Below are 56,059 nucleotides of genomic sequence, written 5' to 3' on the forward strand. Positions count from 1 at the left end.
CCCGACTCCACAGCTGTCCGGACGTGCGCTCGAGGTGGTACGGGCCATCGCGCGAGGCCGCACCAATCAGGAGATCGCCGCCGAACTGTTCATCTCACTCAGTACCGTGAAGAGTCACCTGGCGGCGATCCAGACCAAGCTCGGGGTCCGCAACCGGACCGAGATCGCCGTCTGGGCCTGGGAGAACCACCTCGTCAGCTCGCCCGGCGACGGATCCGCCACAGGCCGAACCCGGTGAGGAGCCCGCTGATCGCCAGGTAGGTCCCGGTCTCCAGCCATTGCAGCGGCCAGTAGCGGCTGTGCGGGTGGTAGCGCACGTCGACGTGGAGATCGAGCCCGGCCAGGCAAACCGCCGCGTCGCCGAACGTCCCGTCCGCGCCGGTCTTCGGCGGACTGTCGAGGCACTTGTTGAACCTGGCTCCGTCGAGGTCCTTGCCGTCCGCGGTGCGCATCGGGCTCGTCTCGGCGATCCACGCGTCCGGCGCGCCCGGGATCTTCAGGCCGTTGATGACGGAACCACCGCCGATGCTGCCCAGGCTCTGCGCCTGGTTGACGGCCGCGGCCGTGATCGGCAAGGTGGCCTTGGCAGGCGGCAGCAGAACGGGCCGGATCACGGTGGGGAAGAAGAACTGGAAGGCGATGAACGCGACGAGCGTCACCGCCATCGCGGGCAGCGTCCGGCGTAGTAAGAGGCCGACGATCGTGCCGAATGTGAAGGCGAGCGCGGCGTAGCCGATCGGGGCGATGTTGCGGGCGCCGAACACGAACCCGCTGAACTCCTCGTTGACGACCTCGTCGAAGGGATGGGCCGCCCAGGTGAGCAGAGCGGCGCACCCGCCGGTGAGGATGACGGCCGCCGAACCGACCAGCAGGACCTTGGTGAGAAGCCAGCGGGGACGGCTGACGCTCTGGTTCCACACCAGCCGGTGTGTGCCGTTCTCCAGTTCCCGGGCGATCATCGGCGCGCCCCAGAATGCTCCCAGGACAGCGGGAATCAGGGCGAGCCCGGTCGCGAGGAACAACAACGTGTTCGAGTGGGCGCTCCGGAACTGACTCATCGCCTGGGCACAGTCGGCCACGTTGCGGCAGCTGGCCTGGTAGACGTCGTACCCATCGCGGATCTCGCCGCCGTAGTACAGCAAGCACGCCGTGATGACGGCGAACGCGCCGGCACCGGCCAGCGCCTGGACACGGAACTGCCGCAAGCTCAGCCAGATCATCGCGCGACCTCCCAGCTTGCGGACTCGACCCCGGCGGCCGCCCGGGTCATGTAGGCGAGCACAAGTTCTTCGAGCGAGACAGGATGCAATGGGTCGGTCGCGGCGTCGGTACGGACGATCGCGCTGCTGTAGTTGCCGTTGTGTTCGACCGAGATCACCTCGACCCCGGCCGCCAGCCGGTCGAAGTCGGCTCGCGGCGCCATCAGCCTGGCGTGGCAGGCCAGCAGATCACCGGTGTCGCCGGCGAGCTCCACCTTCGAGTTACACAGCACGATGATGTGGTCGCAGACCTGCTCGATGTCGCCGAGCAGATGCGAGGAGAGCACCGCGCTGGCACCGAGTTCGAGCACGAACTCCATCAGGTTCTGTAGGAAACCCTTGCGGGCAAGGGGGTCCAGTGCTGCCGCGGGTTCGTCAAAAATCAGCAGCTCGGGTCGCTTGGCGGCCGCGATCGTCAGCGCCAGTTGTGCTCGCTGGCCGCCCGAGAGTTGGCCGGCCTTCTGCGCCGGGTTCAGCCCCACTTGGCGTATCCGCCGCTGCGCCAGAGCAGGATCCCAGGCAGGGTTCAGCTTCTGGCCGAGGACCAGGTGCTCGGCCACGGTGAACGAGCCGTACACCGGCGTGTTCTGCGCGACGAACCCCACCCGGGCCAGATGTGAAGCGTTCGCCGCCGGCCGCGACCCCAGCACGGCCAGCGAGCCGGACGTCGGCTCGATCAACCCACAGGCAAGGTGGAGCAGGGTCGACTTACCGGCACCGTTCGGCCCGACCAGGCCGATGACGCGGCCGGACGGGATGTTGAGGTTCACGTCGTCGAGGGCAACCTTGCCGCGACGGCCGTACTTCTTGGTCAAGCCCCGGGCATGGAAAACCGGAGGAGAGTCTGCAACGGGCATGCCTTCATCCTGGAACTCCACCGCGGGCGCGACACCAACCCAAAGCACAGGTGGAGCGATCGGCGCCCGTACTTTTGGCCGGTACCGAGCCCGCTCAGGCTCGGCGCACACGAGGGTGCTGCGCTCGAAAGGGTGTCAGGCATCATTCCGTGGCACAGGTGCAGGTCCGACCCGTAGATGGCGGCCCGAGTGACCCTGGTGATGGCGTCGTTGGAATGCTCGATCATCGGAGCGGGATCAGCCCCAGTGAGGACCGGTAACGCGGTGGCTCCTAGACCGTAGCCACCCTGAGCCGGTGCGAATGACGAAGGCCCCCGGACCGAGGTTTTGCCTGGTCAGAGGGCCTTCTGTGGTAGCGGGGATAGGATTTGAACCTATGACCTCTGGGTTATGAGCCCAGCGAGCTACCGAGCTGCTCCACCCCGCGTCGTTGTTTCTTTAGCTTAGGGGATCTCGGCCGTGGAACCAAGTCGGCTCCCGGTGGGGCGCTGGGAGGGGAAATCGGGTGCCTGGTGGGGGTGGTCGGGCGTACCGTCCCGGGTATGTCTCGTGTTGTCATCCGGGCGTTCGAACCGGGAGATCTGGTGGTGGCGGGCAGGTTGCTGGCTGAGCGGCAGTCGCGGCATCGGATGAAGCACCCGTTGTTGCCGGCCGACTACGAGGACCCACGGCTCGCGCTGGTCGAGGTCACGGCGGCGTGGGAGACCGAGGGCACCTCGGGTGCCGTTCTGGTCGAGGATGGTGAGGTGACCGGGTATTTGCTCGGGGCCCCTAAGCCTTCGGCGGTCTGGGGTGCGAACGTGTGGGTCGAGCAGGCGGGTCAGGCGGTGCGTGATCCCGAGATGATGCGCGACCTGTACGCCGTGGCGGCGGCCAAGTGGGTGGCGGGTGGCAGGACGGCGCAGTACGTGTTGGTGCCGGATGAGGTGGAGTTGGTCGATGCCTGGTTCCGGTTGGGGTTCGGGGCGCAGCATGCGCACGCGGTACGGCCGGTGCCGGTGGAGCCGATTGCGATGCCGGACGGGCTGATCGTGCGGCGGGCGGAGCGCGGTGACATCGCAGTACTGGCTGAGCTGGATCTTGTGCTGCCGCGGCATCAGGCGTTGGCGCCGGTGTTCAGTGCTGGGGAGGTGCCTACGCTCGAGGAGGCTCTGGCCGATTGGGAAGAGTCGATCGACGACCGGGACTACGCGACGTTCGTTGCTGAGCGCAACGGACAGGTCATCGGGTGCTCCATCGGCTGCTCGATCGAGAAGTCCAGCGCGCACAGCAGGCTGGCTCAGCCGGACAATGCCGGCTTCCTCGCGTACGCGGCGGTGCTGCCCGAGGCGCGCGGGAACGGCGCTGGCCGGGCTCTGGGCGACTCGGTGCTGAACTGGGCGGCCGACATCGGCTACGAGTCGGTGGTGACGGATTGGCGGGTCACGAATCTCCTCTCCTCCAGGGCGTGGCCGCGGCTCGGATTCGTTCAGACGTTTCACCGGATGCATCGGATGATCGGGTACTGACCTTCACGCTCTGTCCGTAGGTCATCACGACTGGCTGGCGAAAACTACGTTCGGGCTGGTCGGTCCGTTCTGTAGGAACGGACCGACCTGGCCGAGTCGAGGCTGCGCGGATGGGTCAGGCCGGGGGTTCTGGGTGGAAGCCGGCGGCGGTGGCGAGGAGGTCTTCTTCGGTGAAGCGGGCTCGGTCCAGTGAGACCTCTGCTGCGATGCCTGGGGAGATGAAGTAAAAGGCCTGGTCCTCGGCGACGTAGCCGCCGTAGCCGCCGATGTCCCTCGCGGTGAGCTGCCAGGTGGACGGGTCCTTCTCGTGGTACTCGGTCAGGAAGGTGCGGAGGGAGTCGAGGTCGATCAGCTTCTCGCCTCGGATCGTCTTCACGGTCAGGTCGACGACGGTGGCGCCTTCCGGATCGGGGCCGGTCTCCCAGACCCTGCTGTGGAAGACGACGTCCTCCCACTCGTACTCGAAGTCGCTCGGCGTGCCGAGGCCGGCCGGCAGGTGATCGATGACGAATCCGTCCACGGTGCACGTCCTCTGCTGGGTCGATGGGTGGGTCCGGTGCCAGCCGGACGATGACTGGGGATCGAGGCCGGCGGCCGAGGCGGGCACCGCCGGGAGTGCGAGGGGTGCCAGCAGCGCGGCGGCCGCACCGCCGATCACGATACGGCGGGTCGCGGGGCGGATCGGGGACCAGGACAGGAAGTTCGACATGGCTGCCTCCTCGAGCAGATCACCTGTGAGCTCCAGGTGTTTTGGTTTCCTGCCAGAGAAGTTGCCGGGATTCGCCGTCTTTCAGGCGCCCGGTTTTCTCGCTGTGGACAAAGAAGCGGGCGGCGACGCCGAGAGGAGTCTCGGAGTCGCCGCCCGCCGCTGGTCAGTCAGCTCCACTAGCCGCCTGAGGTCGGTGTGCTGGCTGGTGGTGTCACCGGAGGCGTTGACGGCGTACCCGTCGGGGTCGGGGTCGGCGTCGCGGGAGGCGCCGCGCCGGCTGTGACGGCTCGGTCGATGGCCGCCTTCATCTTGTTCACCTGAGCCTGGTACTCGGCCAGGTTTCCAGCCTTCAGCGCGGCCTGGGCGGCCGTGTAGGCCGTCTGCGCCTCGGCCAGTGCCTGCTTGATCGTCTGGTTCGCCGGCGGTGTGGTCGGCTTGGGACCGACCGGCTCCTCGCCTGTGCTCACCTCGGCGTTGAAGACCTTGCCCAGGGCCTCCTGCAGGGTCGACCCGAAGGCGACCCGGTCACCGAAGCCGACCAGCACGTAGCGCAGCACCGGATAACTACCGGCCCCGCTGGTGCGCACCGAATAGACCGGCTGCACATAGAGCAGACCACCGCCCAAGGGCAGCGTCAAAAGGTTCCCGTACTGCGCTCTGGCGCCACTGCTGGGCTGGTTGATCGGCAGCAACGCCGCCCGGATCCCGTCATCGGTCTGGAACTTGTTCGCCACCTGTCCCGGACCTGGGATCTGCACGTTGCCCGGCAATCGGAGGATCCTGAACTGGCCGTAGTCAGGCGACGAGGCCTCCGCGTCGACGGCCATGAACGCGGTCAGGTTCTCCCGCTCCGCGTTCGGCACGTACACCGAGGTCAGTGAGAACTTCGGTTCCGTCTGGTCGGGCATCCGCAGCGACAGGTAGAACGGCGGCTGGTTGACGACCGCCGAGTCGCCACCACCGGCACCCTGGGTCGGGTCCGCGGGAACCCGCCACAGGTCGCTGTTCTGGTACCAGGTGGTCGAGTCGGTCACGTGGTACTTGGCCAGCAGGTCGCGCTGGACCTTGAAAATGTCCTCGGGGTAGCGCAGGTGGGACATCAGAGCGGGCGAGATCTCCGACCGCGCCTTGACCGTGCCCGGGAACGCCTTCATCCAGGTCTTCAGCAGCGGGTCGCTCTCGTCCCACGCGTACAGCTCGACCGAGCCGTCGTAGGCGTTGACCACGGCCTTGACCGAGTTGCGGATGTAGTTGATCTGCTCGCTCGGCTGCTGCGCGATCGTGCCGCGGCCCGTGGTGGTGTCCCGGGTGCTGTCGTCGAGTGCGACCTTCTCCGAGTACGGGTAGTTCGCCGAGGTGGTGTAACCGTCGACGATCCAGACGACCTGACCGTCCACGACGGCCGGGTAGGGGTCGCCGTCCGGGGTCAGCCACGGGGCGGCCTTCTCGACGCGTTCGCGCGGGTTGCGGTCGTAGAGGATCTTCGACTCGTTGTTCACCCGGCTCGACAGCAGCAGGTTCGCGTCCCGGAACTTGGTGGCGTAGAGCAGCCTGTTGCCGAACGATCCGACCGGGACGCCGCCCTTGCCGGTGTACGTGTTCAGCGTCGGGTCGCCGCCGTTCTGGCCCTCCGGCGTGTCCAGCTCGACGGCCGGGCTGCCCTTCGGGCCACCGACGATCGAGTAGTCCGGGGACTGCTCGCCGAAGTAGATCCGCGGCTCGTAGTCGCCGAGCTCACCGGTCGGCGGCAGGTCCTTCTCGGAGAAGACCGGCGTACCGTCGGTGGCGCGCTGGTTGCCGTTGGCGGCGACCACGCCGTAGCCGTGGGTGTAGACGGTGTGGTCGTTGTTCCAGTTGCGCTGACCGGCCGGCAACCGGTCGATCTCCACCTCGCGGACCGCGATCACGGTGTCGCGGACCTGGTTGCCGATCTTGTAGCGGTCGACGTCCAGGTCGGTCGGGAAGGAGTAGAAGCCTCGCACCTGCTGCAACTGCTCGAAGGTGGGGCCGACCACGCTCGGGTCGATCAGCCGGATGCCCGGCAGCAGCTCGGCGTCCTTGGCCAGCTCGGCCGGCTTCGCCGTCGTCTCGGCCTCGTAGTTGATGACCTTCGTGTTCTCCAGACCGTAGGCCTGGCGGGTCGCCTCGATGTTCTTGGTGATGTAGGAGGCTTCCTTCACCGGCTCGCTCGGGCGGACCCGGATCTGCTGCAGAGCCGCGGGCCACAACGCACCCAGCAGAATCGCCGAGAGGACCAGGACGACCGTCCCGACACCCGGCAGCAACCAGGTCTTGCGCACCACATTCGCGAAGAACAGGACAGCGCACAACAGCGCTATGACGGCAAGGATCTCCTTGCTGGGCAAGACAGCGTTGTCACCGGTGTAGGAGATACCGGTGAAGAGCCGGCTGTCGGAGGTGGTCAGGCCGTACCGATCGAGCCAGTAGCTGAACGCCTTGAGCAGGACCAGCAGGCCGAGCAGTACGGAGAACTGCACCTGGGCCGCGCCGGAGGCCTTCTGCCCCTTCGCGGACGGCCGGAACCCGCCGTACAGGTAGTGGGTGATGATCGCGGCGACGAGCGACAGCAGGACGATCGAGTAGCCGAAGCCGAGGAGCACGCGCAGCCACGGGTAGTCGAAGACGAAGAACGCGATGTCCTTGTTGAAGTGCTTGTCCGTGACGCCGAACGGGGTCCGGTTCCGCCAGGCGAGGAAGACCTTCCACTCCCCCGACGCGGCCGAGCCACCGAACACGAGCATCAGCGTCGCCAGGACGGCGATGGCGATCTTGCCGCGCTGCTGGAGCAGTTCGCCGTACCGCTCGAAGCCGGGGCTCGGGGACGGCGCGAGAGCGACCCGCGGGCGGGTCCGGTACGCGACGATGACGTTGGCCACCACCGCGGCCGCCATCAGCAGGCCGACCACCGCGAACAGCAGCACGCGGGTGCCGAGCACGGTGCTGAACACCGAACCGAGGTCGACAGACCGGTACCACAGACGCTGGGTCCAGACGTCGGTGAAGACGCTGAACAGGATCAGCAGCACGATCAGGGTGGCGATCGTGGGAAGCAGAGCCCGGGGCCGCTGCCCGGGCGTTCGCCGGGTCCGCCTCGGCTCCTCCGGCATGTCGTAGACGCCGTCGCTCATGGTCGCTTCTCCTCGTTGTTCACACCGTCGCGCTCGGCCGAAGGCTCGAATGTCAATGACAGTACTTGGCACAGCGTGGGGACCAAGTCCACGCCGGTGAGTACTGCGTTGTCCTCATCGTGGGTCCGGAGCCGTACTGCGCCGAAACGGTCGCCCTCGCGTAGCACCGCGGCCACCATCCGGACCTCGTGCCGGCGCGGATCACTACCGGCCAGCCTGGCCAGCTCCGCGTCGGACTCGGCATCAGTCTCGGCAGCACCCGGCAGCACGATCCGCTCGACCGCGAGCGCGCATCCGCTGACGCCCTCGGGCCATTCGATCCGAGCCAGCGCGTCGGCCAGGTGCTCGTCGTCCATGCCGCCGGGCAGCTCGCCCTGTGCCACCGGGGTCAGCGGCTGGGACGCGTCGTCGGCTCCGAGCTCGGCGGCCAGTTGCGGTTCCGCGGCCAGCAGATCCCCGGTCGGGACCAGGGCGAACAGCTGGGCGGGCTGGTCCCAGCCCGCGCTGCTGACGTGGCGCTCGATCTCGATCACCGCCCGGCTGAGTGCGTCCTCGGGCAGGGTTTCTACGGAGTGCATGCCGGGAGATCTCCAGTTCGACTGGCCGATACGTTCGCTCCGTCCACGCCGGCCGGGACCGGAGTGGACGCGTTGTCTACTTGGTGCATGCCGGGACATCTCCTGTTCCGGTGGCCAGCGCCTGCAGGGCGCCGATGGCCTCGTGCAACGTGGTGATCTTCACCAGTTGGATGTTCTTCACCCCGGCGTGCAGGGCCGCCTCGCAGTTGGGTCCCGGAACCAGGAACACGGTCGCCCCGGACTCTTTGGCCCCGGCGATCTTCTGCTGGATGCCGCCGATCGGGCCGACCTGGCCGAGCGCGTCGATGGTGCCGGTGCCGGCGACGTGCTTGCCGTTCAGCAACGCACCGGGCGTCAGCTTGTCGTAGATGGCCAGCGCGAACGCCGTACCGGCGCTGGGGCCGCCGATGTCCTGGCCGAGGTTGACGCTCACCTTGACATCGGAGTCGATGCCGATGGAGATGCCGACCATCGGACGGGTGGCCTCGCCCGGGGTCGCGGCCGTCTTGAGTACGACGGTCTGCTCCTGGCCGGCGCGGCTGATCAGGAAGCTGACGTCCTCGCCGACCTTGTGCTTGCGGACCAGTTCGCCGACCTGCGGGACCTGGGTGGCAGCCACGCCGTCGACCTTCAGCACGATGTCGCCGGGCTTCAGCTTGTCGGCGGCCGGGCTGTCCTTGGAGACCGCCGAGACCTTCGGCTTGTACGGCACCTTCGCCTCTTGCAGCGCGGCGGCGACGGCGCTGTCCTGCGAACCGGTCATCTCCGCGGTGTTCTCCTGCTCGACCTCCTCCGCGCTCTGCTCCGGCGGGTAGATGATGTCGCGCGGGAACAGGTCGTGGTGCGGGTCGAGCCAGTTGCGCATCGCCTGCGGCAGGGTCAGTTCGCGATCCGGCGACGTCACCGAGACGGTGGTCAGGTCGAGCCGGCCCGTCACCGGGAACGTCTGGTGGCCGGTGATCTCGATGACCGGCTTCGCCTTCGTCTCGCCCAGGGTGTTCTTTACCGGCCCAGGACTGAAGGAGACGAACGGCACCGGGAAGACGGTGACCAGTCCGAGCGTGATGACGAGCACGACGATCGAGGTGACCAGCGTGGCGGTACGACGTGTCACGAACCCTGCCCTGCGATCTTGAGTTTGCGGAAGAGGCCGCGCAGTCCTCCGCGCGGCTCGGGGGTGGCCCGGGGACCCGGCGCCGCGATCGCCTCGTTGAAGCGACGGAAGTCCTCGACCGACGCGAAGGCGCCACCGGACCGGCGCGGCCCACGGCTCCGCCCGCGCCACGCCGCCCAGCACATCGCGCAGGCGGTGGCGACCAGCGGGAACGCCAGCCACGCCAAGACCTTCATCCGGCCACCTTCATGCGCCCAGCGTACGGGTCAGCAAGCGCCGACCCACTCGCTCGCACCGTCGCTGAAGTGCTGGTGTTTCCAAATCGGAACCTCCGCCTTGAGGTCGTCGATCAACTGACGGCAGGCGGCGAAGGCGGCATCGCGGTGCGCGGCGGCCACCGCGACGATCACGGCGGCGTCGCCGATCACCAGCGGGCCGGTCCGGTGCACGGCCGCGAGGGCGATCACCGGGTGGTCCTCGCAGACCTTGACGGCCACCTTGCGCAGGTGGTCGAGGGCCTCCGGGTGGGCCTCGTAGGCCAGTTCCTCGACGGACCGGTCGTGGTCGTGGTTGCGCACGGTGCCGATGAAAAGAGCGGTACCGCCGGCGGCCGGATCGATGATCGCGGCCAGTACTTCGTCGCTGGACAGCGCCGACTCACGGATATCCAGCAGTTTGATCGCCTCGGTCATCGCCTCTGTCCCTGTCTCTTCGCACCCGCCGCGTGCCCCCAATACTCCCCGTACCGCACAAGTCACCGGTACGCCGGGGTCGGTCGGGCGACGCCGGGTCGCCACTGCGGTCCACGTCACAGCGACCGGACACGTTCGCCTGTGGAGGAACGGAGCCGGGTAACCAGTACGTTGGAGTAGTACGCCCCACTGCACAGGAAGGCCCACTCCGATGAGCGACGAACCGGACAACCCGTTCAAGGGAACTCCGTTCGAGGCCATGTTCCAGCAGTTCTCCGGAGCGGCCGGCCCGGGCGGCACCCCCGACCTGAACGCGATCTTCGCTCAGGTCCAGCAGCTGCTCAGCGGTTCGACCGACGGCAAGCCGGTGAACTGGGACCTGGCCAAGGACATCGCCCGCAAGACCGTCTCCGCCGCCGGGGACCGTTCTGTCACGCCGACCGACGGCGAGCGGGTCGCCGACGCGGTCCGGCTGGCCGAGCACTGGCTCGACCCGGTGACCACCCTGCCCGAGGCGTCCGCCACGTCCGCGGCCTGGAGCCGCGCGGAATGGGTTGAGAACACCCTCCCGGTCTGGCAGACGGTCGTGGACCCGGTCGCCGAGCACGTCGCCGGCGCGATGGGCAGCGCCCTCCCGGCCGAGGCGCAGGCGCTGGCCGGGCCGATGGCGGGCATGCTCCGCCAGCTCGGCGGGTCGATCTTCGGCGCCCAGGTCGGTCAGGCACTGGGCGAGCTCGCGGGTGAGGTGGTCAGCTCGTCCGACATCGGGCTGCCGCTCGGCCCGGCCGGTCAGGCGGTGCTGATCCCGGACAACGTGGCGAAGTTCGCCGAGGGTCTGGGCCTCACCGACGAGGACATCAGGCTGTACCTCGCGCTGCGCGAGTGCGCTCACCAGCGGCTGTTCGCGGGTGTGCCGTGGCTGCGGCAGCACCTGTTCGCCGCGGTGAACGACTACGCGTCCGGCATCGAGGTCGACACCGGCAAGATCGAGCGCGCGATGGCCGACGTCGACATGCAGAACCCCGAGGCGATGCAGGCGGCCCTGGCCGGTGGCCTGTTCGAGCCCGAGGACTCCGAGGCGCAGAAGGCGGCGCTGGTCCGGCTGGAGACCGCGCTCGCGCTGGTCGAGGGCTGGGTCGACGACATCGTCCGCGAGGCGACGAAGGACCGGATGCCGGCCGCCGTCCAGCTGGCCGAGACCGTACGGCGTCGCGCCGCGGGTGGTCCGGCCGAGCAGACGTTCGCCACCCTCGTCGGACTCCAGCTCCGGCCCCGTCGGCTGCGGGACGCGGCGAACCTGTGGGCCGCAGTACGGGATGCGCGGGGGTTCGAAGGGCGCGACGAGTTGTGGTCGCACCCGGACCTGTTGCCGAGCGCCAGCGACCTGGACGACCCGATCGGCTTCGCCCAGCACGCCGGTGAGCTCGCCGACATCGACATCTCCGACTTCATGACCGAGCAGGACGGCGGTCTCGACGACGAGGGCAAGCAAAAGGGCACCGACGACAAGTGACACCCGACCGGGGATCAGCGTTGGCATTGCACGCCGACGCCACCGCCACGCTGACCGGCTGGAACCCGCCCGACGCTGAGCAGGCGGAGCTTCGTGAGCACTACCTGAAGTACCTCGCGCAGAACGAGGACGGCATGTGGCGCAGCAGCCGGCCCGAACATCTGACCGCGAGTGCCCTGGTCGTGGACTCGTCCGGGACCAGGGCACTGCTGACCCTGCACAAGACCGTCAACGCGTGGCTGCAACTCGGCGGTCATTGCGAGGCGGGCGACACCACCCTGGCTGGTGCCGCCATGCGCGAGGCGACCGAGGAGTCCGGGCTGGCCGGCCTCGAGATCGAGCCGGTCCCGCTCCAGTTGTCGCGGCATCGGATCCTGGCCGGCGGCTGCCGGGATACCTACCATCTCGACGTCCAGTTCCTGGTGCGGGCGACCACCAGTACGCAGTACGTGGTGAGCGAGGAATCGCACGATCTGGCCTGGTTCGCGATGGAAGCGCTCCCCGACGGGATCGACCACGCCGTCGCGGAACTGGCGAAGAAGGCCTACCGACAGGTCACTTGATGGCGAAGTGCCGGTCCGACGCCGTACGCTCGTTGTCACTCGTCGGATCGCGACCCATCCGGTCGCCCTAGTGTGCCGAAGGATCTCCGTGAGCTTCGACATCGATCAGTACGCCCAGACTTCCACCCGAATCCGCTGGGACGACCTCGACATGTCCTCCTTCGAGACGAACCCGCTCTCCGAGGACGCGTTGCGTTGCCTCAGCTACATGAGCGATGTCGAGACCCACACGGTCTGCTACCTGCGCGACCTGCTCGTCACGCCCTCCCACGCCGATCCCGAGGTCACCGTCTTCCTGACGATGTGGAACCTCGAGGAGTACTGGCACGGCGAGGTGCTCGACGAGGTGCTCGAGCGGCACGGCGTCCCGACCGGTCCCGAACACACCCGCGCGGTCCGCACCCGGCTCGGCTGGAAGGACCGGATCGCGCCGATCCGGCAGTCGCTGCTGGCCAACATCATCGGCGAGGACTTCATCGCCACCCACATGGCCTGGGGCGCGATCAACGAGTGGTGCGCGCACTCGGCCTACACCCGGCTGATCCAGGCCGAGAGCCACCCGGTGCTGACGGAGATCCTGAAGCGGATCGCCAAGCAGGAGACCCGGCACGTGGCGTTCTACAACAGCCAGGCGCGGGATCGGCTGGAGCGGAGCAAGAAGGCCCAGAAGATCGCCCGGTTCGCGCTGAACAAGGCGTGGGGCATCGTCGGATCGACGATCATGCCGCCACCGGAGGTGAAGCACATGCTCAGCTACCTGTACGGCGGTGAGCAGGGACTGGCCGAGGTGCGCAGGATCGACCAGAAGATCGATGCGCTGCCGGGTCAGCAGGGGCTTCACCTGGTGGAGAAGGAACTGATCAAGTACGGCGTACTCGCCGCCTGAGGTCGTCCCAAACGGAGCACGTTGCGCCAGGGTGTGCGGGCCGGTCTCTGGAGGCCGGTTCGCACCGGTGTGCGGACCGTCGCCGCTCCCCCCTTCCCCGGTCTGCCGATTTCACCGCCCCTGAACGGCACCGGCAGGCCGGTCGCGACGACGGCCCGATAGCTCCCCGTGGGTTCCCCGAACCCCGCTGTCTGGTGAAACGAGCCGGACGGAGGAAGGTGACGGCTCAAGCACCGCGAAGTAGGGATCGGGTCGCGTCCCAGCCCTCGAGACCGGGATCCAGTCGCGCTATGTCAGCGAGCGATCGCAGTCTGTGCCAGCCCGGGCCGATGGCGACGGCGTGGCGGCGGGGCTTGAGATTCTCGAGGGTGGCGAGTGGGGTGTCGAAGGTTGGGGCGGCTGCGGTCACCCAGTCGACTGTTGGCCGGTTGACGCCGATGGCAGCGAGGGTGCCGTCTTCGGCGGGGCAGACGGCGATGTCGGCTGAGCTGAGAGCGCGGAAGAGCTTGCCGATCAGGAGGCCGGGGAGGTCGGGCACGTCGTAGCTGACGGCGACCACCGCGGCGGCTGGGCCGGCCTTCTCGACGGCATCGAGCACAGGACGCGCTGGGTCGACGGAGTAGACGGGGGTGCCGGGCCAGGTGAGAGCCGCGATCGCGGCAAGCGGATCCGCGCCGGAGGCGGCGGCCGAGGCGGAGGGCGGGGGGCTGGCGACGGCTACGGCGACGTCTACGCGGTCAAGCGCTGCTAGTACTTCGTAGGTGTCTTCGGCCAGGGCTTGGCGCCAGGCTTCCGGGGAGCGGCCGGGAGGCGCCCAGGTGATGGCTGCGGGGACTACCAGGACTACGACTCGGCGGTCGAGGGAGGCGTTCACCGGGCAGTGGCCGTGTCGTACTCAGTGCGGGCGGCGGATACCTCGTCCAGGTGGGTCTCGGCCCAGTCTTTTATGCAGGAGATCAGCGGCAACAGGCTCATGCCGAGTGGGATGAGTTCGTAGCGGACCGCCTCCTGGCGTAGTTCGGCGGCAGTACGGGTCGGCATCCAGGCCCTCCAGGAACCTCGGCAACACTCACCGCCAGAGAGTAACTCTCCGAGAGCTGGTGATTGTTTCCTAGGCTGGGACTGGAAGCTCGTGCTCGATCAGGCCCAGGCGGAGGGCGGCCATGATGGCCTGTGCTCGGTTGCAGGCACCGAGCTTCTCGTAGAGCCGCCCTACATAGGTCTTCGCCGTCGACGGGCTGACGAACATCGACTTGGCGATCGAGGGGACGGACTGCCCGTCGGCCAGCAGGCGCAGCACCTGCTTCTCGCGCGGGCTCAGAGTCAGGCCGACTCCCGCGGCCGCGCGGCGGCCGAGTGCCAGCGCCAGGCCGGTCGCGGTGAACGATGCCGCGGCCACCGCCGCGTGCCGGATCGCTGCCAGCACCTCGGCGTTGGGTGCCGTCTTGCAGACGAACGCCGACACCCCTGTCTCGAGAGCACGGAACAGCACGTCGTCGTCGGTGCTGGAGGTGAGCACGACGATGCCCAGCTCGGCATAGCGGTCGCGCAGTTCGCGGGCGACGCGCAGACCGTCGCCGTCCGGCAGCCCGACGTCGAGCACGACCACGTCGGGCGCCGTCGCCGCGACGACGACCGCCGCGTCGGCGGCGAGCCCGCACTCTCCGACGATCCGGATGTCCTCGGCCTCACCGACGAGCCCCACCAGCCCGTACCGGGTGAGTGTGTGCCCGTCGATCACGACGACTTCGATGAACTCGGCCATGCTGCCCCCCCCCCGCGGATCTTGCTTTCTGTGACCGGATCGGCGATAAATGACGATCAACGTTACCTTCTGTTAGCTAATCGTTGAGCGTCCAACTTCTGTTACGACGTCAGCCGTGGTGCTTTCCACCGTTTCAAGCATCCGTTTCGTGATTCATTGCCGAGGAGGGTGACAGCCCGGATGGTGCCTCTGATCGCGCTGCTGTTCGGGCTCGCGGTGGGCTCGTTCCTCAACGTGGTGATCCACCGGGTGCCGCGCCAAGAGTCCGTCGTCCGGCCGGCCTCCCGGTGCCCGGGCTGCGGCAGGCCGATCCGGTCCCGCCACAACATGCCCGTCGTGGGCTGGCTGCTGCTGCGGGGACGCTGCGCGGACTGCGGGGCGCCGATCAGCGTCCGCTATCCCCTGGTCGAGCTCGGGACCGGTCTGCTGTTCGCTGCCCTGGCCTGGCGCCTGGAGCGGCTGGACCAGCTGCCCGCGCTACCGGCGTACCTGTGGTTCGCGGCGGCCGGTCTCGCGCTCGCATTGATCGACCTGGAGTTGCGGATCCTGCCGAACGCGATCGTGCTGCCGTCGTACCCGGTGGTCGCAGTGCTGCTGACGGCCTCGGCCGCGTGGCAGCAGGAGTGGTGGCCGCTGGCGCGGGCGGGACTCGGCGCCGTGGCGCTGTTCGGCTTCTTCCTGCTGCTGGTGCTCGTCGCACCGGCGGGGATGGGGTGGGGCGACGTGAAGCTGGCCGGGCTGATCGGCGCGGTGTTGGGCTACCTGTCCTGGTCGGCTCTGGTGATCGGCGGTTTCGGCGCTTTCGTACTCGGTGCGGTGGTGGGCGTGGCCGTGCTGGCCACCGGTCGCGGTGGCCGTAGAACCGCCATCCCCTTCGGCCCGTTCATGATCGCCGCCGCTTTGCTGGCGATCTTCTTCGCCGAACCAGTCGCGGCCGCCTGGACCCGGTTGCCGGCCTGAGGTCAGGCCGAGGACGCCAACTCCTTGCGGATCAGCCCGAGCCGGAGGCCGGCCATCAGCGCCTGCGCCCGGTTGGAGGCACCCAGCTTCTCGTACACCCTGGCGACATAGGTCTTGGCGGTCGAATGGCTGACGAACATCCCGGCCGCGATGGCGGGGATCGACAGCCCCTGGCCGAGCAGGGACAGCACCTCGGCCTCGCGCGGGCTGAGCACCGGCCGAGGCGCGACCAACTGCCGGCGCGCGAAGGCCGGACCGAGGCCGCTGGCGAGGAACGAGTTCGCCGAAACGGCCGCGTGCCGGATGGCCGCCAGGATCTCGTTGGTCGGTGCCGTCTTGGCGACGAACGCCGAGACCCCCTGCTCCAGCGCGCGGAAGAGCACCTCGTCCTCGCCGTTGGAGGCCAGCAGCACGATGCCGAGACCGGCGTACCGGTCGCGGAGTTCGCGGGCCACCAGCAGGCCGTCTCTGTCCGGCAGAGCCGTGTCGAGCACGACCACGTCCGGCTCCGTCGCGGCGACCAGAGCGGCCGCCTCCGCGCCCAGGCCGGTGTCGCCAACCAACTCGATGTCGGCATGCCCGCCCACCAGACCCAGCATGCCGTACCGCGTGAGTGTGTGACCGTCGACCACGACGATCTTGATCCGAATGTCCATGACGCCTCCCCGTGAGCGTCACCCTAAGTAGCGCTTGTCCGGGACAGCTAGGGACTTTAGACCCCTTTATCCGGGACGCGACCAACTCAGGATGGTGACCTGGCGGGCGCCGGCCTGCGGAGTGGTCGGATCGCTGTCGACAAGGGCGACTTTCGACCGCAGTACAGGGGATCCCGACGGGCTGCAGGTGGGCGACTTCGGGCAGAGGTAGACGGCGAGATACATGCTGAAAACGAAACCCGGTGAGTCGTCCGGGACTTCGATCACGACTCCGGAGTACGAGAAACTACCCGTCTCTTTCACCCAGAGTGATCGGGCGACGACCCCGAACCGGAACACCTGCTCGGCGGCGTTGTTGAGAGTGATGTCCAGCACCGCCTTGGGCGCGTACGTCGTGCCCTGCACGTAGAACTGGTTGCCGGAGTTGTTCACCGCCTCGATGAGGGCACAGGTCGATGAACTGCCGACGCCCGTGTACGGGCCGCTGGCGACACAGCCGCTCCCGGCTCGGAAGGCGGGCGGGACGAAGGTGAGCTCGAGCCGGAGCGAGTCGAGGCGCTCGATGCCGGGGTGCTGGAGAGCAGCCCGGTAGGCCAGTTTCACGCCGGCGAAGGTCCCCGTGGTGACCAGGTTGGCAAGGGTTCCGGTGCCGCTCTGGAACAGGTCGACCGAGTCGGTGTGCATGAGGTTGTCGCCGTAGCTCGGCACTGTCACGGTGAACGGGGTACCGCCGGTCGGCGTCACCACGACCGACAGATCGTCCCCGGTCGCTCCGGCGGTGTTGCCGTGGACGGCGACCAACTTCGCGGATGTGAGCACCGAACCGACGGGGATCGCGGCGGTCGGCGGATACCCGCTGACTGTGACGGTTCCGGTCTGTTTGTTGCTGCCGGTCTTCGTCCAGGTCGCGTTCTGACCGTCCGGGCTGACGATGCGGCCGGGGTTGGTGAAGTCGCCCGCGGAGTCGACGGCGGTCATCGTCAGCGCGTCGGCACCGGTCCATGAGGTCGTCGTGTCGGCCCCGGACTTGAGGCCGTAGATCGCGACCGGCGGCTTGTCCACCCGGTAGGTGCCACAAATCTCCACCTCGCCGGCCTTGACCGCCAGCCGGCTGTCGCCGCCGAAGATGAACTGCACGCCGACCGCGTTCGCGTTCTTGATCGGGTTGTCGCAGGAGCCCGGGATGGCCGCCGGTACCGGCGGCGTGGCGATCACGGCGCCGGCCGAGTTCACCGGTGTCCCCGCCACCAGGTGGCCGTCGTTGACGGTCCAGGTGTTGCCGTCGCTCCCCGGCGAGAGCAACGGGTTGGAGTTCGGGCCGTTGTTACGGAAGTCGAAGTAGTAGACGCCGGGTTTGAACCACCAGGTGCTGTGCCGGCAAGCGCTGTTCCCCTTCATCATCGCGGACAGCCCGACCGCGTCGTCGTACGTGCCGGGCAGGAAGGTCACCACGGAGTTCTGCGTCGTACAGGCCGGAAGGTCACGGTGCACGGGCGGTTCCGTTGCCGCGGGCACGTATCCGGGGTCGTCGCCGAGCACGTTCGGAGTACTGCCGTAGTTGCAGGACGGCGCCGGCGTGCTCTGGATGGCGCCGGCACAGGAGGTTCGGGCCCAGACCGAGGCGTTCGTGTTCAGCGCCCCGTTGACGACGTTGATGTTCGAGTTCGAGAAGACGTTGCCGCGCACCCGGAAGGTCGAACCGGTCGGCTGCTGGATGTTCAGGCCGTCCTCACCGCTGACCTTGCCGAGCGTCAAAATGGCGTTGCCCGGCCGGTTGCACTGGGACAAGGACGGACACTGGATGAGCACCTTCTTCGGGTCCGCCTCGCAGGTCACAGCGGCGGAGTCGGCGCCGTAGAAACCGTTCAGCTGCAGCGTGTTCCCGCCACTGAAGCAGGTCTGCCCGGCAGAGTTGTTGTAGGTGCTGTTCCGCAGGTTGTTGACCGCCGCCTGCATCGCGCCGTCCGCGTTGTACGTCGCCGCCGCCTGGTCGCGGAGTCCCACCGTGACCCGCTCGCTCGTGTCCGACCTGGTCAGCAGAGCCGCCAGGCCGAGGGCGATCACCGTGACCAGGATCAGCACCAGCACCAAGGCGGCGCCTTCCTCACCACGAGCACGGGCGAACCTGGCCTTCATGACTGCCTCCGTTGGCCGTTGAGCGTGATCGGGTAGTCGCCCACCGAGGCCTTCGTTGCCACCAACTCCAAGGTGATCTCGTTCGGCACCGTCGCGGACTCACAGGTGGAGGAGCACGTGGCGACGGCGGTCTTGACGTGGTGAACCACCGGTACGTCGGACACGGCGACACCGCCGGCGCACTTGAGTCTGCGCAGTTCGGTGCTGCCATCGGCCGCCTTCAGGTAGTAGGCGACGGCATCTGTCTGCGGAGTGGTCATCGAGTCATCCGGGTCCCAGGCATCCGAGAGCAGGACCAGCACGGCGACCGGAGTAGGAGTTCCTCCACAGGTGTACGACACGTTCCGCTGGACCGAGGGCTTGAACGGCAGCGAGTTGCCGGTGGTGTTCTCGTAGTCGCGGATGCCGACCGCCGCCACGTCCCGGGCGAAGTACGACGAACTGAGCTGCGCGTCGTGCGACAGGTCCATCCGGTCGGACGTCGTGCCGGTGTTCTTCAGCGCGCTCATCACCACGCCGGCCAACGGAAAGACGATGATCCCGGCGATCACGATCGCCACCAGGAGTTCGACGAGGGTGAATCCGTCCTCCGACCCTTTCAGTCGCATAGGTCATCCCCCAGTCCACAAGGCTTGCGCAGTACGACGACCACCCGTTCGGTTGCCCGGCCGTCAGCGCTGGCGACCTGGATCTCCAGTTGCTGAAGGCCACTGTCCGTCGTGCAGGTCGACTGCCATCCGCTACTACTCCAGTAGCGGATGGAGCCGGCCACAACGGAGTGCTGGAAGCCGGCCGGTACCGGGAAAGAGCCGAGCGCGTAGCCGGCCGGCGAGGCGCAGTCGTCGATGTAGTGGCCGTCGGCAACGTAGTTCTGCAGTGCCTCGGCGTAGTCGCGGACCGCGGTACCGGCTGTCGCCTGCTTGCGGTGGATGTCCGAGATCAGCACACTGGTCGCCAGCCCGGCCATCAGCGCCACCGCGACGATGCCCATGATCGCGACGGCGATCAGCAGCTCGACCAGGGTCTCCCCTCGCTCGTCGGCGAGCCGGTGGCGGGCGGGCATCAGCCCTGGACCTGACGGAAGATGCCGTACATCGCCGAGACGAGGGCGACCGCGACGAAGCCGACGACGAGGCCCATCACGATGATCACGGCCGGCTCGAACAGGCCGATCAGCTTCTTCAGCTTGTAGTCCAGCTCACCCTCGTAGTACTCCGCGGTGACCTCGAGCTGGGTGTCGAGCGTTCCGGTGTCCTCGCCCACCCGCATCATCTGCGCCGCGGTGGTCGGGAAGAGACCGGTGGCGGCCAGCGGCCGGGCCAGCCCCTCGCCCTCGAGCAGTGACTCCCCCGCGCCGCTGAGCGCGTGCCGGAAGACAAGGTTCGGCAAGGAGCCGGTCGCCACCCGCAAGGCCTCCGGAAGCTGTACGCCGGCACCGACCATCGACGAGAGAATCCGGCAGAACCGCTCCACCAGCGCGAACCGGATCGTCCCGCCGAGCACCGGAAGCGCCAGGAAGAAGCGATCCCGGGCATACTTTCCGCCGCGGGTCCGGGTGATCGCGAACAGGATCAGCGCCGCCGCGGCTCCCGCGATGCCGATCGCCCACCACCAGGCGGTGAGGAAATCGGTGACGGCGAGCAGCATCCGGGTCGGCAGCGGCAGTTCGGCGTTCAGGCTCGCGAAGAAGTCCTTGAACCGCGGCAGCACGAAGGCCGCCAGCACGACGACGGTCACCAGCGACATCAACGCGACGATGCTCGGGTAGATCATCGCCTGCTTGATCTTGCGCCGGGCCTCCAGATCGCGCTCCAGGTACTTCGCCAGCTGGGACAGCACCGAGTCGAGCTGACCGCTGAGCTCCGCGGACCGCAGGATGCCGCGGTAGAACTCGGGGAAGATCTTCGGATGCCGATCGAAGCAGTCCGACAGCTTCTCGCCGCCGCGCAGCCCCTCCTCCACCTCGGCCATCATCCGGCGCACCGAGGTGTTGCCGGCCTCCTGGCCGAGGCTGTGCACCGCGTCGATCAGCGGCAGCCCGGCCTTGATGAAGGCGCCGAGCTGGCGGGACAGGTGCATGACCTCTTCGCGTTTGACCCGCCGCGCGGTGATCTCGAGCTGGAGCACGCTGGGCTTCTCGGTCACCCTGATGTCCCGAAGCTCCCGCTCGTACAGGGCCAGCTCCGCCTCCTCGCGGGTGTCCGCCTTGGTCACTCCCTTGGCGCGCTGACCGTCGGCGGCGACCGCGACGTACGCGAATCTGGTCATCTCAGCTCCCGACCACGTAGATGGAACGGACGACCTCGGCGACGGTGGTGACTCCGGCCGTGACGAGCCGGACCGCTTCCTCCTGCAGGGTCCGCATCCCCTCGTAGCGGGCGGTCTTGCGGATCTCGTCGTGGGACGCCCGGTCGACGATCAGCTCGCGGATGGCGTCGGTGACCGGCATCAGCTCGTAGACCCCGGTCCGCTCCAGGAAACCGGTTCGGGCGCAGAAGTTGCAGCCCGCTCCCCGGACCAGGCCGCCGACCGGGACCCGGCCGCCGAAGGTGTCCAGGAACGCCAGCTCCTCGGCCGGCGGCTGGTAGGTCTCGCGGCAGTTGTCGCAGATCCGGCGGACCAGCCGCTGGGAGACGACCGCGCTGACCGAGGAGGCGATCAGGAAGTTCTCGATCCCCATGTCCAGCAGCCGGTGCAACGCGGTCGCCGCGTCGGTGGCGTGCAAGGAGGAAAGCACGAAGTGGCCGGTCAACGCGGACTGTACTGCGATCCGCGCCGTCTCCACGTCCCGGACCTCCCCGACCAGGATGACGTCCGGGTCCTGCCGCAGGATCGATCGCAGGCCGCCAGCGAAGGTGATCCCGGCCGACTCGTTGATCTGGATCTGGTTGATCGAGGAGAAGGTGTACTCGACCGGGTCCTCGATCGTCATGATGTTGCGCTCAGGGGTGTTGATCTCGCCGAGCGAGCCGTACAGCGTGGTGGTCTTCCCGCTGCCGGTCGGACCCGCGCAGATCACCATGCCGTACGGCGACCGGAGCAGGGCCGAGTACCGGTCCGCCATCTCCGGCGGCATCCCGAGTTGCTCCAGCTTGAACAACGGCCGGCTCTTGTCGAGCAGGCGCAGGACGACCTTCTCGCCGCCGACCACCGCGGTGGTGGAGACGCGGATGTCGACCTCGCGGCCCTCGACGTCCATGCTGATCTGGCCGTCCTGCGGGCGACGCCGCTCGACGATGTTCAGCTCGGCCAGGATCTTGATCCGGCTGACCACCGCGGGCCCGATCGACCCGGGCAGCTCCAGCTGGTCATGCAGCGCGCCGTCGACCCGGAAGCGGATCCGGACCCGGTCCTCGTGCGGCTCGATGTGTACGTCGGACGCCCGGTCCCGCAGCGCCTGGGTGATGATCAGCTGGACCACCTGGACCACCGGCGCGTCGTCGCTCGCGGCGACCACCTCGACCCGGGTGGAGTCCTTGCGGAGCACGTCGCGCGCCTCGAACACCTTGAGCCGGGAGTCGATCCCGGCCAGCGCGCGGAAGCTGTTGCCGATGGCACTGAGGATGTCGGTCGGCGCGGCGATCCGCAGTACGACCGGGCGGTCGAGGACGGCGCGCAGGTCGGCTTCGACGGCCGGGTCGGCGACCGCGACCGTGACGTGCTGGTCGTCGACGCTCAGCGGGACGGCGGTGAGCAGCCGGGCGGTTTGCTCGTCGATCAGGTTCGCCGCGGCGGGATCGGGACTGACCGTCCGCAGGTCGACCTGGGCGAGACCGTGCTGCTCGGCAATCTGCCGGGCCCGGTTCCGCTCGATCTGCAGGTCCTCCTTGCTCGCCGCCGGACCTACCTCGGGGCGGGCGGTCAGGGTCACGGTGGCCGCGGACTGTTCACGCTTGCGATGCCTCATGCCGGCACTCCCGCCCGCAGCCTCGGCCGCAGCTCGATGTCCTTCGGATAGAGGCTGCGCGCGGCCGCGTCGTCGTACGAGACGGTGCCGGCCTGGACCAGCGTGGACAGCGACTGCTCGAGCGTGAGCATGCCTTCGCGCTGCCCGGTCACGAGCGAGTTGCGCAGCTGGTGGGTCTTGCCTTCCTTGATCAGGTTGCGGATCGCGGAGTTCGCGACCATCACCTCGTACGCCGCGATCAGGCCGCCGCCGACCCTCGGGATCAGCCGCTGGTAGACGACTCCGCTCAGGGCCGCGGCGAGTTGGACCCGGACCTGCGACTGCTGCTCGCCCGGGAAGACGTCGATGATGCGGGCGAGGGACCGCGCGGTGTCGTTGGTGTGCAGCGTGGCGAACACCAGGTGGCCGGTCTCGGCGATGGTGAGCGCGAACCGGATCGACTCCAGGTCGCGCATCTCGCCGACCAGCAGGACGTCGGGGTCCTCGCGGAGAGCTGAGCGGAGGGCGTCGGGGAAGGAGGCGGTGTCGCTGCCGACCTCACGCTGGTTGACCGCCGAGCGCTTGTGATCGTGCACGTACTCGATCGGGTCCTCGATGGTGATGATGTGGCAGGCCCGGTCGGTGTTGATCTGGTTGATCACCGCCGCGAGCGTGGTCGACTTGCCGGAACCCGTCGGGCCGGTGACCAGGACCAGGCCTTGGTGCTGCCGGGCGAACTGGCCGAGGATCGGCGGCAGGCCGAGCTCGGCCATGGTCGGGATCGCCTTGGGGATCATCCGGAGGGCGACGGTGCTGTCGCCGCGCTGGCTGAACGCGTTGCCGCGGATCCGGGCGTTCTCCCGCCAGGAGAAGGAGAAGTCGAGCTCGAAGGTGTTGCACCAGGCTTCGGCCTGCGCCGGGGTGAAGAGTTCGGTGAGGAGGGCGTCAGTGTCGTCGTGGGTGAGTGGGGCCGCGTCGATGACGGGGTGGAGATCGCCGTGGACGCGGAGCTGCGGAGGCATGCCCACGGTCAGCAGCAGGTCGGTGCCGCCGGCCTTCCAGAGCTCCTCCAGCAGCACGTCGACCCGGCTACCGCGAGCAAGACCTTTCATGAGCTTCCTCCGCTAGATGGTGGAACACCGCCGGGGAGAGCGCTTGGGGTCGTCCCTCCCCGGCAGTGCGATCAGTTAGATCACGGGAAGACGCAGTTGGCCGGTGCAGCGGTGACGGCTCCGTCGGCGCCGAGCGTGATCGTGTAGCCGTTGGCCGTCGTCGGCACGCTGCGCAGGAACTGGTCGTCGCCAGACGTCAGCTGGGTGTAGCCGGCGGCACCCGCGTCGGGGTAGGCGCCGGTCTTCGCGCGATAGGCCTCCACTGCCACCTCGACGCTGGACATGTCCGCCTTGCAGGCGGCGGCATTGCCTCTGTCCGTGATGCCAGCGACGGCGAAGACGACGATGCCGGACAGGACGCCGAGGATGACGATGACGATCAGGAGTTCGATCAGGGTGAAGCCGGACTGGTTCTTGCGGGCTTCGCGGATTCGGTCGAGCATGATGGTTTCTCTTTCTGTGCAAGGAATTTTGGTGGTTTGACTGAGCTGTGGGGCTAGCCGGGTGGCGGGTCGCGGCCGCACCTCCCGTCGCTGGGCAGCAGGGCGGCGGCGAGTTGCCGGATCGCCTGGCTGACGGCGTGTTCGGGGTGCGCCGCCGCGAGTGGTTCGCCGCGGTTGACCGACGCCGGGACGTCGTCCCAGCTCGGCAGGTGGCCCGCGATCGGATTGCGGACCAGGTCGTCGAAGACCTGGTCGGGCAGCCGGGTGCCGGCGTCCGAGCGGTTGACCACGATCGATCGCGCGGCCCGGTCGTACGGCAGCAGGTCGAGGATGTCGAGGAGCGTCCGCAGGTTGTTCAGCGCCGGCCGCTCGGCTGTCGTCACCAGGATCTGGTGATCGGCGGCGTCGAGCGCCGCCAGCACGTGCGATCCGAGCCGGGCGGGCGTGTCCACCACCACGAAGTCGTAGTCGAGCGGGAGGACGAACAGCAGGCGGCTGACCAGTGACGCCGGGATCAGGCCGGCCTCGCCGGGTCGGGTCGGCGCCGACAGGCAGTCCAGTCCCGGCAGGTAGGGCGTCATCAGCGAGGAGACCGTCGCCGGGTCCAGGCTGTCAGCCAACTCGAGCGCGTCGACCAGGCTGCGTCTGGGTCGCAGACCGAGCGCGCCGGCCGCGTCACCGAACTCGAGATCGAGGTCCAGCAGGCAGACGCGGTGGGTACCGCCGTCGTGCAGGACGGCGGCGAGGTTCGTCGCCAGCGTGGTCTTGCCGCAGCCGCCCTTGGCCGCGAAGACCGTGATGATCCGCCCGTTCGCCATTCCGCACCCCCCGGCGCTTCTCGGGGGAATCGGCACTCTGTGTCACGAAATCCGGCGCCGTTCCCGCCTAAAGAGTGACCGGGGTGGGACGTTCGTCACAGCGGGTGAACGGGTGACAGGAGGCTGACGACCGGCTGCCCGTTCGGCTGACCGCTGTCACCCGAATGGTGGACAGACAGAACCGTGCGGCTCAGTTCTTCTCGGTGAGAGCCTTCTGGAGCCGGAGCGCGACCTGTACGTCGAGGGTGCGGTCCGGCTGCTGCCAGCCTTCGCCCAGGAGGGCGGTGATGCGATCCAGGCGTTGCTGCACGGTGTTGGGGTGAATGTGCAGGGCGGTGGCGGCTCTGGTTGGGCTCTGGCCTGATTCGAAGTACGCCTGGAGGGTGCCGATCAGGTCGGTTCCTCGCTCGGCGTCGTAGGTGGTGACGGCGCCGAGTACGTGCGCGATGTGAGCCTGTACGTCGACCTCCGCGGCACCGACCAGTCCTGCGACGCCTAGGTCGTCTGGTGCTGCGGACTCGGCTGTGCGGCCGAGTCTCAGCATGGTCGTGACGAGGCGCGTCGCTTGGTGGTGTGTGTCGACGAGGTCCTTGCCCCAGGTGGTTGGACCTGTCACCGCGATCGTCACGCCCGTACGGCGGGCTACGTCGGCCAGATCGCGTGCTGCGGTTACTGCGTTGGGTCGAGCCAGGAGGAGGACCAGGTCACCGGCGTAGGGGCCGGCTAGTACGAGCTTGTGTTCCAGTGGTGCTTGGAGCCTTGCCAGTACTCGCGAGTGGTCGCCGCGGCAGACGGCCACTACTACCTGCTTGGGTAGTTCCTTCTTGCCTAGCAGGCGAAAGCGGTCTGCGAGGGCAACTGCTCCGGTCAGGGCGTCGGCGAGGATGTCTGCTTGTGCTCGTTGCGACTGCTCGGCAGCCTGGCGGCGGAAAAGTAGTACGAGCGCTGTGACGACTGCAGCCCGCTCGACGATGCGCTGGTCGGCGGCTGAGAGTTCGTCCACTCCCCCGATGATCAGCGCACCAAGACGTTCACCTTTCGCCGTCGCCGCCACCACCCAACGGTCACCACTCCGGGAAAGCCGCCCGGAATCAGCCGAGGCGGCCGCCAGCGCGGCCTCGCTAGGCAGGTTCGGCAGGCTCCTGCGGGCGCCTGCAGAAGCGGCGGCGTGCTCCGAGGGCATGGCGTCGGCGACGCGGCCGGCTCTGGCCAGTTCGTTGCCTGCGGCATCCACCAGGACCACCCAGACGTCGAGGAGTTCCGCGAGGGCGGCTGCGATGGCATCCACATCCCCGCCGGACAGGACGATGTCGGCGAAGCGGTCGTGCGCGGCGGCGGCGTGTTCCACGCCGGCGTGGGCGGCGGAGAGTTGCTCGAGGGCTGCGGCGGTTTCGGCTGCTGCCCGGACCTGGACGATCGTCACGGCCGCCAGCGCCGCCAGGGAACCCAGCAGCGAGACCTCGTCCCGGCTGAACGGCCTGCGCGTGCGGTTGGAGGCGAAGAGGACTCCGACGAACGCCCCGTCCACGATCAACGGAGTACCGCAGATCGCCACCAGGCCTTCCTCGCCGACGGCGGAGTCGATCGGCGAGGTGTGCCGGAACCGCCGGTCGCCGGGATAGTCCGCGGTCCAGTACGGCTTGTGGGTCTCGGCGACCAGACCACCCAGACCCGCGCCGAGCGGGAGGCGCAACTGCTGGAACGCGGCGGACACCGAGCCGTCGGTGGCGCGCATGAACGTGTCACCCCGCGCCTCGTCGTACAGGGTCAGGTAGGCGACGTCGGTGCCGATCAGGGTGCGGGCGCGGTGCACGATCGTGTCGAGCACGCTGCCGGGGTCGCGGGCCGAGGCGAGCTCGCGGGCGACGTCGACGAGCGCGGACAGCTCGGCCTCGCGCCGCTTGCTGGCGTCCATGCCGGCGCGGATCCGCAGCGCGAGCTCGCGGGCGGCCTGGTCCGACCCGGCCGCCCGCGCCAGCTCACTCCCCGGCGCGTCCTCTGCCAGGAGCCGCAGCAACTCCTCCATCCCACTCCTCCGTTCGCCTGGTCAGAACCTTAAGTGCGAAAAGGGAAGAAGGAAGGGATCAGGTGTCACAGTGCCGAGAGATCGCGCTGCCGGGTCTCGCCGTAGCTGGTCACCGCGATGATCGAGATCAGCGAGCAGACGCCGACGTAGATCGAGATCGCGTAGCCGGAGTCGTAGGCCTTCAGCAGGGCGACCGCGATGAACGGAGCCAGGCCGCCGGCGATGATCGAGGCGAGTTGGTAGCCCACCGAGACGCCGGAGTACCGGACCCGGGTGCCGAACAACTCGGTGAAGAAGGATGCCTGCGGCCCGTACATCGCGCCGTGCAGGACCAGCCCGACGGTGACCGCGAGCACGGCGAGGGCGAAGTTCTTCGTGTCCACCAGGGCGACGAAGACGAAGGCCCAGACGCCGACGCCGATCGCGCCGATCAGGTAGACCGGCTTCCGGCCGATCCGGTCGGACAGTGCGCCCCACAGCGGGATCGCGCAGAAGTGGATCGCGGCGCCGATCAGTACGGCGTTGAGCGCGAACGACTTGTCCAGCCCCAGGTGTTCCTTGGCGTAGGTGGCGATGACGATGGTGAAGATGTAGTAGCTGACGTTCTCCGCCATCCGCGCGCCCATCGCGGTCAGCACCTCCCGCCGGTACTTCGTGATCACCTCGAGGAACGGCAGCTTGTCGGTCGGCTCCTGCTTCTCCCGGGCCTGCCGGAACAGCGGCGACTCCTCGATCCGCAGCCGCACCCAAAGCCCGACCAGTACCAGCACCGCCGACAGCAGGAACGGGATCCGCCAGCCCCAACTGTTGAACGCCTCGTCGCTCTGGAAGGCGGCCAGGCCGGCCAGTACTCCGTTGGCGATCAGCTGCCCGGCCGGAGCACCCGCCTGTGGCCAGGACGACCAGAACCCACGCCGCTTGGGATCACCGTGCTCCGAGACGATCAGTACTGCGCCACCCCACTCCCCGCCGAGCGCGAACCCCTGGATCAGCCGCAGCACGGTCAGCAGGACCGGCGCGAGCGCACCAACCTGCGCGTACGTCGGGAGCAGGCCGATGGCGAAGGTGGCCATGCCCATCATCAGGAGGGACAGCACCAGCAGGTTCTTGCGGCCGAGCCGGTCCCCGAAGTGGCCGAAGACCACCCCGCCGATCGGCCGAGCGAAGAACCCGACGGCGAAGGTGGCGAAGCTCAGCAGGGTGCCGGTGAGCTCCTCGCCCTTGGGGAAGAAGAGCTCACCGAACACGACGGACGCGGCCACGCCGTACAGGAAGAAGTCGTACCACTCGACGGTGGTGCCGACCAGGCTGGCTCCGACGACTCTGCCGATCGGGGTCTTCGTCTTGGTCGGTTCTGTAGCTGTTGCCATCGGCGGGCTCCTTGTTAGTGGGCGGTCCAGCCACCGTCGAGGACGAGTGAGCTCCCCGTGATCGAGGCCGAGGACGGTCCGCACAGTAGTGCGACCAGTTCCGCCACCTCGGCCGGCTCGATCAGCCGCTTCACCGCGACAGGTTCGAGCATGACCTTGTCGAGCACCTCCGCCTCGGTCAAGCCGTGGGTGGCCGCCTGGTCCGCCAGTTGCGCGGTGACCAGCGGAGTACGGACGTAGGCCGGGTTGATGCAGTTGCTGGTGACTCCGTGGGACGCCCCTTCGAGGGCCACCACCTTGCTGAGTCCCTCCAGCCCGTGCTTGGCCGCGACGTACGCCGCCTTGAAAGGGCTGGCCCGCAGGCCGTGCACGGAGGAGATGTTCACGACCCGGCCCCAGCCAAGGCCGTACATGTGCGGCAGGGTCTGGCGGATCAGCCGGAACGGGGACTCGAGCATGAGGCGCAGGATGTACCCGAAGCGGTCCGGTGGGAACTGCTCGACCGGTGCGACCTGCTGAATCCCCGCGTTGTTCACGAGGATGTCTATGTCGGTCGGCAGCGCGGCCAGGCCGTCCAGGTCGGACAGGTCGGCCTGCAGCGGTTCGATGCCGGCAGCGGCCAGCTTCGCCAGTCCGTCGGCGTCGTAGTCGACCGCGATCACCTGGACGCCGTCCGCGGCCAGACGGCGGGCGCACGCGGCGCCGATACCGGACGCGGCTCCGGTGACTAGTGCTCGGGTCATGCGGAGACCTTAGGAACTCCCCGCAGGCACCAGCCATGGGCTGGCGGCACATACCTGTACCGCCAGCCATGTGGTGCTACCTCACCAGCGGAACCTTCGACCAGTCGAGGTCAGAGCCCAGGTAGAAGCCGGTGTACGAGGGCTGGTTGTACGCCGTGTTCTGCCGCGCGACCTCCGCGCGGTACTGGGCGTCGTGCATCAGGGTGTAGAGCTTGCGGTCGGTCACCTCGGTGCTCAGGTAGATCCGGATCGCGCTGCTGTCCGCTGTGCGGACCAGTAGCTCTTCCCGCCAGTCGCCGAGGATGTCGGCCACCAGCGACGGGTTGCCCTTGGTGCCGTTGTTGGTCAGAGTCCCCGTCGCTGTGAGCAGGGTGCCGCGCCGCCAGTCCTTGATGGTGGGCGTGACCGTGCCTGCTCCGTCGACGATCTGGGTGGTCATGTCCGCGGCCCAACGGATGCTCTGGTTGGTGCCTGGTTGGGCCGTGCCCAGGGCGTCGCCATCGGCAGTACGCAGCCGCATGGCCCACGTCTCCAGGCCTGGCTCCTCCGGGATGATGTCCCCGACCATGCCGCGGCCGGTGTCGCGCCCGGAGTACTCGCCGTAGATGACCTGGCCAGTGGCCGCGTCTCTCAGCGCATACCCGTACGGCGCGAAGGTGGCGCCCTCGTGCACGGTGAAGATCTCCTTGCCCGGCCGCAACGGGTCGATGTCCGTCACATGCATGGCGTCACCGTGTCCGAGCCGGGCGATCGCGCCGGGATCCGCACTAGGTGGTGGCAGCACGTCCTTCGAGCTGTAGAGCACGCTGCCGTCGTCATCGATGGTGGCGGAGCCGTAGACGACCTCCTGCTTCCCGTCGCCATCCACGTCCGACGCACTCAGTGAGTGGAACCCCTGCGTCGTGATCGACCCGTACTGCGGGTCGGTGCCGTCCCGGCCGTGGGGACTGTCGTTGAACGGGTTCGTCATCGGAGTCCAGCCGCTGTCGATCGCCCAGTTCTTGGTGATCTTCCGGCCGTCCCAGCCGTACGTCGCGATCGTCGTACGGGTGTAGTAGCCGCGGGCGAACACGGCGGACGGGCGGGAGCCGTCCAGGTAGGCGACACCGGCCAGGAAGCGGTCGACGCGGTTGCCGGGCTCGATCCGCGCCATCGCGTAGTCACCCCAGCGGAGCCCGTCATCTGTTCGCCCAGGCTCGTAGTGGACGGTCTCGAGTTCCCGGCCGGTCAGGCCGTCGAAGACGCTCAGGTACTCGGGCCCACTGAGGATGAAGCCTTCGAAGTTGCGGAGAAGGTTGCGGGTACTGCGGGCCGGTGCGTAGACGTCCATGAAGTAGTCGACCAGTGCCGCCGCGTCGGTCCGGTTGAGCGGGTACTGGTAGCGCTGCTCGATCCCGAAGGCGGCTTCGAGCGTTGCCGGCCACTGTCCGCTCTTCACCTCGGCCTGGTCCTGCCACTGCTGGAACATGGTGACCAGGTGGTCGTAGTAGTCGGTCTTGCTGACCCGATAGTCGTCCTGGTTGGTGTAGCCCGCGCGACGGTCGGCTGCGGGCAGGGAGACATAGCGCTCGGATTTGATCCGGCCGGCCTTGTCGTAGCTGGTCGTCTTGGTACCGGGCGCGGTCTTCAGCATCATCTCGGAGCGGCCGTCGCCGTCGAAGTCGTAGACGAGGAACTGGGTGTAGTGCGCTCCGGCCCGGATGTTCACCCCGAGGTCCAGCCGATGCAGCAAGGTGCCGTCGGCCTTGTAGGTGTCGACGTAGACGTTGCCGGTGTAGCCGATCTGCGAGACATCCTTGGCGTTCGACGGGTTCCAGAGCACGACGTACTCGTACTCGCCGTCACCGTCCACGTCACCGACGCTCATGTCGTTGGCGGAGTAGGTGTAGGCCTCCCCTACCGGCGTGACGCCGTCGGCCGGCTTGCGGAGTGGCAGGTCGCGGTAGCCGTCGGTCCAGGGCTGCACGTAGTCGCTGCGGTCCCGCTCGTGTCCCCCGACGAAGGACACGACCCGGTAGCGCGAGGCCTGGCTCCCGGACTTGTCGAGGTAGTTGGTGCTGTCGGTGACGGTGGCGATGCGCTTGCCGTCCCGATAGACGTTGAAGTCGGTCCCGGTCAGGCCGTGGTCGGTACTGCCTGTCGCCTCCTTGCCGAGGAGCCGCCAGCTGAGGAAGACCCCTTCGCTGGTGGTGGTCGCGACCAGGCCGCGGTCGAGCTTCTCGAGTTGGGGGCGGGCTTGGGGTTCGGCGTACGCAGTACTGGAGAGGGCTGCACCGGTTGCGAGTGCGGCGGCGAGGACGAGGGCTGCGGCTCGGCGGAAGGTCATGGCGGATCCTTCGAAGCGAGTGATGGTAAACGCTTTCCGCCTGCACGTTAGGACGACCTGCCGTCGCTGTCGAGGGATGTGTCCGCAACCGGTCGCACCGACCGGTGACCATGGCTGCGCCTATCAACCCTGCCCGTGCCGATAGGGAGATTTACAGTTGAAGCATGGTCGACATCGAACAACCGAAGAAGAAGGCCGCGGGCGTCCCCGCGGTGCTCTCGTCGTTCACGTTCGGCTTCCGCGAGATGGGACCGACCCGAACCGGCAAGGTGTTCCTGAAGATGAACCAGGACGGCGGCTTCGACTGCCCGTCCTGCGCCTGGCCCGACCCGGACAGCAAACGCAAGCACGCGGCCGAGTTCTGCGAGAACGGCGCCAAGGCGGTCGCCTGGGAGGCCACCCGCAAACGGGTCCCGCGGACGTTCTTCGCCCAGCACTCGATCGACGACCTGAACAAGATCTCCGAGTTCGAACTCGGCAAGCTCGGCCGGATCACCGAGCCGATGCTGCTCCGGGCCGGCAGTACGCACTACGAGCCGGTCGGCTGGGAAGAGGCGTTCCAGGTGGTGGCACGCCACCTGAAGGCCCTGCCCGACCCCGACGACGCCGTCTTCTACACCTCCGGCCGGACCAGCAACGAAGCCGCCTTCCTCTACCAACTCTTCGTCCGCGCCTACGGCACGAACAACCTGCCCGACTGCTCCAACATGTGCCACGAGTCCTCCGGTACCGCGCTGTCGCGGGTGATCGGCAGCGGCAAGGGCGCGGTCACGCTGGAGATGCTCGAAGAGTCCGAGTTGATCGTGGTGGTCGGCCAGAACCCCGGCACCAACGCGCCCCGGATGCTCAGCCACCTGGAGGTGGCGAAGAAGAACGGCGCGGACATCGTCTCGGTCAATCCGCTGCCCGAGCCGGGCCTGATGAACTTCAAGAATCCGCAGCGCCCGTCCGGCTGGGTCGGCAAGGGCACCGCGCTGGCCGATCAGCACCTGCAGATCCGGATCGGCGGCGACCAGGCCCTCTTCCTTGCCGTCGGCCACTTGTTGCTCGAGGCCGAGGCCGACGCTCCCGGCACCGTGCTCGACGCGACCTTCATCGACGAGCACACCAGCGGGTTCGACCTGTACAAGAAGCACAACGCGGAGCTGGACTGGCCGGCGGTCGAGCAGGCGACCGGGCTGACCCGCGCCGAGATCGAGGAGTTCACCCAGCGGTTCATCAAGTCCAAGGCGACGGTGATCTGCTGGGCGATGGGGCTGACCCAGCACCGCGAGGCCGTTGCCACCATCACCGAGATCGCCAACGTCCTGCTGCTGCAGGGAAACATCGGCAAGCCCGGCGCGGGTCCGTGCCCGGTGCGCGGCCACTCGAACGTGCAGGGCGACCGCAGTATGGGCATCTGGGAGCAGATGCCGGACAGCTTCCTGGACAAACTGGACCACGAGTTCTCCTTCACCTCACCGCGCGAGCACGGCATCGACGCGGCCGAGACAGTGCAGCGGCTGCGTCGCGGCGAGGTCCGGGTATTCATGGCGATGGGCGGCAACTTCGCGATGGCGACTCCCGACACGGCCGTCGTGCACAAGGGACTGCGCGCGTGCGACCTGACCGTCCAGGTGTCGACCAAGCTGAACCGCTCGCACACGATCGTCGGGCGGGAGGCGCTGATCCTGCCGACTCTCGGGCGGACGGACCACGACCACACCCCGAACGGGCCGCAGTCGGTGACGGTGGAGGACTCCCAGGGCGCGGTGCACCTGTCGACCGGGAATCTGATCCCGCCGGCGCCGGAGATGAAGTCGGAGATCGGCATCATCTGCGGGCTCGCGCACCTGGTGGTGCCGGGCGTCGGGCGGATTCCCTGGGCGGACTTCGCGGACGACTACAGCCTGATCCGGCAGCGGATCGGGCGGGTCGCCGACGGCTACGAGGACTTCGAGGACCGGTTGCGGACCAAGGGCGGGTTCCTGCTCGCCCATGCGGCGCGGGACAAGCGCGAGTTCCAGACGTCGGACGCGCGGGCGCAGTTCAGCGCGAACGATCTGTGCTGGTTGCCGACCGAGCCCGGGCGGCTGCTGCTGCAGACGATGCGCAGCCACGACCAGTTCAACACCACCATCTACGGACTGGAGGACCGGTACCGCGGCGTGCACGGCACCCGTGAGGTCGTCTTCGTGAATCCCGCCGACCTGGCCGAGTTGGGACTGAAGGACGGTGACCGGGTCGACATCGTCAGCGAATTCGCCGGCACGGAACGGCGCGCCTCGGGATTCCGGCTCGTCTCCTACCCGACCGCCCGCGGCTGCGTCGCGGCGTACTACCCGGAGACCAACGTCTTGATGTCGGTCGACGACGTGGCCAAGGGCAGTAACACCCCGGTGGCCAAGGGCCTCACCGTTCGCCTCGAACCGACCGACTGACTGACCGACGGACTGACTGACTGACGCGCCAACGGTTGCGGTTGATCGCGTGTAACTACTATAACTGGTTACATGGCAATGGGATGGAAGTTGGTCATCGACAGTACGAACGCGCCCGTGCTCGCGGACTTCTGGGCGGCGGCGCTCGAGTACGAGGTGGAGGATCCCAGCGCGCTCGTCGAGCAACTGCTGGCGGCCGGTCACCTCGGCGCGGAGGCGGTGGTGGAGCATCGCGGCCGGAAGATCTTCCGTGGCTTCGCAGGGGTCCGCCATCCGGAAGACCCCTTCGACGAGACCAGTGGGGTCGGCCACGGCCGGCGGCTGCTGTTCCAGGAGGTGCCCGAGAGCAAGTCCGTCAAGAACCGCCTGCACATCGACATCCACAGCGAGCCCGGCGGCCTCGACCAGTTGGTGACGCGGCTGGAAGGGCTGGGCGCGACCCGCATCCAAGAGTTCGACAAGGGCCCGGCCGGCCACTGGTGGCTGATGGAGGACCCCGAGGGCAACGAATTCTGCGCAGCGTAGACAGTACGAACGCCTCGCCCGGAGAGACGTTCCGGGCGGGGCGTTCGTAGTACTGAGGGCTAGCCGACCGGAGTCAGTTCGCGCTCTTCCTCAGGAGCCGCAGTGGGAGCAACGTGCTTCGGCTGCTTGCCGCGGAGCCACTTGGGGGCCCACCAGTTCGCGTCACCGAGCAGCGTCATCACACTCGGCAGCACGACCGCCCGGATGATCGTCGCGTCGATCAGGATCGCGACCGCCAGGCCGACACCCAACTGCTTCATGTCCAGCGTGCTCAGCGTGGCGAACACCGCGAAGACCCCGATCATCACGGCCGCGGCGCTCGTCACCACGCCGGCGGAGCCAGTGATGCCTTCGGCAACCGCCTGCTTGGTCGGTACGCCGCGCAGTACGGCCTCGCGGATCCGGCTGACCACGAACACGTGGTAGTCCATCGACAGCCCGAACAGCACCACGAAGAGGAACAGTGGCAGCCAGGACACGACCGCTCCGTTCGACCGGAAGTCGAGGATCCCCTCGGCCCAGGTGTTCTGGAAGACCGCCGTCACCACCCCGTACGCCGCGCCGGCGCTGAGCAGGTTCAGCCCGATCGCGGTGATCGCGACGACCACCGAGCGGAACGTCACCATCATCACGATCATCGTCAGCAGCAGCACGAACCCGATCACCAGCGGCAGCTTCGACCGCGTGTGGGCCGCGTAGTCGACATCGGCCGCCACGAACCCACCGACCGCGTACTCGACCCCCGGCACCTGGCCGACCGTCTGCGGCATCAATTCGGTGCGCAGCTTGGTCAGGGAGTCCCGTGCCTGCTGGCTGCCACCCTCATACGGAGTAGCGACCTCCAGCACGGTCACCCGGCCGTCCTGGGAGATCCGCGGCTCCTCCAGCCCGTCCTGCGCGTACAGGCTGTCCGACTGCGTCCGCTTGACCAGATCCGCCAGCGCCGCCTTCACCGCGGGCTGCTGATCCGCCGGCGCCCGTACTGCGACCTCGTGGCTGGTGCCGGTGCTCGGGAATACCGCGGTCAGCCGGTCGTACGCCTGCATCACCGCGGTGTCGCGCGGCAGGTCCTCGGTACCGGGGAACTTCAGCTTCATCCCCAGTGCGGGAGATGCCACGGCCAGCAGAGCGACGACGGAGACCAGCAGCGTCGCGACCGGGCGCTTCAGCGCGGGCTTGAGCATGGCCGGCCAGAAGCGCGGCTTGGACTTGTTCGCGGTGAGACGCCACAGCAACGGGACCCGCGGGCGATCCACCCAGCGACCGAGCTTGGCCAGCAGCGCCGGCAGTACGGTCAGCGAGCCGACGACGGCCACCGCGACGACCAGGATCGAGCCGACCGCGAAGGACGAGAACACCGCGTCGCGGGCCAGGAACAACCCGGCCATCGAGATGATCACGGCGATACCGGAGACCACGACCGCGTGCCCGGAGGTAGCGGCGGCGATCTCGACCGCGTCGACATGACCGCGCCCCTTGGCCCGCTCCTCCCGTTCCCGGCGGAGGTAGAACAGCGAGTAGTCGACGCCGACGGCCATCCCGATCAGCAGGATCACGCTGTTCACCGCGTCGACAGCGGGGATCAGTTGCGACGCGGCGGCCGAGAGCCCGATCGCGGCGGCGACCGCCGACAGCGCGAGTACCAGTGGAACGGCCGCGGCGATCAGGGCGCCGAACGCGATCAGCAGGATCGCCAGCGTCACCGGCAGGCTGAACATCTCCGCCCGCTTGAAGTCCTCGCCCAGCGTCTCGTCCAGCGCCTTGCCGATCGACTCGCCGCCGACCTGCTCGACCCGCAGGCCCGGGTTCTCCTGCTGGACCTTGGCGGTGGCGTCGAGCAGCGGCTCCACCCGGTTGTCGTCGTCACCGTCCTTCAGCGTGACCCGGACGATCATCGCGTCCTTGTTCGGCGACAGGATGGGCTGGGCGACGTCCGCGACCCCACCGAGGGCGCGCATCCGCTCAGTCACCACCCCCGCGACCTTGGTGGCCGCCGCCTGGTCGAGATTTCCGGACTGCGGCGTGATCAGCACGCTCTCCACGTCCGGGTCGTCGAAGTTGCCGGACTTCACGATGTCGTCGGCCCGGGTCACCTCGCCGATGTCGCCCTCGTTCGTCGACTCCTTGGTCCCCGTCATCGAACCGAGCGCGAAACACGCGACGACGACCGCCACCCACATCGCGATCGCCCGCCACGGGTGGGTGGCGCTCCAACGTGCCATCCGCACCGTGAGTTGTCCCCTGGCCATGACTCCTACCCCTCTGCGCCGCCTCTGGCGCACCCTCCCAGCCCGGCCCGACGCCGTCCGCTGGCTACGGGGTCAAGCCTTCGGGAAACAGGCACCGCGCCACCATGCAGGAAGCCACCGACTTCACCCTGGTGCCAGCCCCACCCCACCCTGGGCGAAACGCACAGGGTTACCCCTGCGGACGACCACCCGCCCGGATTTCCCGTACGCCGTACGGGAGTGGGCTAGAAGTCCTCGAGGTCGAGGTTCGCGGCGGCGGAGACGCCCTCCAGGTAGCCCTCGGCGCGCTCGGCCTTGGGGTAGCGGTGGACCAGTTTCCAGAAGGCCGCGTTGTGCGACGGCTCGACCAGATGAGCCAGTTCGTGGACCAGCACGTAGTCGACCACCCAGGCCGGCATCGACTGCAGACGGGTCGACAGACGGATCGAACGGTCCGCCGGGGTGCACGATCCCCACCGTCTGTTTTGGTTCGAAACCCACCTCACCGACGCAGGTTCGGGCACTTCAGGCAGGTGACGACACGCGAGTTCGTGTGCTCTGGCCAACAATTTTTCGTCCGACACGCGGGATCTGCTGCGCTGCTTCTCCAGCCGCGCCAGCATGGTTTCGACCCAGCGCGCCTCCTCGGCCGCCGACAGCCGGTCGGGCATCAGCACGATCACCCGCTCGCCGTCCCGGTAGGCGCTGACGGTCCGCTTGCGCCGCTTGCTGCGACGGATGTCCACATACGGCGGGATCGGGCGCGGTGGAGAGTCGGCCATGGGTGAGACGGTACAGCGCAAAACCCCCAACTTTCTTCTGTCCACATCCTGTGAATAGACGTTTTCCCAGGTCAGAGGCCATTTCGGGGACCAGCGGCCGCCGGTTGTTCACATCCTGTTCCCCCGCTCGTCCACAGCGGTCGACGGCGCGCCCCACAGCTTGCCCACAGGTTTATCCACAGGGGTGGACAACCCGGACTTGTCAGCGGGCTCGTCGCCTCCTAGCGTCGGGTCCAGCAGGCTCCCGGACCGCCTCCGGGGCCGTTCGGAGGGGAAGCCGAGCGGTTCCGAAGGCGGACAACCGGGAGCCTGTTCCGCGTCGCCGGGCACGGCGGGAAGCGATTTCCCAGCGGCACGCGGAGCGGGAGTTGCGCTTGAGCCACTCCCAGCCTGCCGTAGGGTGAATCCCGACTGGGCCGAACGGCCTACGGCAGGACGGTCTGCCGTTAGCATCCACGACGGCCGGGGTTTGTGCCCCGGCTGGTATCAAGCAAGGAGAGGGCCCTCATGGCAGAGACCTGGAGCGGCGAGTTCTACTGCGTCAAGTGCAAGGCCAAGCGCACCGCCGACGGCGAGGTCAAGGTCAACGACAAGGGCACGCGCATGGCCAAGGCCAAGTGCCCCGAGTGCGGTACGAACCTGAACCGGATCCTCGGCAAGGCCTGACGCACCAAGTCGTAGGGGCGGTGGTGGGCCATGACCGGTCCACCACCGCCCCTTCGTCGTTCGGTGAGCCGACTCTGTGACCCAACTCGCGGTGCCCCGACCGGGCTTCGGCTTGGGTGACCCGACAGAATGGGGAGCGTGTCCGACCTCCCCCGCAAGGCGCTCAGCCGCACCGCGAAACTGGCGAGCCTGCCACTCGGCGCCGCCGGGCGCGCGACCGTCGGACTGGGCAAGCGCATCGGCGGTGCTCCGGCCGAGACGGTGATGGCCGAGTTCCAGCGCCGGACGGCCGACCAGCTGTTCTCCGTGCTGGGCGAGCTCAAGGGCGGAGCGATGAAGTTCGGCCAGATGCTGAGCCTGATGGAGTCGGCGATGCCCGAGGAGTTGGCGGCGCCGTACCGGGCGACGCTGACCAAGCTGCAGGACTCCGCGCCGCCGATGCCGGCCTCGACCGTGCACACGATCCTGTCCCGGGAGCTGGGCAAGCGCTGGCGGGACCGGTTCGAGGAGTTCGACGACCTGCCGGCCGCGGCCGCGTCGATCGGCCAGGTGCACCGAGGCATCCTCAAGGACGGCCGCGAGGTCGCCGTGAAGCTGCAGTACCCGGGCGCCGCCGAGGCGCTGCGGGCCGACCTCAAGCAGATCGGCCGGTTCGCGAGGACGTTCGGCTCGCTGGTCCCGGGGATGGACGTGAAGCCGCTGGTCGCGGAGTTGCAGGAGCGCATCGGCGAAGAGCTCGACTACGACCGCGAAGCCCAGGCCCAGCAGCAGTACGCCGACGCGTTCAAGGACCATCCGGAGTTCGTCGTGCCGCGGGTGATCAAGCACTCCCCCACGGTCATCGTGTCGGAGTGGATCGAGGGCACGCCGCTGTCGCGGGTGATCACCGAGGGCAGCCAGGAGGAGCGGGACGAGATCGGGCTGAAGTACGTCCGGTTCATGTTCAGCGGTCCCAAGCTGGCCGGCCTGCTGCACTCCGATCCGCACCCGGGCAACTTCCGGGTGATGCCGGACGGGCGGCTCGGGGTGGTCGACTTCGGGCTCTGCGCGCGGCTGCCGGACGGCCTGCCGCCCGCGATCGGGCGGCTGCTGCGGATCTCGCTGCAGGGCGACGGCGCCGCCGTACTGGACGGGCTGCGGGCCGAGGGCTTCATCAAGCCGCGGATGGACATCGACCCGAACCAGTTGATGGACTACCTGGCGCCGTTCGCGGAGCCGGCGAGGGCCGAGACGTTCCACTTCAGCCGGGCCTGGATGCGGGCGCAGGCGAACCGGACGAGCGACTTCCGCTCGCCGAACGCCGCGATGGCGCTGAAAATCAACCTGCCCCCGTCGTACCTGCTGATCCACCGGGTCTGGATCGGCGGCATCGCCGTGCTGTCCCAGCTGGACGCCGAAGCGCCGTTCCGCTCGGTCCTCGAGGAGTTCCTGCCCGGCTTCTGACCTGGTTCAGTCCTTCGAGAGGGCCGGCACGCTGCGGAGCGTGCTGATCAGGACGACGGCCACCACAGTCAGTACTGCGGCCGCGATGGCCGAGGCCGTGTGGAGACCACTGGTGAACGCCGCGCGGGCGGCGTTCACCACTTCGCCTGGCAGCCGGTCGGCCTGTTCGACCACCGAGGCCAGCGAGTCGCCGCCGACCTTGGCGCGGTAGGTCGCGGTGACGATGCTGCCGATGACCGCGATGCCGAGCGCGTAGCCGAACTCGTTGCCCGTCTGGGTCAGCGCGGCCGCCGAGCCGGCCTTCTCCGGCGGGGCCGAGCCGACCACCAGGTTCGTACCCAGGGTGACCAGCGGTGCCGCGCCCAGGCACTGGATCGCGAAGGCGACGACGAGGGTCGTCGCGCTGTCGGCCTGGGTCAGCACCACCATGCCGATGACGGTGCAGAAGAGCCCACCGCCGATCAGGAACGCCGGACGGATCCACCGGGCCAGCAGCGGCGCCAACTGGAAGCTGATGGTCGTGGTCACCATGCCCGGGACCAGCGCCAGCCCGGCCTCCAGCGGCGACATCCCGTCGACCAACTGGAAGTACTGCGCGGTGAACACCATCACGCCGCCGGACAACATCGAGTAGCAGAGCATGCTGCCGAGCGTCACGCTGAAGGTCTTCCGGGTGAACAGCCGCAGGTCGACCAGCGGATCGGCGAGCCGCCGCTGCCGGCGCAGGAAGAAGCCGCCGACGACCAGGCCGGCGAGCAGGGACAGCACCGGTACCGTGCTGACGCCGTGCGCGGCGAAATCCTTCAGCCCGTGGATAGCGGGCAGGATCGCGCCGAGCGACAGCAGCACGCTGGCCAGGTCGATCCGCCCCGCCGACTTGTCGCGGTACTCCGGCAGCAGGATCGGCCCGGCGATCAGCAGCACCACCATCGCCGGAACACCGATCAGGAAGACCGAGCCCCACCAGAAGTGCTCCAGCAACACCCCGCCGACCACCGGGCCGATCACCGCGCCGACGGTGAAGCAGCCGCCCCAGATGCCGATCGCGGTCGCCTGCTGCCGCCGGTCGCGGAACAGCGTCATGACCAGGGACAGCGTGCACGGCGTGATGGCGGCGCCGGCGATGCCGAGCAGCGCGCGGGTGCCGATCAGCATCCCGGCGCTGGCCGAGTAGGCCGCGAGGACCGACGCGACGCCGAACACGGCCGCGCCGATCAGCAGCAGGCGCCGCCGCCCGATGCGATCACCGAGCGTGCCCATCGTGATCATGAACCCGGCCACCATGAAGCCGTAGATGTCCATGATCCAGAGCTGCTGGCTGCTGTTCGCCCCGAGGCTCCTGGCCACCGGCGGCAGCGCGAGCAGCATGACGAAGGTGTCCAGGGACACCAGCAGGGTCGGCAGGGCCAGTACCGCGAGCCCGATCCACTCTCGCCTGCCCGCTTTCGCCGGGGTGCGCTCCGCAATGGTCATAGCCAGGCCCTCTCGCCGGGAAATCCGTGCTGTCACCACTGCGTCGGACGGGACGCGGTGAGATCGACACGGAGGGACCGGCGAGTTCGTGGCCCGGGATCACCACCAGAGGCTGTCGAGCTTTCCTTCGATGCCGCGGACGTTCTCGCGCGCGCAGCGGTCGCAGTACACGAGCTTGCGCCCGTTCTCAAGCGAGGTCACCCAGGTCAGCGGGAGGTCCTCGGTCGGCGCCTGCGTACCGCACAACGCGCAGCTTGGATTGGCCATACCCCAAGTCTGCACCGCCCCGGAGCGGGCCTATTCTCCGGGCATGCGCTGGCACATTCACGACGAGTCCGAGGCCTGGGGCAATCGGTGGTTGAGCGTCCGCAAGCTCGACGTGGAACAGCCTGACGGGGACCGCATCGACTATCACGCGGTCCGGCTGAAGCACGTCGCGGCGGTGGTGCTGACGGATGGCGGTCAGCGGGTGCTGCTGATGTGGCGGCATCGCTTCCTGACCGACACCTGGGCCTGGGAACTGCCGATGGGCCTGATCGAGGCGGACGAGACGCCCGCGGAGGCTGCCGCTCGGGAGCTCGAGGAGGAGACCGGCTGGCGGCCGGAGGAACTCCACGAACTCGTCTACTCGCAGCCCGCTGCCGGGATCATGGACTCGGCCCACCACGTCTTCCACGCGACAACAGCGACCTGGACCGGCGAGCCGGTCGAGCGCAACGAGTCCGACCGGATCGAGTGGATCCCGCTGGCGGACATCCCCGCGATGATCCGCCGCCGAGAGATCGTCAGCGGCATCACCCTGGTCGGCCTCCAACAGACCCTGCTCAACCAACTGAGCGGCTGAACCGGCGAGAGGCGGCATCCGGTGGATGCCGCCTCTCGGTCTTTCCGCTTGGTGCGCCGGCCCGACCCCCTGGTTCGGGCCGGCGTGGGTGGTGCTGTACCGCGGCCGAGCGGCCGGGAGCGGGCTCCCGGCGCGGCGGCGGCCGTGGTGTCAGGGCGAGGGTGGTCGAGTGGAGATCGGCTCCGGACCACACCTGCCGAGTTTCGGCTCAGGCCGGCCGGTCCCCTTCACGGGACCGGACCGGTGGCTGAGAGCCGGGGTGGATCAGACCAGCCGGGCGAGGGTGAGGCGTGCCTTTGCACTGGCCCTCTCCGCGCGCCGGGTGGCCCGCTCGGCCTTCTTCTGCGCCTTCGCGAACTGCTGCGCGAGGCGGAAGCGCCGGTTCTGCTCTGCGTCGTTCAACCTGGAACGACAATGAGCACGTGCGAGATCTTCTTGAAGTAAATGCATTTCAACTCTCCTGGGTGCAAGCTGGGTCGTCATGGTCTGGAGTCTCGATTCGGGATTCGGTTCGTCGGGTCAGGATCAGGCTGCGGTCACGGTGTCGCACTTGCGTGGACGCCCACGGGGCCGCTTGCGCGGAACCACCACACCCTGGACGAACAGTTCGCCTCCCCACACTCCCCACGGCTCGGAACGCTCGAGCGCTCCGGCCAGGCACTCGGCCTTCAGCGGGCAGGTGGTGCACAGAGACTTGGCATACTCCACATCCGCCGGGGATTCGGCGAAGAAGAGTTCTGGTGCGTAGGACCGACAGGGCAGGTCCTGCGCTGTTGCCACCTCGGTGAATGCATCGAGGAAGCTAACGCTCATTCCGGTCACCTCCTGAGTGACTGTCGTGCTCTTCGTTGTCGCTGCGTCTCCCACCCGGTTGGTAGGGGACAAAACTGTGGCGGACAAACACTGTGCTGAACCAAACAAAAAGGCCGCGGACCCTTTTCGGGTTCCGCGGCCTTGGAGGTGCCGGCTGACTGAGAGTCAGACCGGTGGACTCCATGCTCGAGAACCCAAACCGCCGTACTTCGCATCGCCCACAGCTGCGCCCCGGAACTGGGCAGAGCCGACAGCCATGAGCACAACGGTGCCGTGCACGCGCGGCGAGGCACCCTGGATCAGGGCACACGGCAGCGCGCTAGCGCCGAACGGCTTCTTAGTGATGTTCGTGATCATGTCCAAGGCACCTCCTCTCGTTGTGGCGAAGTGAGCGGTCCGCTCATCGCTATGGTTTGAAGTTTTCGGCCAGGCTTCGACCGCAGAAAGAACAGTACGCCGACTCCGTCGGGGCCCGCAAACTATTTATCGCAAGATTCTGAAGTTGGCCGGAAGTTGCCGCCGAAGAGGCGGGAACTTGCTGCCGGCCCGCCGGTCCAGCACGCTCCGGCGCACTGCCGGCACCCTCCGAGATCGTTGCCTGTGTCATCTAAATGCCACGGCGCCGCCCGGTGTCTGCCGGCAGCAGAATCCTGACCCCTCGAGTGTCGCCCCCGATCTCCCCAGCGGGCAACGGCTTTTCCGCGTCCCGCCCGCGCACCGCGACAGCAAGCAGTACGCGGCGAGTGGCCGGATCGGTTCGTGGCCGGTCAGCGGGTGCAGATGTTGATGACCGACTCGCCGTACTTCATCAGCTTCGTCCGGCCGATCCCCGGGATCCGCAGCAGTTCGCGCTCGTCGGTCGGACGGGCTTCGGCGATCGCGGTCAAGGTGGCGTCGGTGAAGATGACGAAGGCCGGCATCGACTCCTCCTCGGCGCGTTCGGCGCGCCAGGCGAGCAGCGCGTCGTACAGGCGCTGGTCCATCGACGACGGGCAGTCCTCGCAGCGGCCGAGCTTGCGGGCGGCCGGTTCGGTCAGGCCGCGACCGCAGACCCGGCATTTCGGGATCGGCTGGTCCGAGCGCTCACCGCGCGGGGTGCGGGGCCGGGACGCCGGCTCCGGGGAACCGCTTCGCGAGGTGCGCACCCCGATCGGGTCGAGGAACCGCGTCGGCCCCCGGGTACCGCGGCCGCCCGGCGAGCGGGAGGTCGACCAGCTGATCGAGAGCTGGTCCTTCGCCCGGGTCACGCCGACGTAGAACAGCCGCCGCTCCTCCTCCACCTGGGCCGGAGTCTGGGCGTAGCTGATCGGGAGGGTGCCCTCGTGGGCGCCGACGATGAACACGCAGCCCCACTCCAGGCCCTTGGCCGCGTGCAGCGTCGCCAGGGTGACGCCCTCGGCGAGCGGCGCGTGCTGGATCGAGGCGCGGCGGTCCAGCTCGGCCATCAGTTCCGCGATCCCGGCCTCGGGGTGGGCCGCGGCGAAGTCGCCGGCCATCGTCACGAGCGCCATCAGCGACTCCCAGCGATCCCGGACCGCCCCGGTCCCAGCCGGCGGCTCAGGAGTCCACCCGGCCCCGCCGAGGATGCCGCGCACCGTCTCGAGCAGGTCCGTGCCGGTGTCACCTGCCTTGGCCTGACCACGAAGCAGTACTGCGGCCTGCCGGATCTCCGCGCGCTCGAAGAACCGCTCGGCGCCCTTGAGCATCGCCGGGATCTTCCGCTCGGCCAGGGCCTGCTCGAAGTTCTCCGACTGCGCGTTGGTCCGGAAGAGCACGGCGATGTCGCGCAGCGCGGTACCGGAGTCTTGGAGGCGGCTGATCGCGCGGGCGACGGCGTCGGCCTCGGCGACCTCGTCGGAGTACTCGCGGTAGAGCGGGCTCGGCCCCGGCTCGCGCTGCGAGCGCAGGGTGACACGGCCGGGCAGTCCGGACGGCCCGGCCGCGTCAAGGACCTTGTTGGCGACCTCCACGATCTGCGGCGTGGACCGGTAGTCGCGGACCAGCTTGATCACCGCGGCCGTCGGGTGCCGCTGCGCGAAGCGGACCAGGTTCTCCGGGTCGGCTCCGGCCCACGAGTAGATGGTCTGCGCCGGGTCACCGACTACACAGACGTCCTCACGGCCACCGAGCCACAGATCGAGCAGGCTCTGCTGCAGCGGGCTGACGTCCTGGTACTCGTCGACGACGAAGGTCCGATACTGCCGCCGGATCTCCGCCGCCACCCGCTCGTCCTCGGCGAGCAGCGCGACGGCACAGAGCAGCACGTCCTCCAGGTCGATCCGGCCGCGCTCGAGCTTCACGTCCTCGTACGCCGCGAAGACCCGCGCGATGGTCGCCGGGTCGAAGGCGGCCAGCGCCCGAGCCGACTGCGGGGCGACCTTCGCGTAGTCGTCCGGGCGGACGTTGCTCACCTTCGCCCACTCGACCTCACCGGCCAGGTCCCGCAGGGCGGGCGTGTCCACCCGGACCCGGCAGCGCGAGGCCGCCTCGGTCAGCAGCGGGAACTTCCGGTCGATGATCGGCGGCAGTTCCCCACCGAACACCCGGGGCCAGAAGTACTTCGCCTGCCGCAGCGCCGCCGAGTGGAAGGTGCGGGCCTGGACACCGTTGGCGCCGAGTTGGGCCAGCCGGCCGCGCATCTCCCCCGCCGCCCGCTGGGTGAACGTCACCGCGAGCACCCGGGCCGAGTCGTAGGTGCCGGTACGCACGCCGTACGCGATCCGGTGGGTGATCGCCCGGGTCTTGCCGGTGCCCGCGCCGGCCATCACCACCACCGGGCCGTGCAGCGCGGTCGCGACGGCTCGCTGCTCGGGGTCGAGGGCCTCGAGCAGGGCGTCGGCGGATCGGCCGGAGGCGGCCTGTGTGATGTCACTCACGGACGGAGACATGCGGGAACAGCACTCCCCCGAAGGTGGTTCGGATACAAGGTAGAGCCACCCTAGACGGGCTGCCGGACAGTTCCAGCGGCCCGCCCACAGAACAGAGACGGAGCGAGCCACGATGGCGGCATTCACGATGTACTCGACACCCTGGTGCGGTTACTGCCACCGGTTGAAGGGGCAGCTGAAGCGGGCCGGGATCGAGTTCGCCGAGGTCGACATCGAGCAGGTGCCGGAGGCCGCCAAGATCGTCGAGAAGGTCAACCGCGGCAACCAGACCGTGCCGACCCTGGTCTTCGCCGACGGCACCGCGATGACCAACCCGTCGCTGGCCCAGGTCGCGGAGAAGCTCGCCGCCTGACCTCCCGTACTCCGAACGCGGCGCCGCGCCCCTCAGGGCCGGCGCCGCGTTCTGCTGTCCCCTGAGAACGGCATTTCCGGCCTGACCGAAATTAACCGGTCCTGACTCGTGGACATTACGGCCATGACCGTTATACCGTCCCGGGAAACACGTCGCAGGGAGCCCGCCCATGATTCCGCGCCGTCCTTTCCTCCTGTCTGCCCTCGTGGCCGTTCTCGCCATCGTCGGCCCGAGCATGATCACCGGCACCGCCCGCGCGGTGCCCACCGCCGACGTCATCACCGACCTCGGTTCGCCCCTCACCAGCCTGACGGTGATGGAGGGCGCCTTCGGGCGCGAGGCCGACGGCAGAGATGTCGTCTACGCCGTGCCCGCCGGGGAGAACGCCCGTCTCAACGTGGTCGACGTGCACAGCCGCCAACTGGTGCGCACCGTCCCGCTGCCGGGCGCCGCCGGCGCCTGGGCGATCACGGTCGCGACCGACGGCAGCGTGTACGTCGGCAGCTACGCCAACGCCCATCTGTACCGCTACCGCCCGGAGACGGGCACGGTCACCGACCTGGGTCAGCCGATCCCGGGTGAGTCCTCGATGTACGGCCTCACGTCCGGCAAGGACGGCACGGTGTACGCCGGGACCTACCCCAACGCCCACGCGTTCAAGTACGACCCGGCGACCGACGAGGTCACCGACTACGGCTCGCTCGACCCGGTCCAGCAGTACGCCCGGGCCGCGGTCTACGACCCGGACCACGACGCGCTCTTCGTCGGCCTGGCAACGCCGCAGGCGAAGCTGATCCGCATCGACCTGGCGACCGGTGAGAAGCAGGACCTCACCCCACCGGGTCTCACCGCCAAGGACTTCCAGGACCTGGACTACGCGAACAACAGGGTGTTCGGCAACGCCACCAGCCGGCTGGTCGTGTTCGACGCGACCACCGGGCAGCAGGTCAGCTTCACCGACACGACCACGGGCAACCTGGTCACCGACTACCCGATCGGAGCACGCGGGGTGTCCGCGGCCGGGCCGGGTGGCGTCTACTTCACCAACAACCTGGCTCTGACCCGCTACGACCCGGCCACTGACACTGTCGGCCCAGTCGGCTCAGGGGTCCGGATCACCCGTGGCGCTGCGATCGGCTACGGCTGGATCACCGACAACGGCAAACCGATGCTGTACGGCCTCGGCGGGAACTACTCGGGCGGAACGTGGCGCTACGACCCGCAGACCGGAGTACTGGAGCAGTGGAGTTCGCCGTTCCAGTACGTGCCGGTGGCGCTCATGCACACGATCGCGGACCCCACGACCGGCAAGGTCTTCCTCAACGCCTTCCTGAACGGCTCCACCGGGGCCTACGACCCAGTGACCGGCAGGCTTGCTCTCACCGCCCGGCAGGGACAGGTGGAGGGCTGGTCCTGGGGACCCGACGGCAAGCTGTACGTGGGCGTCTACCCGTACGGCAGGGTCTCGATCTGGGACCCGCATGTGCCGGAGAGCCCTACCAACCCGCTGCCTCTGTTCAGCCTGGTGGACAGCCATCTGCAGAACCGGCCGGTCTCCGTCGCCCCAACCCGCAACCGCGTCTACGTAGGCACCACCCCGGGGTACGGCGAGTACGGCGGCGCTCTGACCATCTACGACCTCACCAGCGGAGCGCTGGCGGTGCACCGCAACATCGTTCCCGACCAGACCATCGCCTCGGTTCTGCCTACTGGTCCGAACCTGTGGGCCGGGTCCAGCATCGAGAGCGGCCAGGGCACCGAGCCCCGCGCGACTGAGGCCCACCTGATCCGCGTCGACCCCACGACGGGAGCAGTGCTCGCCGACGTGGTACCAGTACCGGGTGCGGACAGCATCAACGAACTGAGCGTCGGACCCGACGGCAACCTCTGGGGACTGGCCGACGGGACCGTGTTCGTCGCCAACCCCTCGACAGGTCAGGTACTGCGCCAGATCCCGGTCTTCAACGGCAGTACCGGTGCGGCCGACGGAGCACTCTCGTGGCGCGACGGCTACCTGTACGGCGTCGCCGGTGGTCGCCTGTTCCGGGTGGACAGCCTGGACGACCACGAAACCGTGCTCCGCGACCACGGCCTCAACCGCCTCACCCAGACACCCGACGGCACCTACTACACGCTGTTGCGGCCGGACGGGTGGACGCTCCCGACCAATCTCGCCTCCTATGTCCCGCCGCTGGACGCCTGTCCTCAGTCGGACCTCCGGGCGACCGTCTGGACCGGGAACATCGACAGCGAGGTGGTGAACCGGCACGTGCGCTTCGGCTGCACGCTGATCGACGACCTACCCGACGCGGAGGCGACGTGGCCGAGCCATGGCGCCTACGTCAGCGCGGTCAACGCGAAGGTCAGGCAACTGGAGGCCGACGGCGTGATCACCCGGGCCGAGGCGTTCGCCATCACCTGGGCCGCGGCCCGGTCGAACGTCGGCTCGTGAGCCGTCACCAGCTACCGGTGAGCTCCTCGCCGTACCAGCCCTCGATCAGCCGGCGGGAGATGGAGATGTTGCCGGGCAGAGCCATCGAGCCGTCCTCGATCAGCGCGCGCAGGTCGTCGCGGCTGAACCAGCGGGCGTCCACGATCTCGTCCTGGTCCACGGTGATGTCGTAGCCGGTGGCCCTGGCGTAGAAGCCGAGCATCAGGCTCGACGGAAGCGGCCAGGGCTGGCTACCGGCGTAGTACACGTCGTCGCCGACCACGACACCGGTCTCCTCGAGCACCTCCCGGCGTACTGCGGCCTCGATCGACTCGCCCGGCTCCACGAAGCCGGCGAGCGTCGAGTAGCGCCCCTCCGGCCAGTTCTCGTTCCGGCCGAGCAGGGCCCGGTCCTGGTCGTCGGTGACGAGCACGATGATCGCGGAGTCGGTCCGCGGGAAGTGGTTGGTCCCGCACACCGGGCAGTGCCGCACGTGCCCGGCGTCGACCACCTCCGTGTGGGCTCCGCAGTTGGCGCAGTGGGTGTTCACGGCGTGCCAGTTGGCCAGGCCGACCACGTTGACCGCGATCCCGGCCTCCCGGTCGTCCAGGACCCCACCGATCTCGCGCAGCCCGGCGTACGACTCGTCCGGCTCGGCGCCGACCAGTACTGCGAACACCGCGCGCCCGTCCGCGGTCTGCCCGGCTCCGGCGACCCTGTCGATCCCCAGGAAGATCCGGAGCCCGTCCGGCGCGGCAGCCGGCGGCACCATTCGGAGCGAGGCCCGGTCAGCCTCCACCGCCAACTTGTCACCGGCGACCAGCGCCACCTGCGTGTCGTCAGCGGCCCAGGCCTTCTCCAGCCACTCCACATCCCGCCGCCGGTCAGCAGCACGGTCGAGGACGGAACGGGACAGCGACAGGGAACCGGGAACGATCGAGTAGGCCACGTGGTCAAACTATCTCGGTCTCGAAGCGTGAGAGCATCCCGGCATGAGTATTCACATCGCCGCCGAGAAGGGGCAGATCGCGCCGCGCGTGCTGTTCCCCGGGGATCCGCTGAGGGCCAAGTGGATCGCCGAGACCTACCTGTCCGACGTCACCTGCTACACCGAGATCCGGAACATGTTCGGGTTCACCGGCACCTACAAGGGTGAGCGGATCTCCGTGCAGGGCTCCGGCATGGGTCAGGCGTCCGCCTCGATCTACGCGAACGAACTGTTCGCCGAGTACGACGTCCAGACCCTGATCCGGGTCGGAACCTGCGGCGCCCTGACCGAGGCGGTCAAGGTCCGCGACGTGATCGTGGCGATGTCGGCCAGCACCGACTCGCAGATGAACCGGCTGCGCTTCCATGGGATCGACTACGCGCCGACCGCGGACTACCAGTTGCTCCGCGCGGCCGTGGACGCCGCCGAGAGCGCGGGGCTGAACGTGCACGTCGGCCAGGTGTTCTCCGGCGACCTGTTCTACAACGACCGCCCGGACCTGGTGTCGCGGACGGCGGAGTACGGCGTACTGGGGATCGAGATGGAGGCCGCGGCCCTCTACACGCTGGCTGCGAAGTTCGGGCGGCGCGCGCTCGGCATCATGACGGTGTCGGACCACCTGATCACCAAGGAGGAGACCACCGCCGAAGAGCGGCAGACCACCTTCTCGGAGATGATCACGATCGCTCTCGACGCGGCGATCGAGGTGCCGGCCTGAACCGGGTCGCCGTCGCGCTGGTGAGCACTGCCCTGCTCTTCGGTACTACGGCCTGCTCCAACTCGGACGAGCAGTCCACGGACAAGCCGGCGGACTCCGCGACGCCGGCCAGCTCCACACCGAGTGACAAGCCGTCGGACACGCCGCTGGCCGACCTGCCTGCAGCGCAGGTCGTGTCGGGCCTGTCCGGTGCCGGCTACAAGTGCAGCAACGACGGTACGTACGCCATCTGTACTACCGGCCCGGTGGCCGTCTGGGTGCTCACGGGAGACCACAACCGGCCGCCGCAGGTCTCGCTCCACTCGAGCGGTCCTGCGGAGACCGCGACGGATGCGGTCGCCAAGATCCTCCCGCAGGCTCTGGAGATTGCGCACATCAACCCGCGGACGCAGATCGTCGACTGGTTCGGCCAGCAGGCCGGGCAGCCGACGGCTCAGCTGAGTGCCGGTGACTGGCAGGTGAGCTGGACGGTTGAGTCAGCCGACTCCGAGGAGCCCGGGGTCCACCTGACGCTGTCGGACAAGCTCTGCAAAGCGAACTGTCAGGCCGAGTAAGCCGACGAGTGAAACCGTCGTCGAGCATCATCTCGACGGCGGTTCCTCCTACGTCGCCTGGTAGTCGTCCAGTACGGCTTCGCCGGTCGGCGTGGCGTCCAGGACCTTCAGCCGGCCCTTCTTGACCGCCTCCCCCCTCACCGGCGATCTGAGCCCGGCTTCCGCGCGATGGCAGGTATCTACTAAGGTTAGCCTTAGCTAACAGACCGCCACCTGTGCAGCACCTGGAGAAACCGCCATGCCCAGAGCCCTGCCCGAGCCGAGTTTCCGGCGCTTCGCCGCCGGGATCGGCACGCTGAGCCTTCGCCCGCTGGACCTGAACCGCGACGTGACCACCGTCCACTCGTGGGTCACGCAGCCCTACGCGCAGTACTGGGGTCTGCTCGACGCCTCGGTCGGCGACGTGCGTACGGAGTACCGGAGGATTCAGCGGACCGGCTACCACCAGGCCTTCCTCGGCGAGCACGACGGGCAACCGGCCTTTCTGATGGAGCGGTACGAGCCGGCCTACGACGCGGTCGGCGGGGCGTACGACCCGTCGCCGGGTGACGTCGGCATGCACGTCCTGGTGGCACCGCCGGAGCGGCGCGTGCAGGGCTTCACCGCGGCGGTCTTCGAGACGATCCTCGACTACCTGTTCAGCGATCCGCTGATCGACCGGGTGGTGGTCGAGCCGGACGTACGCAACCTCAAGATCCAGGCGCTCAACGAGCGGATGGGGTTCCGCAAGCACCGGATCGTGACGCTGCCGGACAAGCAGGCCTGGCTGAGCTTCTGCACCCGCGACCAGTACGCCGACGCCACCCGGATGAACGAGGCAGGCTGACCTATGACCAACTATCTCCACCCGGACTCCTGGGCCGTCGCGAACCGTGCGCTGGTCCGCAAGGCGCTCGCCGAGTTCACCCACGAGCGGCTGTTCGAGCCAGTTGCCGCTGGCAATGGTTACGTGGTCGCCGGCGCGGGCAGCGAGTACTACTTCGAGGCGAGGCTCTATCCCCTGCACCATTGGGAGGTGGACGCCGCCAGCATCACCCGTACCGTCGGTGGTGAGGAGGCGGCCGTCGACGCGCTGGACTTCATCACCGAGTTTCACGAGCGACTTGGGATCGGGGTGGACATGCTGCCGGTCTATCTCGAGGAGATCAGCAGCACGCTCGCGAGTACGGCGTACAAGCTGGCGAAGCCGGATCTGACCGCCGGCGACCTGGCCCACGCGGACTTCCAGACGATCGAGTCCGCGATGACCGAGGGACATCCCTGCTTCGTGGCGAACAACGGGCGGCTCGGGTTCGGGGTGGAGGACTACCGCGCCTTCGCGCCGGAAGCGGGACAACCCATCCGGCTGGTGTGGATCGCCGTACGGAAGGAGCGCGCGACGGTCTCCCACAGCGCGACCATCACGTACGACGGGCTGCTGCGCGACGAGCTCGGCCCTTCCGTCCTGCAGCGCTTCGCCGAGCGAATCCGGGCGGCCGGCGCCGAGCCGGCCGACTATCACCTGATGCCGGTGCATCCCTGGCAGTGGGACAACAAGACGTCCATCACCTTCGCGGCGGACATCGCCCAGCGGCACATCATCCACCTCGGCACCAGCGACGACGAGTACCAGGCGCAGCAGTCGATCCGCACGTTCTTCAATCGGTCCACCCCGTCGCGGAACTACGTGAAGACCGCGCTGTCGGTGCTGAACATGGGGTTCATGCGCGGGCTGTCCCCGACGTACATGGAGAAGACGCCCGCGATCAACGACTGGGTGTACGACCTGGTCGAGAACGACGTGGTGCTCAAGCGCTACGGCTTCTCCGTACTGCGGGAGATCGCCGCGGTCGGCTATCACAACCGGTACTACGAAGCGGCGACGCCCAAGACTTCGCCGTACCGCAAGATGCTCTCCGCGTTGTGGCGGGAGGCGCCTTCGACGGACGAGGGCGAGCGCCTGGCGACGATGGCGAGCCTGCTGCACGTCGACCGGCACGGGCGATCGCTCGCGGCCGCGCTGATCCGCTCGTCGGGGTTGACTCCTGCTGCTTGGTTGCGGTCCTACCTCGACGCCTACCTGGTGCCGCTGCTGCATTGCTTCTACGCGTACGAACTGGCCTTCATGCCGCACGGCGAGAACCTGATCCTCGTACTGCGGGACGGCGTGCCGGTGCGGGTGCTGATGAAGGACATCGCCGAGGAGATCGCCGTACTGAGCCCGGCGACCCCTCTTCCCGAAGGTGTCGAGCGGGTCCGGGCCGAGGTCCCCGACGACGAGAAGCTGCTGTCGATCTTCACGGACGTGTTCGACTGCATCTTCCGGTTCTTGTCGCCGCTGCTCGATGGCGAGGGGTTGCTGACGGCCGAGGAGTTCTGGTCGGTCGTCGCGCTGTCGGTGCGGGACTACCAGGAGGCGAATCCCGAGCTGGCGGAGTCCTTTGCGAAGTACGACGTGTTCGCGCCGGAGTTCGCGCTGTCCTGCCTGAACCGGCTGCAACTGCGCAACAACCAGCAGATGGTGGACCTCACGGACCTGGCCGGCTCCCTGCAGTTCGTCGGCATGCTGGAGAATCCGATCGCTCAGTAGCTCCCGATCGCTCAGTAGCTGTGGACAACTCCCGCGGCGGTCCGGCGATTTCCGCGATGCTGGTGGGGTGATCGAGGAACTGGAGAATCTTCAGCAGCTCCACCGGGACGAGATCAGCCCCAAGGAACTCGCCGACCTGCCCCGCGACGGCCGGCGATACGAGATCGTCGACGGCGAACTACTCGTCACGGGAGCCCAGCCACCGGCCCACCGCGCGGCCGTCATCGCGTTGATGATCAAGCTGAAACACTCCTGCCCACCCGACCTGCTCGTTGCCGTTGGCTCCCTCGACTACCGCCCCACGTGGAAGCTCTCCCTGCGCCCCGACCTCCTGGTCTGCAACCGCTCCGACGCAGGCCCTCGATTCACCACCGCGCCGTTGCTGCTCGCGGTAGAGGTCCTCTCCCCCTCCACCCGAGTCACCGACGTGGTCCTGAAACGCGGCCTCTACGAACAATCCGGCGTCCAGTCCTACTGGCTCCTGGACCCCACCAACCAAGAACTCACCATCCTCGACCTGACCACCACCCACTACACCTGCCAGGCAGTAATCCAAGGTGAAGAGTCCTTCAGCACCACCCTCCCGTTCCCAGTCCACCTATCCCCCGCCGAGTTAACACCGTGAAAGCCGGGGCATCTCGGGGCAGACGGCGGGCAGATGCCGATCTGGCCTACCGTGGCCGGCATGGCGCCGCGATCCTGGCCGGGTGACCGAGAAGGAGGCACCATGGGAGCCGTGCAAACACTTGAGCCAGGCGAGTTCACTCTCGCGGATCTCGACGCTCTGCCCGAGGACGGGATGCGGTACGAGCTGGTGGACGGGACGCTGCTGGTGACTCCTGCTCCCTTGCCGATTCATCAGACCGCCGTGCTCCAGCTCGGCTCCCGGCTTCTCGCCGCCTGCCCGCCCGACCTGAACGTCTTCGTGGCACCAGTCGATTTTCGGCCGGACGAGCACAAGTCGCTCCAGCCCGACGTCCTCGTCTGTCGACGGGAAGACGTGGGGCCGAAATCTATCGGGCACCTGCTGCTGGCGGTCGAGATTCTTTCGCCGGCCACTCGCTCGAAAGACCTCGTCTGGAAGCGGCTGGCTTACCAGGAGTCCGGGGTTGCCTCGTATTGGATCTTTGATCCGGAGGATGAGGTGTTGACGGTGCTGGAACTGGTGGACGGGCGGTATGTGGAGCGGGCTGTCGTCAAGGGGGACGACGTGTTCGAGGCTGTGGTTCCGTTTGTGGTGCGGGTGGTGCCTGGTGAGCTGGTCAGCCGTTGAGGAGGGTGAGCAACTGGTGGCGGTCGGGTAGGTCCGGGCGGATCACGTCGCCGGTGCGGACGTAGTAGAAGGCGGCGCCTACCTGGTTTACCGGGATGCCTAGGAGTTCGGCCCAGGCGACTCGGTAGATGGCCAGTTGGAGCGGGTCGGCGGTTTCGCTGCGGCTGGTTTTCCAGTCGATCACGTCGTAGCCACGGGAGCCGTCGGGGCGGACGACCTGGTAGACGGCGTCGATCCGGCCGCGGACCACCCGGCCGCCGATCGCGAGGGCGAACGGCGCCTCGATCTCGTACGGCATCTTCTCGCCGTACGGGCCGACCCGGAACGCGTCCATCAGTTCGGTCAGGTCGGTATCGTCGACGATGTCCTCGTCGGCCGCGCCGGGCAGGTCGTCCGGGTCGAGCAGGAACTGCTGCCCGAAGTAGCTCTCCACCCAGGCGTGGAAGCGGGTGCCGAACCGCGCCGCCCGGTTGGGCTTGCGTGGCATCGGCCGGGCCAGGTCGGCGGCGAGCCCGTCGGGGTCCTTCGCCAGCCGCATCACCTGGGTCGCCGACAGCGAGGCCGGCAGTTCGACGTCGTAGGCCTTGCGGCTCCGGCTTTCCTTTGCCTCCGACAACAACCGTTCGAGCTCGGAGTCCCAGCGCGCCACCGTCGCCAACTCGTCCATCAGCAGCGACTCCTCCGCCTCAAGCGACGGACCTTCCACGCGAGCCTGCTGGACCAGCGCGACCGATTCCAGCCGCCGCTGATAGGCCTCCTGGTCGTACGCCGCGGGCCACGCCGCCAGCGTCTGCTCCGCGAGCTCGGGGTTCTCCTCGTTCAGCTCGGGTTGCGGCGCCCAGTCGATGACGCGATCACCCGCGTGCCGCTTCAGCGTCTCCAGGTACGACGAGGGTCCGCGCGGGCGTTTCTGCGTCGGCCCCCACCAGTGCCCGGTGGCGACGAGGATCTCCTTGGCCCGGGTGAACGCGACGTACCCGAGCCGGCGTTCCTCCAGCGCGTTCACCTCCTTGCACTCGTCGGAGAACGCCTTCAGTCCCGCGTTCGACAGGTCGTGGAAGTCCGGCAGCGTGTCCGCGTCACCGCGCAACGGCCAGGGCAGCACCTTCGCGTTGGTGGTCCACTTGTCCCGCCCGCGATCCGACGGGAACACTTTGTTCACCAGCGTCGGCACGAACACGACCGGCCACTCCAGCCCCTTCGACCGGTGCGTGGTGAGCAGCTTCACCGAGTCCGCCTCACTCGGCACTGCCAGGTCGAGGCCCGCCGCGTACTCCTCCTCGGCCGCCAGATACGCCAGCAGACCGTCGAGGGACCCGTCCGACTCGGTGGACACGAAGTTGCCCACGGCATCCAGGAACGCGGCCAGGTGATCCCGCCGGCCGGAGTCCACGTGATCCGGCGTCGCGGTGAGCTCCACGTCCAGCCCGATCGTGCTGATCACCCGGCGTACCAGGTCGAGCAGCGGCTCCCCCGCGTGCGCGCGCAGGTCCCGCAGTTCGGTCGACAGTTCCTTGAACCGCTCGAGCGCCTCGGGCGAGTAACCCCAGCCCGCCGGCCCCGGATCGTCCACCGCCTCCGCAAGCGAGATCATCTCGGTCGAGTCCATCCCGGCGACGGCCGCGTCCAGCGCCGCCACGAGGTCATCGCCGGCCGGGCGATCCCCGCCGTCGGCCAGCGCGCGCGAGCGGTTGGCGAGCAGAGCGAGATCCCGGTGCCCGATCCGGTACCGCGGGCCGGTGAGGATCCGCAGCATCGCCGCGTTCGCGGTCAGGTCGTTCACCGCCTGCAGGGTCGCCACCACGTCGACCACCTCGGGCAGCGCGAGCAGCCCGCCGAGACCGACGACCTCGACCGGGACCTTCCGGGAGATCAGCGCCTCGTGCACCGCGCTGAGGTCGACGTTCGTCCGCATCAGGATGCCGATGTCCTTCCACCGGCGGTTCGGCGTCTTGTGCGCGGCGACGATCGCGTCCGCGACCCACTCGATCTCCTTCGAGCGCGTCTCGAACAAGCCGACGGT

Annotated in this window: 53 protein-coding genes and 1 tRNA gene (1 of these 54 only partly in view); 19 read left to right on the forward strand and 35 right to left on the reverse strand. The window is 68.3% G+C overall.

Annotated elements, in window-relative coordinates; translation table 11 throughout:
- Positions 1 to 238, forward strand: a 238-nt coding sequence (locus ABD255_RS31805) for a response regulator transcription factor (RefSeq protein ID WP_344220490.1), incomplete at its 5' end; no start/stop codon positions are given.
- On the opposite strand, the gene ABD255_RS31810 is transcribed toward ABD255_RS31805, so the two are convergent.
- From ABD255_RS31810 to ABD255_RS31820, 3 genes are all read right to left on the reverse strand, one after another.
- A complete protein-coding gene (locus ABD255_RS31810; RefSeq protein WP_344220491.1) occupies positions 195 to 1,220 on the reverse strand; it encodes an ABC transporter permease subunit in 1,026 nt (341 codons plus the stop codon). The two genes, ABD255_RS31805 and ABD255_RS31810, sit on opposite strands and share 44 nt — an antisense overlap.
- Positions 1,217 to 2,116: an ABC transporter ATP-binding protein gene (locus ABD255_RS31815; protein WP_344220492.1), complete on the reverse strand. Its 900-nt coding sequence runs from the start codon at positions 2,114 to 2,116 to the stop codon at positions 1,217 to 1,219. Before ABD255_RS31815 ends, ABD255_RS31810 begins: the two co-directional genes overlap by 4 nt.
- A gap of 350 nt (positions 2,117 to 2,466) precedes the next feature.
- Positions 2,467 to 2,543: transfer RNA gene (locus tag ABD255_RS31820), tRNA-Met, on the reverse strand.
- 115 nt (positions 2,544 to 2,658) lie between these two features.
- On the opposite strand from ABD255_RS31820, the gene ABD255_RS31825 reads away from it, so the two are divergent.
- Positions 2,659 to 3,624, forward strand: coding sequence for a GNAT family N-acetyltransferase (locus tag ABD255_RS31825; protein WP_344220493.1), 966 nt, complete (start codon positions 2,659 to 2,661; stop codon positions 3,622 to 3,624).
- A gap of 115 nt (positions 3,625 to 3,739) precedes the next feature.
- On the opposite strand, the gene ABD255_RS31830 is transcribed toward ABD255_RS31825, so the two are convergent.
- The 6 genes from ABD255_RS31830 to ABD255_RS31855 all read right to left on the reverse strand — a co-directional run bounded on the left by ABD255_RS31830 (position 3,740) and on the right by ABD255_RS31855 (position 9,866).
- The gene (locus tag ABD255_RS31830; RefSeq protein ID WP_344220494.1) at positions 3,740 to 4,333 is read right to left on the reverse strand and encodes a hypothetical protein; all 594 of its coding nucleotides are present in this window, start codon (positions 4,331 to 4,333) and stop codon (positions 3,740 to 3,742) included.
- A gap of 176 nt (positions 4,334 to 4,509) precedes the next feature.
- Positions 4,510 to 7,482: a UPF0182 family membrane protein gene (locus ABD255_RS31835; RefSeq protein WP_344220495.1), complete on the reverse strand. Its 2,973-nt coding sequence runs from the start codon at positions 7,480 to 7,482 to the stop codon at positions 4,510 to 4,512.
- Positions 7,479 to 8,060, reverse strand: a complete 582-nt coding sequence (locus tag ABD255_RS31840) for a PPA1309 family protein (RefSeq protein WP_344220496.1) — start codon at positions 8,058 to 8,060, stop codon at positions 7,479 to 7,481. The genes ABD255_RS31835 and ABD255_RS31840 overlap by 4 nt, the downstream gene beginning before the upstream one ends.
- A 76-nt stretch (positions 8,061 to 8,136) precedes the next feature.
- Positions 8,137 to 9,174, reverse strand: a complete 1,038-nt coding sequence (locus ABD255_RS31845; RefSeq protein ID WP_344220497.1) for a YlbL family protein — start codon at positions 9,172 to 9,174, stop codon at positions 8,137 to 8,139.
- Positions 9,171 to 9,410, reverse strand: coding sequence for a hypothetical protein (locus tag ABD255_RS31850; RefSeq protein ID WP_344220498.1), 240 nt, complete (start codon positions 9,408 to 9,410; stop codon positions 9,171 to 9,173). The genes ABD255_RS31845 and ABD255_RS31850 overlap by 4 nt, the downstream gene beginning before the upstream one ends.
- Positions 9,411 to 9,440: 30 nt before the next feature.
- Positions 9,441 to 9,866, reverse strand: coding sequence for a molybdenum cofactor biosynthesis protein MoaE (locus ABD255_RS31855; RefSeq protein WP_344220499.1), 426 nt, complete (start codon positions 9,864 to 9,866; stop codon positions 9,441 to 9,443).
- Positions 9,867 to 10,077: 211 nt separating this feature from the next.
- Between ABD255_RS31855 and ABD255_RS31860 the strand changes: the two genes are divergently transcribed.
- From ABD255_RS31860 to ABD255_RS31870, 3 genes are all read left to right on the forward strand, one after another.
- The gene (locus ABD255_RS31860; protein WP_344220500.1) at positions 10,078 to 11,379 is read left to right on the forward strand and encodes a zinc-dependent metalloprotease; all 1,302 of its coding nucleotides are present in this window, start codon (positions 10,078 to 10,080) and stop codon (positions 11,377 to 11,379) included.
- 20 nt (positions 11,380 to 11,399) lie between these two features.
- Entirely contained in the window at positions 11,400 to 11,942 is a 543-nt protein-coding gene (locus tag ABD255_RS31865; RefSeq protein ID WP_344220501.1) for an NUDIX hydrolase, read from the forward strand.
- A gap of 88 nt (positions 11,943 to 12,030) precedes the next feature.
- Positions 12,031 to 12,828 carry a ferritin-like domain-containing protein gene (locus ABD255_RS31870; protein WP_344220502.1) on the forward strand — a complete coding sequence of 266 codons (798 nt, stop codon included), beginning with the start codon at positions 12,031 to 12,033 and terminating at the stop codon, positions 12,826 to 12,828.
- A 226-nt stretch (positions 12,829 to 13,054) separates the two neighbouring features.
- Here the strand turns inward: ABD255_RS31870 and ABD255_RS31875 are convergent, their stop codons facing one another.
- The 3 genes from ABD255_RS31875 to ABD255_RS31885 form a co-directional block, all read right to left on the reverse strand.
- A complete protein-coding gene (locus ABD255_RS31875) occupies positions 13,055 to 13,702 on the reverse strand; it encodes a DUF2064 domain-containing protein (RefSeq protein WP_344220503.1) in 648 nt (215 codons plus the stop codon).
- Entirely contained in the window at positions 13,699 to 13,869 is a 171-nt protein-coding gene (locus ABD255_RS31880) for a hypothetical protein (protein WP_344220504.1), read from the reverse strand. Before ABD255_RS31880 ends, ABD255_RS31875 begins: the two co-directional genes overlap by 4 nt.
- Before the next feature lie 70 nt (positions 13,870 to 13,939).
- A complete protein-coding gene (locus ABD255_RS31885; protein ID WP_344220505.1) occupies positions 13,940 to 14,593 on the reverse strand; it encodes a LuxR C-terminal-related transcriptional regulator in 654 nt (217 codons plus the stop codon).
- A gap of 180 nt (positions 14,594 to 14,773) precedes the next feature.
- Here ABD255_RS31885 and ABD255_RS31890 point away from each other — a divergent pair, with 180 nt between their 5' ends.
- Positions 14,774 to 15,553, forward strand: coding sequence for a prepilin peptidase (locus ABD255_RS31890; protein WP_344220507.1), 780 nt, complete (start codon positions 14,774 to 14,776; stop codon positions 15,551 to 15,553).
- 2 nt (positions 15,554 to 15,555) lie between these two features.
- Here the strand turns inward: ABD255_RS31890 and ABD255_RS31895 are convergent, their stop codons facing one another.
- From ABD255_RS31895 to ABD255_RS31955, 13 genes are all read right to left on the reverse strand, one after another.
- Entirely contained in the window at positions 15,556 to 16,209 is a 654-nt protein-coding gene (locus tag ABD255_RS31895) for a response regulator transcription factor (protein ID WP_344220508.1), read from the reverse strand.
- 66 nt (positions 16,210 to 16,275) lie between these two features.
- Entirely contained in the window at positions 16,276 to 18,345 is a 2,070-nt protein-coding gene (locus tag ABD255_RS31900; RefSeq protein WP_344220509.1) for a hypothetical protein, read from the reverse strand.
- Positions 18,342 to 18,953 (reverse strand): PilW family protein, encoded by a 612-nt coding sequence (locus ABD255_RS31905; protein ID WP_344220510.1) that lies wholly within the window; start codon positions 18,951 to 18,953, stop codon positions 18,342 to 18,344. The genes ABD255_RS31900 and ABD255_RS31905 overlap by 4 nt, the downstream gene beginning before the upstream one ends.
- Positions 18,944 to 19,408 (reverse strand): prepilin-type N-terminal cleavage/methylation domain-containing protein, encoded by a 465-nt coding sequence (locus ABD255_RS31910; protein ID WP_344220511.1) that lies wholly within the window; start codon positions 19,406 to 19,408, stop codon positions 18,944 to 18,946. The genes ABD255_RS31905 and ABD255_RS31910 overlap by 10 nt, the downstream gene beginning before the upstream one ends.
- Positions 19,408 to 20,613, reverse strand: a complete 1,206-nt coding sequence (locus tag ABD255_RS31915; protein ID WP_344220512.1) for a type II secretion system F family protein — start codon at positions 20,611 to 20,613, stop codon at positions 19,408 to 19,410. Before ABD255_RS31915 ends, ABD255_RS31910 begins: the two co-directional genes overlap by 1 nt.
- A gap of 1 nt (position 20,614) precedes the next feature.
- Positions 20,615 to 22,252, reverse strand: a complete 1,638-nt coding sequence (locus tag ABD255_RS31920) for a GspE/PulE family protein (protein WP_344220513.1) — start codon at positions 22,250 to 22,252, stop codon at positions 20,615 to 20,617.
- Complete coding sequence (locus ABD255_RS31925) at positions 22,249 to 23,343, reverse strand: type IV pilus twitching motility protein PilT (protein WP_344220514.1); 1,095 nt, start codon at positions 23,341 to 23,343, stop codon at positions 22,249 to 22,251. The genes ABD255_RS31920 and ABD255_RS31925 overlap by 4 nt, the downstream gene beginning before the upstream one ends.
- 80 nt (positions 23,344 to 23,423) lie before the next feature.
- Positions 23,424 to 23,786 (reverse strand): type IV pilin protein, encoded by a 363-nt coding sequence (locus tag ABD255_RS31930; RefSeq protein WP_344220515.1) that lies wholly within the window; start codon positions 23,784 to 23,786, stop codon positions 23,424 to 23,426.
- 53 nt (positions 23,787 to 23,839) lie between these two features.
- Entirely contained in the window at positions 23,840 to 24,604 is a 765-nt protein-coding gene (locus ABD255_RS31935; RefSeq protein ID WP_344220516.1) for a CpaE/TadZ family protein, read from the reverse strand.
- Positions 24,605 to 24,794: 190 nt separating this feature from the next.
- Complete coding sequence (locus ABD255_RS31940; protein WP_344220517.1) at positions 24,795 to 26,630, reverse strand: helix-turn-helix domain-containing protein; 1,836 nt, start codon at positions 26,628 to 26,630, stop codon at positions 24,795 to 24,797.
- 65 nt (positions 26,631 to 26,695) lie between these two features.
- Complete coding sequence (locus ABD255_RS31945) at positions 26,696 to 28,000, reverse strand: MFS transporter (protein ID WP_344220518.1); 1,305 nt, start codon at positions 27,998 to 28,000, stop codon at positions 26,696 to 26,698.
- Between the two features lie 14 nt (positions 28,001 to 28,014).
- Positions 28,015 to 28,743, reverse strand: a complete 729-nt coding sequence (locus ABD255_RS31950; RefSeq protein ID WP_344220519.1) for a 3-hydroxybutyrate dehydrogenase — start codon at positions 28,741 to 28,743, stop codon at positions 28,015 to 28,017.
- A gap of 76 nt (positions 28,744 to 28,819) precedes the next feature.
- Positions 28,820 to 31,069, reverse strand: a complete 2,250-nt coding sequence (locus tag ABD255_RS31955) for a rhamnogalacturonan lyase (RefSeq protein ID WP_344220520.1) — start codon at positions 31,067 to 31,069, stop codon at positions 28,820 to 28,822.
- Positions 31,070 to 31,233: 164 nt separating this feature from the next.
- Here ABD255_RS31955 and ABD255_RS31960 point away from each other — a divergent pair, with 164 nt between their 5' ends.
- Complete coding sequence (locus ABD255_RS31960) at positions 31,234 to 33,489, forward strand: FdhF/YdeP family oxidoreductase (protein ID WP_344220521.1); 2,256 nt, start codon at positions 31,234 to 31,236, stop codon at positions 33,487 to 33,489.
- Positions 33,490 to 33,561: 72 nt separating this feature from the next.
- Positions 33,562 to 34,014, forward strand: coding sequence for a VOC family protein (locus ABD255_RS31965; RefSeq protein WP_344220522.1), 453 nt, complete (start codon positions 33,562 to 33,564; stop codon positions 34,012 to 34,014).
- A gap of 59 nt (positions 34,015 to 34,073) precedes the next feature.
- Here ABD255_RS31965 and ABD255_RS31970 read toward each other — a convergent pair whose 3' ends face one another.
- Both ABD255_RS31970 and ABD255_RS31975 read right to left on the reverse strand, forming a co-directional pair.
- Positions 34,074 to 36,263: an MMPL family transporter gene (locus ABD255_RS31970; RefSeq protein ID WP_344220523.1), complete on the reverse strand. Its 2,190-nt coding sequence runs from the start codon at positions 36,261 to 36,263 to the stop codon at positions 34,074 to 34,076.
- A gap of 224 nt (positions 36,264 to 36,487) precedes the next feature.
- A complete protein-coding gene (locus tag ABD255_RS31975) occupies positions 36,488 to 37,024 on the reverse strand; it encodes a M48 family metallopeptidase (protein ID WP_344220524.1) in 537 nt (178 codons plus the stop codon).
- Positions 37,025 to 37,531: 507 nt separating this feature from the next.
- On the opposite strand from ABD255_RS31975, the gene ABD255_RS31980 reads away from it, so the two are divergent.
- Together ABD255_RS31980 and ABD255_RS31985 are read left to right on the forward strand one after the other, a co-directional pair.
- Positions 37,532 to 37,690: a DUF5679 domain-containing protein gene (locus tag ABD255_RS31980; RefSeq protein WP_012922897.1), complete on the forward strand. Its 159-nt coding sequence runs from the start codon at positions 37,532 to 37,534 to the stop codon at positions 37,688 to 37,690.
- A gap of 129 nt (positions 37,691 to 37,819) precedes the next feature.
- Positions 37,820 to 39,133: an ABC1 kinase family protein gene (locus ABD255_RS31985; RefSeq protein WP_344220525.1), complete on the forward strand. Its 1,314-nt coding sequence runs from the start codon at positions 37,820 to 37,822 to the stop codon at positions 39,131 to 39,133.
- A gap of 6 nt (positions 39,134 to 39,139) precedes the next feature.
- Here ABD255_RS31985 and ABD255_RS31990 read toward each other — a convergent pair whose 3' ends face one another.
- Positions 39,140 to 40,606: an MFS transporter gene (locus ABD255_RS31990; protein WP_344220526.1), complete on the reverse strand. Its 1,467-nt coding sequence runs from the start codon at positions 40,604 to 40,606 to the stop codon at positions 39,140 to 39,142.
- Between the two features lie 99 nt (positions 40,607 to 40,705).
- Positions 40,706 to 40,873 carry a hypothetical protein gene (locus ABD255_RS31995; protein ID WP_344220527.1) on the reverse strand — a complete coding sequence of 56 codons (168 nt, stop codon included), beginning with the start codon at positions 40,871 to 40,873 and terminating at the stop codon, positions 40,706 to 40,708.
- Positions 40,874 to 40,916: 43 nt separating this feature from the next.
- Here ABD255_RS31995 and ABD255_RS32000 point away from each other — a divergent pair, with 43 nt between their 5' ends.
- On the forward strand, positions 40,917 to 41,450 hold the full coding sequence (locus tag ABD255_RS32000; protein WP_344220528.1) for an NUDIX hydrolase: 534 nt from the start codon (positions 40,917 to 40,919) through the stop codon (positions 41,448 to 41,450).
- 264 nt (positions 41,451 to 41,714) lie between these two features.
- On the opposite strand, the gene ABD255_RS32005 is transcribed toward ABD255_RS32000, so the two are convergent.
- From ABD255_RS32005 to ABD255_RS32020, 4 genes are all read right to left on the reverse strand, one after another.
- On the reverse strand, positions 41,715 to 41,852 hold the full coding sequence (locus ABD255_RS32005) for a hypothetical protein (RefSeq protein ID WP_344220529.1): 138 nt from the start codon (positions 41,850 to 41,852) through the stop codon (positions 41,715 to 41,717).
- A 123-nt stretch (positions 41,853 to 41,975) separates the two neighbouring features.
- Entirely contained in the window at positions 41,976 to 42,263 is a 288-nt protein-coding gene (locus ABD255_RS32010) for a WhiB family transcriptional regulator (RefSeq protein ID WP_132193680.1), read from the reverse strand.
- Between the two features lie 165 nt (positions 42,264 to 42,428).
- Positions 42,429 to 42,620, reverse strand: coding sequence for a hypothetical protein (locus tag ABD255_RS32015; protein WP_344220530.1), 192 nt, complete (start codon positions 42,618 to 42,620; stop codon positions 42,429 to 42,431).
- A gap of 410 nt (positions 42,621 to 43,030) precedes the next feature.
- Complete coding sequence (locus ABD255_RS32020) at positions 43,031 to 45,151, reverse strand: ATP-dependent DNA helicase UvrD2 (protein WP_344220531.1); 2,121 nt, start codon at positions 45,149 to 45,151, stop codon at positions 43,031 to 43,033.
- 112 nt (positions 45,152 to 45,263) lie between these two features.
- On the opposite strand from ABD255_RS32020, the gene ABD255_RS32025 reads away from it, so the two are divergent.
- Positions 45,264 to 45,503, forward strand: coding sequence for a mycoredoxin (locus ABD255_RS32025; RefSeq protein WP_344220532.1), 240 nt, complete (start codon positions 45,264 to 45,266; stop codon positions 45,501 to 45,503).
- A gap of 169 nt (positions 45,504 to 45,672) precedes the next feature.
- Complete coding sequence (locus tag ABD255_RS32030; RefSeq protein ID WP_344220533.1) at positions 45,673 to 47,955, forward strand: hypothetical protein; 2,283 nt, start codon at positions 45,673 to 45,675, stop codon at positions 47,953 to 47,955.
- A gap of 4 nt (positions 47,956 to 47,959) precedes the next feature.
- Here ABD255_RS32030 and nudC read toward each other — a convergent pair whose 3' ends face one another.
- Complete coding sequence (gene nudC, locus ABD255_RS32035; protein WP_344220534.1) at positions 47,960 to 48,883, reverse strand: NAD(+) diphosphatase; 924 nt, start codon at positions 48,881 to 48,883, stop codon at positions 47,960 to 47,962.
- 43 nt (positions 48,884 to 48,926) lie between these two features.
- Here nudC and deoD point away from each other — a divergent pair, with 43 nt between their 5' ends.
- From deoD to ABD255_RS32065, 6 genes are all read left to right on the forward strand, one after another.
- Entirely contained in the window at positions 48,927 to 49,640 is a 714-nt protein-coding gene (deoD, locus tag ABD255_RS32040) for a purine-nucleoside phosphorylase (RefSeq protein WP_344220535.1), read from the forward strand.
- A 20-nt stretch (positions 49,641 to 49,660) separates the two neighbouring features.
- Positions 49,661 to 50,194, forward strand: coding sequence for a hypothetical protein (locus tag ABD255_RS32045; RefSeq protein WP_344220536.1), 534 nt, complete (start codon positions 49,661 to 49,663; stop codon positions 50,192 to 50,194).
- 238 nt (positions 50,195 to 50,432) lie between these two features.
- Positions 50,433 to 51,020: a GNAT family N-acetyltransferase gene (locus ABD255_RS32050; RefSeq protein ID WP_344220537.1), complete on the forward strand. Its 588-nt coding sequence runs from the start codon at positions 50,433 to 50,435 to the stop codon at positions 51,018 to 51,020.
- Between the two features lie 3 nt (positions 51,021 to 51,023).
- Entirely contained in the window at positions 51,024 to 52,763 is a 1,740-nt protein-coding gene (locus ABD255_RS32055; RefSeq protein WP_344220538.1) for an IucA/IucC family protein, read from the forward strand.
- Between the two features lie 67 nt (positions 52,764 to 52,830).
- Complete coding sequence (locus tag ABD255_RS32060; RefSeq protein ID WP_344220539.1) at positions 52,831 to 53,388, forward strand: Uma2 family endonuclease; 558 nt, start codon at positions 52,831 to 52,833, stop codon at positions 53,386 to 53,388.
- A 102-nt stretch (positions 53,389 to 53,490) separates the two neighbouring features.
- Positions 53,491 to 54,036, forward strand: coding sequence for a Uma2 family endonuclease (locus ABD255_RS32065; RefSeq protein WP_344220540.1), 546 nt, complete (start codon positions 53,491 to 53,493; stop codon positions 54,034 to 54,036).
- Here ABD255_RS32065 and ABD255_RS32070 read toward each other — a convergent pair.
- Positions 54,026 to 56,059: the 3' portion of an ATP-dependent helicase gene (locus tag ABD255_RS32070; RefSeq protein WP_344220541.1), read on the reverse strand. 1,185 nt of this gene lie beyond the right edge of the window; the window shows 2,034 of its 3,219 coding nt (coding positions 1,186-3,219); its start codon lies beyond the right edge, outside the window — the gene reads right to left on this strand; it ends in the stop codon at positions 54,026 to 54,028. The two genes, ABD255_RS32065 and ABD255_RS32070, sit on opposite strands and share 11 nt — an antisense overlap.

It is taken from the genome of Kribbella sancticallisti (genome assembly GCF_039530625.1).
Classification (GTDB): domain Bacteria; phylum Actinomycetota; class Actinomycetes; order Propionibacteriales; family Kribbellaceae; genus Kribbella; species Kribbella sancticallisti.

What these genes read in the sequence shown, in the direction of transcription:
- ABD255_RS31810 (WP_344220491.1), bottom strand. Translation starts at nt 1,220, where the DNA reads ATGATCTGGCTGAGCTTGCGGCAGTTCCGTGTCCAGGCGCTGGCCGGT.
- ABD255_RS31815 (WP_344220492.1), bottom strand. Translation starts at nt 2,116, where the DNA reads ATGCCCGTTGCAGACTCTCCTCCGGTTTTCCATGCCCGGGGCTTGACC.
- ABD255_RS31825 (WP_344220493.1), top strand. Translation starts at nt 2,659, where the DNA reads ATGTCTCGTGTTGTCATCCGGGCGTTCGAACCGGGAGATCTGGTGGTG.
- ABD255_RS31830 (WP_344220494.1), bottom strand. Translation starts at nt 4,333, where the DNA reads ATGTCGAACTTCCTGTCCTGGTCCCCGATCCGCCCCGCGACCCGCCGT.
- ABD255_RS31835 (WP_344220495.1), bottom strand. Translation starts at nt 7,482, where the DNA reads ATGAGCGACGGCGTCTACGACATGCCGGAGGAGCCGAGGCGGACCCGG.
- ABD255_RS31840 (WP_344220496.1), bottom strand. Translation starts at nt 8,060, where the DNA reads ATGCACTCCGTAGAAACCCTGCCCGAGGACGCACTCAGCCGGGCGGTG.
- ABD255_RS31850 (WP_344220498.1), bottom strand. Translation starts at nt 9,410, where the DNA reads ATGAAGGTCTTGGCGTGGCTGGCGTTCCCGCTGGTCGCCACCGCCTGC.
- ABD255_RS31855 (WP_344220499.1), bottom strand. Translation starts at nt 9,866, where the DNA reads ATGACCGAGGCGATCAAACTGCTGGATATCCGTGAGTCGGCGCTGTCC.
- ABD255_RS31860 (WP_344220500.1), top strand. Translation starts at nt 10,078, where the DNA reads ATGAGCGACGAACCGGACAACCCGTTCAAGGGAACTCCGTTCGAGGCC.
- ABD255_RS31880 (WP_344220504.1), bottom strand. Translation starts at nt 13,869, where the DNA reads ATGCCGACCCGTACTGCCGCCGAACTACGCCAGGAGGCGGTCCGCTAC.
- ABD255_RS31885 (WP_344220505.1), bottom strand. Translation starts at nt 14,593, where the DNA reads ATGGCCGAGTTCATCGAAGTCGTCGTGATCGACGGGCACACACTCACC.
- ABD255_RS31890 (WP_344220507.1), top strand. Translation starts at nt 14,774, where the DNA reads ATGGTGCCTCTGATCGCGCTGCTGTTCGGGCTCGCGGTGGGCTCGTTC.
- ABD255_RS31895 (WP_344220508.1), bottom strand. Translation starts at nt 16,209, where the DNA reads ATGGACATTCGGATCAAGATCGTCGTGGTCGACGGTCACACACTCACG.
- ABD255_RS31900 (WP_344220509.1), bottom strand. Translation starts at nt 18,345, where the DNA reads ATGAAGGCCAGGTTCGCCCGTGCTCGTGGTGAGGAAGGCGCCGCCTTG.
- ABD255_RS31905 (WP_344220510.1), bottom strand. Translation starts at nt 18,953, where the DNA reads ATGCGACTGAAAGGGTCGGAGGACGGATTCACCCTCGTCGAACTCCTG.
- ABD255_RS31910 (WP_344220511.1), bottom strand. Translation starts at nt 19,408, where the DNA reads ATGCCCGCCCGCCACCGGCTCGCCGACGAGCGAGGGGAGACCCTGGTC.
- ABD255_RS31915 (WP_344220512.1), bottom strand. Translation starts at nt 20,613, where the DNA reads ATGACCAGATTCGCGTACGTCGCGGTCGCCGCCGACGGTCAGCGCGCC.
- ABD255_RS31920 (WP_344220513.1), bottom strand. Translation starts at nt 22,252, where the DNA reads ATGAGGCATCGCAAGCGTGAACAGTCCGCGGCCACCGTGACCCTGACC.
- ABD255_RS31925 (WP_344220514.1), bottom strand. Translation starts at nt 23,343, where the DNA reads ATGAAAGGTCTTGCTCGCGGTAGCCGGGTCGACGTGCTGCTGGAGGAG.
- ABD255_RS31930 (WP_344220515.1), bottom strand. Translation starts at nt 23,786, where the DNA reads ATGCTCGACCGAATCCGCGAAGCCCGCAAGAACCAGTCCGGCTTCACC.
- ABD255_RS31935 (WP_344220516.1), bottom strand. Translation starts at nt 24,604, where the DNA reads ATGGCGAACGGGCGGATCATCACGGTCTTCGCGGCCAAGGGCGGCTGC.
- ABD255_RS31940 (WP_344220517.1), bottom strand. Translation starts at nt 26,630, where the DNA reads ATGGAGGAGTTGCTGCGGCTCCTGGCAGAGGACGCGCCGGGGAGTGAG.
- ABD255_RS31945 (WP_344220518.1), bottom strand. Translation starts at nt 28,000, where the DNA reads ATGGCAACAGCTACAGAACCGACCAAGACGAAGACCCCGATCGGCAGA.
- ABD255_RS31950 (WP_344220519.1), bottom strand. Translation starts at nt 28,743, where the DNA reads ATGACCCGAGCACTAGTCACCGGAGCCGCGTCCGGTATCGGCGCCGCG.
- ABD255_RS31955 (WP_344220520.1), bottom strand. Translation starts at nt 31,069, where the DNA reads ATGACCTTCCGCCGAGCCGCAGCCCTCGTCCTCGCCGCCGCACTCGCA.
- ABD255_RS31960 (WP_344220521.1), top strand. Translation starts at nt 31,234, where the DNA reads ATGGTCGACATCGAACAACCGAAGAAGAAGGCCGCGGGCGTCCCCGCG.
- ABD255_RS31965 (WP_344220522.1), top strand. Translation starts at nt 33,562, where the DNA reads ATGGCAATGGGATGGAAGTTGGTCATCGACAGTACGAACGCGCCCGTG.
- ABD255_RS31970 (WP_344220523.1), bottom strand. Translation starts at nt 36,263, where the DNA reads ATGGCCAGGGGACAACTCACGGTGCGGATGGCACGTTGGAGCGCCACC.
- ABD255_RS31975 (WP_344220524.1), bottom strand. Translation starts at nt 37,024, where the DNA reads ATGGCCGACTCTCCACCGCGCCCGATCCCGCCGTATGTGGACATCCGT.
- ABD255_RS31980 (WP_012922897.1), top strand. Translation starts at nt 37,532, where the DNA reads ATGGCAGAGACCTGGAGCGGCGAGTTCTACTGCGTCAAGTGCAAGGCC.
- ABD255_RS31985 (WP_344220525.1), top strand. Translation starts at nt 37,820, where the DNA reads ATGGGGAGCGTGTCCGACCTCCCCCGCAAGGCGCTCAGCCGCACCGCG.
- ABD255_RS31990 (WP_344220526.1), bottom strand. Translation starts at nt 40,606, where the DNA reads ATGACCATTGCGGAGCGCACCCCGGCGAAAGCGGGCAGGCGAGAGTGG.
- ABD255_RS31995 (WP_344220527.1), bottom strand. Translation starts at nt 40,873, where the DNA reads ATGGCCAATCCAAGCTGCGCGTTGTGCGGTACGCAGGCGCCGACCGAG.
- ABD255_RS32000 (WP_344220528.1), top strand. Translation starts at nt 40,917, where the DNA reads ATGCGCTGGCACATTCACGACGAGTCCGAGGCCTGGGGCAATCGGTGG.
- ABD255_RS32010 (WP_132193680.1), bottom strand. Translation starts at nt 42,263, where the DNA reads ATGAGCGTTAGCTTCCTCGATGCATTCACCGAGGTGGCAACAGCGCAG.
- ABD255_RS32015 (WP_344220530.1), bottom strand. Translation starts at nt 42,620, where the DNA reads ATGATCACGAACATCACTAAGAAGCCGTTCGGCGCTAGCGCGCTGCCG.
- ABD255_RS32020 (WP_344220531.1), bottom strand. Translation starts at nt 45,151, where the DNA reads ATGTCTCCGTCCGTGAGTGACATCACACAGGCCGCCTCCGGCCGATCC.
- ABD255_RS32025 (WP_344220532.1), top strand. Translation starts at nt 45,264, where the DNA reads ATGGCGGCATTCACGATGTACTCGACACCCTGGTGCGGTTACTGCCAC.
- ABD255_RS32030 (WP_344220533.1), top strand. Translation starts at nt 45,673, where the DNA reads ATGATTCCGCGCCGTCCTTTCCTCCTGTCTGCCCTCGTGGCCGTTCTC.
- deoD (WP_344220535.1), top strand. Translation starts at nt 48,927, where the DNA reads ATGAGTATTCACATCGCCGCCGAGAAGGGGCAGATCGCGCCGCGCGTG.
- ABD255_RS32050 (WP_344220537.1), top strand. Translation starts at nt 50,433, where the DNA reads ATGCCCAGAGCCCTGCCCGAGCCGAGTTTCCGGCGCTTCGCCGCCGGG.
- ABD255_RS32055 (WP_344220538.1), top strand. Translation starts at nt 51,024, where the DNA reads ATGACCAACTATCTCCACCCGGACTCCTGGGCCGTCGCGAACCGTGCG.
- ABD255_RS32065 (WP_344220540.1), top strand. Translation starts at nt 53,491, where the DNA reads ATGGGAGCCGTGCAAACACTTGAGCCAGGCGAGTTCACTCTCGCGGAT.